Annotated in this window: 43 protein-coding genes, 1 tRNA gene and 2 pseudogenes (1 of these 46 running past the window's edge); 33 read left to right on the forward strand and 13 right to left on the reverse strand. The window is 41.1% G+C overall.

What is annotated here, in order from left to right; genetic code table 11:
* The first annotated feature begins 86 nt into the window (after window positions 1-86).
* The 7 genes from JZO70_RS00515 (at window position 87) to sstT (ending at window position 8,523) form a co-directional block, all read left to right on the forward strand.
* Window positions 87-160: transfer RNA gene (locus JZO70_RS00515), tRNA-Pro, on the forward strand.
* Between the two features lie 132 nt (window positions 161-292).
* On the forward strand, window positions 293-757 hold the full coding sequence (locus tag JZO70_RS00520; RefSeq protein ID WP_207671574.1) for a CtsR family transcriptional regulator: 465 nt from the start codon (window positions 293-295) through the stop codon (window positions 755-757).
* A gap of 5 nt (window positions 758-762) precedes the next feature.
* Entirely contained in the window at window positions 763-3,261 is a 2,499-nt protein-coding gene (locus JZO70_RS00525; RefSeq protein WP_207671575.1) for an ATP-dependent Clp protease ATP-binding subunit, read from the forward strand.
* A gap of 216 nt (window positions 3,262-3,477) precedes the next feature.
* Window positions 3,478-4,398, forward strand: a complete 921-nt coding sequence (locus JZO70_RS00530) for a peptidase U32 family protein (RefSeq protein WP_207671576.1) — start codon at window positions 3,478-3,480, stop codon at window positions 4,396-4,398.
* A gap of 12 nt (window positions 4,399-4,410) precedes the next feature.
* Entirely contained in the window at window positions 4,411-5,652 is a 1,242-nt protein-coding gene (locus JZO70_RS00535) for a peptidase U32 family protein (protein WP_207671577.1), read from the forward strand.
* Window positions 5,653-5,734: 82 nt separating this feature from the next.
* The gene (gene gor, locus JZO70_RS00540) at window positions 5,735-7,084 is read left to right on the forward strand and encodes a glutathione-disulfide reductase (RefSeq protein ID WP_207671578.1); all 1,350 of its coding nucleotides are present in this window, start codon (window positions 5,735-5,737) and stop codon (window positions 7,082-7,084) included.
* Between the two features lie 206 nt (window positions 7,085-7,290).
* Window positions 7,291-8,523 carry a serine/threonine transporter SstT gene (sstT, locus tag JZO70_RS00545; protein WP_207671709.1) on the forward strand — a complete coding sequence of 411 codons (1,233 nt, stop codon included), beginning with the start codon at window positions 7,291-7,293 and terminating at the stop codon, window positions 8,521-8,523.
* A 115-nt stretch (window positions 8,524-8,638) separates the two neighbouring features.
* On the opposite strand, the gene JZO70_RS00550 is transcribed toward sstT, so the two are convergent.
* The 4 genes from JZO70_RS00550 to JZO70_RS00565 all read right to left on the reverse strand — a co-directional run bounded on the left by JZO70_RS00550 (window position 8,639) and on the right by JZO70_RS00565 (window position 12,499).
* Window positions 8,639-9,595: a biotin--[acetyl-CoA-carboxylase] ligase gene (locus JZO70_RS00550; protein ID WP_207671579.1), complete on the reverse strand. Its 957-nt coding sequence runs from the start codon at window positions 9,593-9,595 to the stop codon at window positions 8,639-8,641.
* Between the two features lie 167 nt (window positions 9,596-9,762).
* Window positions 9,763-10,566 (reverse strand): ABC transporter ATP-binding protein, encoded by an 804-nt coding sequence (locus JZO70_RS00555; protein ID WP_207671580.1) that lies wholly within the window; start codon window positions 10,564-10,566, stop codon window positions 9,763-9,765.
* Window positions 10,541-11,476: an ABC transporter permease gene (locus JZO70_RS00560; RefSeq protein WP_207671581.1), complete on the reverse strand. Its 936-nt coding sequence runs from the start codon at window positions 11,474-11,476 to the stop codon at window positions 10,541-10,543. The genes JZO70_RS00555 and JZO70_RS00560 overlap by 26 nt, the downstream gene beginning before the upstream one ends.
* A gap of 24 nt (window positions 11,477-11,500) precedes the next feature.
* Complete coding sequence (locus JZO70_RS00565) at window positions 11,501-12,499, reverse strand: ABC transporter substrate-binding protein (protein ID WP_207671582.1); 999 nt, start codon at window positions 12,497-12,499, stop codon at window positions 11,501-11,503.
* Window positions 12,500-13,208: 709 nt separating this feature from the next.
* Between JZO70_RS00565 and rpoB the strand changes: the two genes are divergently transcribed.
* The 3 genes from rpoB to msrA all read left to right on the forward strand — a co-directional run bounded on the left by rpoB (window position 13,209) and on the right by msrA (window position 21,187).
* Window positions 13,209-16,829, forward strand: a complete 3,621-nt coding sequence (rpoB, locus tag JZO70_RS00570) for a DNA-directed RNA polymerase subunit beta (RefSeq protein ID WP_207671583.1) — start codon at window positions 13,209-13,211, stop codon at window positions 16,827-16,829.
* A 69-nt stretch (window positions 16,830-16,898) separates the two neighbouring features.
* A complete protein-coding gene (rpoC, locus tag JZO70_RS00575; RefSeq protein WP_278252575.1) occupies window positions 16,899-20,552 on the forward strand; it encodes a DNA-directed RNA polymerase subunit beta' in 3,654 nt (1,217 codons plus the stop codon).
* 113 nt (window positions 20,553-20,665) lie between these two features.
* Window positions 20,666-21,187 (forward strand): peptide-methionine (S)-S-oxide reductase MsrA, encoded by a 522-nt coding sequence (gene msrA / locus JZO70_RS00580; RefSeq protein ID WP_207671584.1) that lies wholly within the window; start codon window positions 20,666-20,668, stop codon window positions 21,185-21,187.
* A gap of 21 nt (window positions 21,188-21,208) precedes the next feature.
* Here msrA and JZO70_RS00585 read toward each other — a convergent pair whose 3' ends face one another.
* Window positions 21,209-21,901: a prepilin peptidase gene (locus tag JZO70_RS00585; protein WP_207671585.1), complete on the reverse strand. Its 693-nt coding sequence runs from the start codon at window positions 21,899-21,901 to the stop codon at window positions 21,209-21,211.
* A gap of 118 nt (window positions 21,902-22,019) precedes the next feature.
* Here JZO70_RS00585 and JZO70_RS00590 point away from each other — a divergent pair, with 118 nt between their 5' ends.
* Window positions 22,020-22,487 carry a Dps family protein gene (locus JZO70_RS00590; protein ID WP_207671586.1) on the forward strand — a complete coding sequence of 156 codons (468 nt, stop codon included), beginning with the start codon at window positions 22,020-22,022 and terminating at the stop codon, window positions 22,485-22,487.
* Window positions 22,488-22,537: 50 nt separating this feature from the next.
* Here the strand turns inward: JZO70_RS00590 and argH are convergent, their stop codons facing one another.
* Window positions 22,538-23,917, reverse strand: coding sequence for an argininosuccinate lyase (gene argH / locus JZO70_RS00595; RefSeq protein ID WP_207671587.1), 1,380 nt, complete (start codon window positions 23,915-23,917; stop codon window positions 22,538-22,540).
* Window positions 23,918-24,260: 343 nt separating this feature from the next.
* Entirely contained in the window at window positions 24,261-25,469 is a 1,209-nt protein-coding gene (locus tag JZO70_RS00600) for an argininosuccinate synthase (RefSeq protein WP_207671588.1), read from the reverse strand.
* Window positions 25,470-25,783: 314 nt separating this feature from the next.
* On the opposite strand from JZO70_RS00600, the gene rplM reads away from it, so the two are divergent.
* Together rplM and rpsI are read left to right on the forward strand one after the other, a co-directional pair.
* Window positions 25,784-26,230 (forward strand): 50S ribosomal protein L13, encoded by a 447-nt coding sequence (gene rplM, locus JZO70_RS00605; protein ID WP_347565066.1) that lies wholly within the window; start codon window positions 25,784-25,786, stop codon window positions 26,228-26,230.
* A 15-nt stretch (window positions 26,231-26,245) separates the two neighbouring features.
* Complete coding sequence (gene rpsI / locus JZO70_RS00610) at window positions 26,246-26,638, forward strand: 30S ribosomal protein S9 (protein ID WP_207671589.1); 393 nt, start codon at window positions 26,246-26,248, stop codon at window positions 26,636-26,638.
* Window positions 26,639-26,660: 22 nt separating this feature from the next.
* Here rpsI and JZO70_RS00615 read toward each other — a convergent pair.
* From JZO70_RS00615 to JZO70_RS00635, 4 genes and pseudogenes are all read right to left on the reverse strand, one after another.
* Window positions 26,661-27,955, reverse strand: a pseudogene (locus tag JZO70_RS00615) (site-specific integrase).
* Window positions 27,956-28,008: 53 nt separating this feature from the next.
* Window positions 28,009-28,197 (reverse strand): annotated as a pseudogene (locus tag JZO70_RS22740) (helix-turn-helix transcriptional regulator); the annotation flags it as partial.
* Complete coding sequence (locus JZO70_RS00630; RefSeq protein WP_207671592.1) at window positions 28,173-28,409, reverse strand: hypothetical protein; 237 nt, start codon at window positions 28,407-28,409, stop codon at window positions 28,173-28,175. The pseudogene JZO70_RS22740 and the gene JZO70_RS00630, both read right to left, overlap by 25 nt.
* Before the next feature lie 3 nt (window positions 28,410-28,412).
* The gene (locus tag JZO70_RS00635; protein WP_207671593.1) at window positions 28,413-28,628 is read right to left on the reverse strand and encodes a hypothetical protein; all 216 of its coding nucleotides are present in this window, start codon (window positions 28,626-28,628) and stop codon (window positions 28,413-28,415) included.
* Window positions 28,629-28,787: 159 nt separating this feature from the next.
* Between JZO70_RS00635 and JZO70_RS00640 the strand changes: the two genes are divergently transcribed.
* From JZO70_RS00640 to JZO70_RS00680, 9 genes are all read left to right on the forward strand, one after another.
* Window positions 28,788-30,050 (forward strand): hypothetical protein, encoded by a 1,263-nt coding sequence (locus JZO70_RS00640; protein WP_207671594.1) that lies wholly within the window; start codon window positions 28,788-28,790, stop codon window positions 30,048-30,050.
* 95 nt (window positions 30,051-30,145) lie between these two features.
* Window positions 30,146-31,708 carry a type I restriction-modification system subunit M gene (locus JZO70_RS00645; RefSeq protein WP_207671595.1) on the forward strand — a complete coding sequence of 521 codons (1,563 nt, stop codon included), beginning with the start codon at window positions 30,146-30,148 and terminating at the stop codon, window positions 31,706-31,708.
* 3 nt (window positions 31,709-31,711) lie between these two features.
* Window positions 31,712-32,938 carry a restriction endonuclease subunit S gene (locus JZO70_RS00650; RefSeq protein ID WP_207671596.1) on the forward strand — a complete coding sequence of 409 codons (1,227 nt, stop codon included), beginning with the start codon at window positions 31,712-31,714 and terminating at the stop codon, window positions 32,936-32,938.
* A gap of 14 nt (window positions 32,939-32,952) precedes the next feature.
* Window positions 32,953-34,065: an AAA family ATPase gene (locus tag JZO70_RS00655; protein WP_242703701.1), complete on the forward strand. Its 1,113-nt coding sequence runs from the start codon at window positions 32,953-32,955 to the stop codon at window positions 34,063-34,065.
* Window positions 34,058-37,084, forward strand: a complete 3,027-nt coding sequence (locus JZO70_RS00660; RefSeq protein ID WP_242703702.1) for a type I restriction endonuclease subunit R — start codon at window positions 34,058-34,060, stop codon at window positions 37,082-37,084. The genes JZO70_RS00655 and JZO70_RS00660 overlap by 8 nt, the downstream gene beginning before the upstream one ends.
* A gap of 656 nt (window positions 37,085-37,740) precedes the next feature.
* Window positions 37,741-38,355: a hypothetical protein gene (locus JZO70_RS00665; protein ID WP_207671598.1), complete on the forward strand. Its 615-nt coding sequence runs from the start codon at window positions 37,741-37,743 to the stop codon at window positions 38,353-38,355.
* Window positions 38,356-38,764: 409 nt separating this feature from the next.
* Window positions 38,765-39,529 (forward strand): hypothetical protein, encoded by a 765-nt coding sequence (locus JZO70_RS00670; RefSeq protein ID WP_207671599.1) that lies wholly within the window; start codon window positions 38,765-38,767, stop codon window positions 39,527-39,529.
* 82 nt (window positions 39,530-39,611) lie between these two features.
* Window positions 39,612-41,300 (forward strand): metallophosphoesterase family protein, encoded by a 1,689-nt coding sequence (locus tag JZO70_RS00675; protein ID WP_207671600.1) that lies wholly within the window; start codon window positions 39,612-39,614, stop codon window positions 41,298-41,300.
* A gap of 273 nt (window positions 41,301-41,573) precedes the next feature.
* Window positions 41,574-44,237, forward strand: coding sequence for a cation-translocating P-type ATPase (locus tag JZO70_RS00680; RefSeq protein ID WP_207671713.1), 2,664 nt, complete (start codon window positions 41,574-41,576; stop codon window positions 44,235-44,237).
* A gap of 76 nt (window positions 44,238-44,313) precedes the next feature.
* Here JZO70_RS00680 and JZO70_RS00685 read toward each other — a convergent pair whose 3' ends face one another.
* A complete protein-coding gene (locus JZO70_RS00685; RefSeq protein ID WP_207671601.1) occupies window positions 44,314-44,577 on the reverse strand; it encodes a type II toxin-antitoxin system Phd/YefM family antitoxin in 264 nt (87 codons plus the stop codon).
* A gap of 490 nt (window positions 44,578-45,067) precedes the next feature.
* Between JZO70_RS00685 and JZO70_RS00690 the strand changes: the two genes are divergently transcribed.
* The 5 genes from JZO70_RS00690 to lpdA all read left to right on the forward strand — a co-directional run bounded on the left by JZO70_RS00690 (window position 45,068) and on the right by lpdA (window position 51,358).
* Window positions 45,068-46,015 carry a sugar-binding transcriptional regulator gene (locus JZO70_RS00690; protein ID WP_207671602.1) on the forward strand — a complete coding sequence of 316 codons (948 nt, stop codon included), beginning with the start codon at window positions 45,068-45,070 and terminating at the stop codon, window positions 46,013-46,015.
* Between the two features lie 69 nt (window positions 46,016-46,084).
* Complete coding sequence (locus JZO70_RS00695; RefSeq protein WP_207671603.1) at window positions 46,085-47,086, forward strand: thiamine pyrophosphate-dependent dehydrogenase E1 component subunit alpha; 1,002 nt, start codon at window positions 46,085-46,087, stop codon at window positions 47,084-47,086.
* Between the two features lie 663 nt (window positions 47,087-47,749).
* Window positions 47,750-48,724, forward strand: coding sequence for an alpha-ketoacid dehydrogenase subunit beta (locus JZO70_RS00700; protein WP_207671604.1), 975 nt, complete (start codon window positions 47,750-47,752; stop codon window positions 48,722-48,724).
* A 15-nt stretch (window positions 48,725-48,739) separates the two neighbouring features.
* On the forward strand, window positions 48,740-49,954 hold the full coding sequence (locus JZO70_RS00705; protein WP_207671605.1) for a dihydrolipoamide acetyltransferase family protein: 1,215 nt from the start codon (window positions 48,740-48,742) through the stop codon (window positions 49,952-49,954).
* 12 nt (window positions 49,955-49,966) lie between these two features.
* Window positions 49,967-51,358 (forward strand): dihydrolipoyl dehydrogenase, encoded by a 1,392-nt coding sequence (gene lpdA, locus JZO70_RS00710; RefSeq protein WP_207671606.1) that lies wholly within the window; start codon window positions 49,967-49,969, stop codon window positions 51,356-51,358.
* Between the two features lie 189 nt (window positions 51,359-51,547).
* Here lpdA and proC read toward each other — a convergent pair whose 3' ends face one another.
* Window positions 51,548-52,360, reverse strand: a complete 813-nt coding sequence (gene proC / locus JZO70_RS00715) for a pyrroline-5-carboxylate reductase (RefSeq protein WP_207671607.1) — start codon at window positions 52,358-52,360, stop codon at window positions 51,548-51,550.
* A gap of 180 nt (window positions 52,361-52,540) precedes the next feature.
* Here proC and JZO70_RS00720 point away from each other — a divergent pair, with 180 nt between their 5' ends.
* From JZO70_RS00720 to JZO70_RS00745, 6 genes are all read left to right on the forward strand, one after another.
* Window positions 52,541-53,449, forward strand: coding sequence for a helix-turn-helix transcriptional regulator (locus JZO70_RS00720; protein ID WP_207671714.1), 909 nt, complete (start codon window positions 52,541-52,543; stop codon window positions 53,447-53,449).
* Window positions 53,450-53,761, forward strand: a complete 312-nt coding sequence (locus tag JZO70_RS00725) for a hypothetical protein (protein WP_207671608.1) — start codon at window positions 53,450-53,452, stop codon at window positions 53,759-53,761.
* On the forward strand, window positions 53,758-54,315 hold the full coding sequence (locus tag JZO70_RS00730) for a hypothetical protein (RefSeq protein WP_207671609.1): 558 nt from the start codon (window positions 53,758-53,760) through the stop codon (window positions 54,313-54,315). The genes JZO70_RS00725 and JZO70_RS00730 overlap by 4 nt, the downstream gene beginning before the upstream one ends.
* Window positions 54,316-54,743: 428 nt before the next feature.
* Entirely contained in the window at window positions 54,744-55,790 is a 1,047-nt protein-coding gene (locus tag JZO70_RS00735; RefSeq protein WP_207671610.1) for a DUF2922 family protein, read from the forward strand.
* A 410-nt stretch (window positions 55,791-56,200) separates the two neighbouring features.
* Window positions 56,201-56,530, forward strand: a complete 330-nt coding sequence (locus tag JZO70_RS00740) for a nucleotide pyrophosphohydrolase (RefSeq protein ID WP_207671611.1) — start codon at window positions 56,201-56,203, stop codon at window positions 56,528-56,530.
* A 261-nt stretch (window positions 56,531-56,791) separates the two neighbouring features.
* Window positions 56,792-57,671, forward strand: partial view of an AcpB/EbpR/MafR family transcriptional regulator gene (locus JZO70_RS00745; protein WP_207671612.1) — the 5' portion only. The gene runs 635 nt beyond the window's last position; the window shows 880 of its 1,515 coding nt (coding positions 1-880); the start codon lies at window positions 56,792-56,794; the stop codon falls past the right edge of the window.

The raw sequence follows: 57,671 nt of genomic DNA on the forward strand, positions 1-57,671 counted from the left end.
CGACTCCCTTTGGGTGCATTGTAAATATTGACTACCGATCAACAACGACGCGTAGTCTTTTTATTTACCTAATTTCATTTGAATAACGGGAAGTAGCTCAGCTTGGTAGAGCACTTGGTTTGGGACCAAGGGGTCGCAGGTTCGAATCCTGTCTTCCCGATCAAAAAGAAGGTATCTACCTTCTTTTTTTTTACCCTTTTTTTAAAGATGGTAAATGTTGGACCTTTCTCCTTTATTTCACCTCCTAAATTCGATATAATTAAGGTCAGTATTAGTCAATAGGAGGGATTTTATGAGTAGAAACACCTCTGATTTGATCGAAGCTTACCTTAAAGGGATATTGGAAAATCACGAGAACATTGAGATTAGACGAGCGGAGATGGCTCAGTTGTTCAATTGTGTTCCGTCACAAATAAATTATGTGATCAATACACGATTTACTTTTCAGCGTGGGTATTTAGTTGAGAGTAAACGTGGCGGTGGCGGCTATATTCGCATCAGTAAGGTACAGATTTCCGATCAGCATTATTTTTTAGAACAGTTAATGGATTCATTTGGCAAGGAAATTTCTGAAGCAAACGCCTTTGGTATTATACAGAAGCTTTTTGAAGAGCGGATCATTACTGAGAACGAAGGAAACTTGATGCTGAGTGCGGTATCTAAAAGTGTTCTTGGGATTAGTCAAATTGAAAATAGAATACGTGCCAGAATTTTGCATGGGTTTCTAGAACGTTTAAGTTACGAGAAAAAGGAGTGAGGGAAATGGATCAGTTGTATACCGAACGAGCAAAGGCTGTCTTAGCCATAGCTCAAGAAGAAGCGAAATATTTTAAGCATCGTTCAGTTGGATCTGAGCACTTGTTGTTAGCCTTAGTGATCGAACAACAAGGAATCGCCGGCAAAACGTTGAGACAAATGAATGCTAATGAAAATGACATTCGCGAGGAAATTGAACATATGACCGGTTATGGTTCTATGCAAACATATCCTGAAGGAAGTTATTTACCTTACTCTCCAAGAGCTAAACAAATTTTGATTTTTGCTGATGATGAAGCAAAACGCTTTAATGCAAAATTAGTTGGAACGGAACATATTCTATTAGGTTTGCTCAGAGACGATGAAATTTTGGCTTCCCATATTTTGGTTAATTTAGGCTTGAGTTTACCGAAGATGCGTCAACTTTTGTTGAAAAAAATGGGTGTTACTGAAAATATTTCCCAGGGTCATCAAGGAATGGGGCGTCGTAAACCGGCTGTTAAAAGCCAGCAAAATACTTCTCAAGGTACGCCAACCTTGGATAGTTTGGCTAGAGACTTAACTAAATTGGCTCGAGAAAAGAGATTAGATCCAGTTGTAGGTCGTGAAAGCGAAGTGCGGCGGGTTGTTCAAATTTTGAGCCGCCGGACTAAAAATAATCCTGTGTTAGTTGGAGAACCTGGTGTCGGTAAAACAGCGATTGTTGAAGGCTTGGCACAGCGAATCATCTCAAATGACGTACCGGAAGATATGAAGGGCAAACGTTTGATGATGCTGGACATGGGTGCTTTGGTTGCTGGAACGAAGTATCGGGGCGAATTTGAGGATCGTTTGAAGAAAGTCATTGATGAGATCTATCATGATGGCCAAATTATTCTTTTCATCGACGAACTGCATACGTTGATCGGTGCAGGCGGCGCTGAAGGAGCGATTGACGCTTCGAATATTCTGAAACCCGCTTTAGCTCGTGGTGAATTACAAACCATCGGGGCTACAACTTTGGATGAATATCAAAAATATATTGAAAAAGACTCTGCCTTAGAACGTCGATTTGCTCGAGTTCAAGTGGATGAACCTACTCCAGAAGAAGCGGAGCAGATTTTGAAGGGCTTGCGACAACGCTATGAAGAACATCACAGTGTTGAGATTACAGATGCTGCTTTGCATGCGGCGGTTTCACTGTCTGTTCGTTATATCAACTCTCGACAGTTACCTGATAAGGCAATTGATTTAATGGATGAATCAGCTGCTAAGGTTCGTTTAGATACAACCGACGAAATTTCTGAATTGGATGAGCTTCAGCATGAGATTAATGCGCTTGTTGAAGAAAAAGAAAAAGCAATTCAAAATCAGGACTTTGAATCAGCAGCTCGATTGCGAATGAAGGAAAAACAATTATCGCAAGAGCTGGAACAAGCGGCTATTACGGAAGCTAAGCAAGAAAATGGCTACATTAATCGAGTAACGGATGAAGATGTTGCTGCAGTGGTTTCTCAATGGACGGGCGTTCCTTTACAGCAACTGGAAAAGAAGGAAAGTCAGCGTTTGTTAGACCTAGAAAGTGTATTGCATAAACGAGTTGTTGGACAGGATACCGCGGTTCAGGCGATATCCCGCGCGATTCGTCGCGCTCGCAGCGGCCTGAAGGATCCAAACCGTCCGATCGGTTCATTTATGTTCTTAGGACCAACAGGTGTCGGTAAGACGGAGCTGGCAAAAGCTTTGGCAGAAGCGATGTTCGGCAGTGAGGAATCGCTAATTCGGGTGGATATGTCGGAATTCATGGAAAAATACAGTACCAGTCGTTTGATTGGTTCCCCTCCAGGATATGTCGGCTACGAAGAAGGCGGCCAGTTGACGGAGAAAATTCGTCAAAAACCTTATTCAGTTATCTTGCTGGATGAAGTGGAAAAAGCCCATCCGGATGTCTTTAACATTTTGCTGCAAGTATTAGATGATGGACATTTGACGGATGCTAAGGGACGGAAGGTAGACTTCCGTAACACGATCTTGATTATGACTTCTAACATTGGTGCAACTGAAATCCGCGAGGAGAAGAACGTTGGATTTAACGTTAAGGATATTACGAAAGATCACGATATGATGGAAAAACGAATTTTGGAAGAACTGAAAAAAGCTTTCCGTCCAGAGTTCTTAAACCGGATTGATGAAACAGTGGTCTTCCAGTCACTTGATCAAGAACAAATTCATGAAATTGTAAAAATCATGAGTCGTTCAATTATTGAGCGAATGACGGAACATGAGATCAAAGTGAAGATTACGGCTGCTGCTTTGGATGTGATTGGCAAGGTTGGATTTGATCCTGAATACGGTGCACGGCCAATTCGTCGGGCATTGCAAAAAGAAGTGGAAGATCGTTTAGCAGAAGCCTTGCTTTCCGGTCAAATTCAACTGGGTGATTCAGTTACGATCGGCGCCAGCAAGGGTAAGATTACGTTGACTGTTCGAGCACCGAAGGAAGAAAAAGTTCCGCAAGAAGTTTAATTAGTCAAAAGAAGTTTCCTTTCATATATGATGGAGGGAACTTCTTTTTGTCTAAAGCTGGTTGGAAACTTCTTGGAGCTGTGATAGTATGAAACAGTCATAAGGGTCGATTCAACTTTTCTTAGTGTTGTGAAGCAACGAGAAATAAAAGCACGAATACAAGTGCTTTAGATGGTTGATATACGAGCGCCTTAATACGAAACAGGAGGATCAAGAATGGTTGAAATTATTGCTACCGCGGAATCGATGGCGCAGGCAAAGGCGTTGTTAGCTGCTGGTGTTGATACATTATACATAGGTGAAGATGATTTTAGTCTGCGTTTGCCGGCTTCTTTTTCCCGAGAAGAACAAAAAGAGCTGATTGAGTATGCCCATCAGCAAGGTAAACAAGTAAATGTTGCGGTAAATGCCATTATGCATCCCGAACGAATGAAGCAAATACCGGAATACTTAGATTTTCTGGCAGAGTGTCAGCCTGATCATATTGTAGTGGGGGATACTGGCGTGATTCATGTTCTGCGTAAAGGGAATTATTCGTTACCGTTTATTTATGATGCGGAGATTTTAGTGACGAATGCCCGCCAAATTAATTTTTGGCAGAGAAAAGGAGCCGTGGGGGCTTTGTTGGCCCGCGAAGTTCCTTTTGATGAAATGAAGGTTTTGGCGGAGCAGGTGGAGATTCCTGTGGAAGTGCTGGTCTACGGTGCAACGTGTATCCATCAATCGAAACGTCCGCTGCTGCAAAACTATTTTAATTATACGAAGCAAGAAGAGACAATTGATCGTGAACGGGGATTGTTCTTGTCAGAACCGAAAAAAGATGATACTCATTATTCCATCTACGAAGATCAGCATGGGACCCATATTTTTGCGGACAATGACTTGAACTTGGTCAATGAATTAGCGGAATTATATCAAAATGGCTTTACTACCTGGAAGCTGGACGGACTTTTCACGCCGGGTGCGGACTTTGTTGCGATCGCTGAAGTTTTCGTAGCAGCGAAAGAAGCACTGGTGAATGATAGTTGGTCTGAGGAGCAAGTGCAAGCAGCAGAAGCGAAAATTCAACAGCTGCATCCGGCCGGTCGCGGCTTGGATACCGGTTTTTATCATTTAGATCCAGAAGCTATAAAATAGAGGAGCAAGACAATGGGACAAAGACAACTAAAGCGTCCGGAGGTTTTAGCACCTGCCGGAACGTTAGAGAAATTAAAAACGGCGATTCATTATGGAGCCGATGCTGTATATATTGGCGGAGATGCTTATGGCCTGCGCTCAAGAGCCGGCAACTTTTCTTTTGAAGAAATGGAAGAAGGCGTGGCCTTTGCCAACGAACACAATGCCAAAGTTTATGTAGCAGCCAACATGGTTACTCATGAAGGCAACGAAAAGGGCGCAGGCGATTTTTTCCGTAAGTTGCGGGATATTGGCATTTCAGCAGTGATTGTTTCTGATCCAGCCTTAATCGAAATTTGCGCAGCAGAAGCACCGGGATTAGAAATCCATCTTTCTACTCAAGCTTCAGCGACGAATTACGAGACGCTGGAATTTTGGAAAGAAGAAGGCTTAGAACGAGTTGTTTTGGCCCGGGAAGTATCAATGGAAGAGCTGGCGGAAATTCGCCGTCATACGGATATCCAAATCGAAGCGTTTGTCCATGGGGCTATGTGTATTTCTTACTCTGGCCGCTGTACCTTATCGAATCATATGTCGATGCGGGATGCCAATCGCGGGGGGTGTTCTCAATCCTGTCGTTGGAAATATGAACTGTTCGACATGCCTTATGCACAAGAACATCGTTCACTTACTGCTAATGGGGATGTAACCGAAGAATTTTCCATGAGCGCGGTGGACATGTCTATGATCGAGCATATTCCGGATTTGATTGAAAATGGCGTAGACAGCCTGAAGATTGAAGGTCGGATGAAGTCCATCCACTATGTCTCAACGGTAGCTAATGTTTACAAGGCTGCAGTGGACAGCTATATGGCAGATCCTGAGAACTATGTCTGCAAGCAAGAATGGATTGATGAATTGTGGAAAGTCGCGCAACGTGAATTATCCAGCGGGTTCTATTATCATGTACCTACTGAGGATAATCAGTTGTTTGGTGCCCGTCGGAAGATTCCAGTGTACAAATTCATCGGTGAAGTGTTAAGCTACGATGAGGTGACGGGATTTGCGACGATTCGCCAACGGAATCATTTCCGAATCGGAGACGAAATTGAGTTCTACGGACCGAATTTTCAACACTTCCATCAAACTGTGGAAGAAATGAAAAACGAAGACGGCGAATCGATTGATCGTGCACCGAACCCAATGATGATTCTGACGATGCCAGTGGCACAGCCAGTTAAACCTGGCGATATGATTCGCAAGAAGAAAGATTAACCCTCAATTTTTTAAGTATGAAGGCTTGTATTACCTAGAAGGCCAACGCTACTTTTATAACAAAATAGTAGGAGGAACTGTAATGGAACAATATGATTACATTGTAATTGGCGGCGGCAGCGGCGGGATCGCTTCAGCTAATCGTGCGGGAATGCACGGCGCCAAAGTGTTGCTAATTGAAGGCAACGAAATCGGCGGGACGTGTGTCAATGTCGGTTGTGTACCTAAGAAGGTGATGTGGCAAGCCAGCACGATGCTTGAGATGATTGAACGGGATGCTGAAAGTTATGGGATTGAAGCAGATGTAAAGAATTTCGATTTCGAACAATTGGTTGAACGTCGTGAAAAGTACATCGATTTCTTACACGGTGCTTACAACCGCGGCTTGGACAGCAATCAAGTGAAGAGAATCTATGGATATGCTACATTTAAGTCCGATCATGTAGTGGAAGTGAATGATGTAGAATATACTGCGCCACACATTTTAATTGCAACGGGTGGCCGACCTAGCCAAATGCAAATTCCTGGCGGCGAACTGGCGCTTGATTCCAATGGCTTCTTTGAATTGAAAAAGCAGCCTCGGGAAGCAATCATGCTAGGCGCAGGTTATATTGCAGCTGAGCTTAGCGGTGTTTTGCAGGGCATGGGAACCAAGGTTCATTGGGCTTTCCGTTACGGACAACCTTTGCGGACGTTTGATAAAATGCTGGCAGAAAACTTAATGCAAATCTATCGTGACAATCACATGGATCTTCATCCATACTTCGTTGCTGAAAAGATTGAAAAAGACGATCAAGGCAATTTTACTGTGTATTTTGAAAATGGCGAGACCTTAACCGGGGACTGTGTCATTTTTGCTGGCGGGCGCCAACCAAATACTGATAAGCTGGGGATTGAAAATACTTCAGTTGAATTGAATGAAAAAGGCTTTGTGAAGGTAGATAAATTCCAAAATACTACCTCTGAAGGTATCTATGCGATTGGCGATGTGATTGGCAAAGTCGATTTGACGCCAGTAGCAATCGCAGCAGGTCGTCGTTTGTCAGAACGATTGTTTAACGGCAAGGAAGATGAGTACTTGGATTACGACAATATTCCAACGGTCATTTTCACTCATCCGACAATTGCGACCATTGGTTTGTCAGAAGAAGAAGCCATTAAACGCTATGATTCAAAGGATATCAAAATTTACCATTCACGTTTTACGCCAATGTACTTTGCTTTAGGGGACTATCGTCAAAAATGCGATATGAAATTAGTCTGCTTAGGTGAAGAAGAGAAAATCATTGGTTTGCATGGAATTGGTGTTGGTGTTGATGAAATGCTGCAAGGATTTGCGGTAGCGATCAAAATGGGAGCAACGAAAAAAGATTTCGATAGTACCGTTGCGATCCACCCTACCGGCAGTGAAGAATTCGTAACAATGCGCTAGTGTATATGCCTTTAAATGCCATCATACTCTCATAATAGAGGGCTTATGATGGCATTTTTTTGGTGTTTTAATTGAAAATGAAAGCAAACTTATATTTCTTCTTGAAATCTCATTTTGCTACAGATAGAATGAACATGGCAGTGCAGTTTAAGGGAATAACCTATCTAGGCTGGCTGCAGTAAATGATGGAGAGAGAAGGAATTATTTTGTTGGATTTTTTTAAGAACTTGTCCCTGATTAAGCGTATCGCGATTGGTATTGTTATAGGGGCGTTACTGGGGGTTTTTGTTCCTCAGTGGACATTTATCGCTGTTTTAGGCGATTTGTTTGTTGGCGCATTACGGGCGATTGCGCCGATCTTGGTTTTTGTTTTGATTTTGGCTTCGGTGGCGAAGCATCAAACTGGAACGAAGACGTTTATTAAGCCGATTATTGCCTTGTATTTATTTACTACTTTGTTAGCGGGAGTCATTGCGGTAATAGCTAGTTTTATTTTCCCGTTGGAAATCACGTTGCAGCAGGTATCTGAAATGCAGGCAGCACCGCAGGCATTAAGTGAAGTAGTAAACGCGATTTTGACAAATATTGTTCAAAATCCTATACAAGCAATGTCGGAAGGAAATTATTTAGCTTTGTTGTTCTGGGCGGCATTGATTGGGTTTGCTTTACGAAATCGCAGACAGCAAACGAAGGATTTAGCAGATGATTTGTCGACTGCGATTACTCATGTGGTTCAGTTAATCATTGCGGTTGCTCCTTTCGGTATTTTGGGATTGGTCTATCAGTCAGTAGCAACAACCGGTATTCAAGGGTTAGCGCAGTACGGACAATTATTGTTGCTGTTAGTCGGTACTATGCTGGTAGTGGATTTGATCGCATATCCGTTAGTTGCATTTTTCCTAATTCGTCAAAACCCTTACCCGTTGGTCTTTTTCTGTTTGAAAGAAAGTGCGATTCCGGCCTTCTTCACCCGAAGCTCAGCAGCGAATATTCCGATTAATATGATGCTGGCTAAGCATCTAGGACTAAGCGAAGAATCATATTCAATCTCGTTACCACTAGGTGCGACGATTAATATGGGTGGCGCGGCTGTGACTATTTCTATCATGACTTTAGCGGCAGTACACACACTAGGCATTGAAGTAAATATTGGCTTGGCTATTGTGCTTTGTATCCTGTCTGCTTTATCAGCTTGTGGTGCTTCGGGAATCGCTGGCGGCTCTCTGTTGTTAATTCCGTTAGCATGCAGCTTGTTCGGAATTCCTAATGAGATCGCGATGCAAGTAGTGGGTGTTGGCTTTATTATCGGGGTTATTCAGGACTCGGTTGAAACAGCCGTCAATTCATCCAATGACTTATTCTTCACAGCGGTCGCGGAATTGGCCGATTTACGTAAAAAAGGCAAAGATTTGAAATTGAAAGAACGTCTAGCAAACTAATAAAAACGGCTCTTCTCATTTAGTGTGAGAGGGGCCGTTTTTTATCTATGAAGAAAGTAGAAGTCTTCCCAAACTAACTTTTTCGGCAAAAACTGAACGAGTTTGTGAAGCTCTATTATTGAATTGCACTCAAGCTGATTTCACCTGAGGATAAAGCAAGGGTCTCACTTCCGAGATCCACTATAAGCTCTCCGGTTTCGCTAATGGCTACCGCCTTACCAGTGTACTGTTGATTTTGACGCTGGAAGGTTACTTGCTTGCCTAAAACAAACGACTTCTCGCGATAAACCGTTAAATAATCAGCATCCTCTTGCTCCAGCAAGTCGAAGAAGCGATTCCAGATCTCAATAATCAGCTGGTTTCTAGTAATCGTTGGGGTTCTGTCAGCAAATAAAGACGTTGCTTTTTCTTGTAATTCAGCCGGAAATTTTTCTTGCGGTACCGAAAAATTAATCCCCATCCCAATGATCACGTGCTTCAAGCTGTTGCTTTCTACATCCATCATAGCTTCTGACAAAATTCCCACGATTTTTTTGCCATTCAGATAAATATCATTTACCCATTTAATTTGTGTGTCTACGCCCACAAGCGCATCAATTGCTTCAGCCACAGCTACGGCCATAAGTACGGTGTATTGGGGTAGTTCATGCAATTGAGTGTCGGGTTTTAGTAGGATGCTCATATAGATCCCTGATTTTTCTAAAGCAAAAAAAGGACGGTTGAAACGGCCGCGGGGTGCCTCTTGCATATCAGCCACTACTAAAACTGGTGGTTCTTCACCATTCAATACCGCTAATTGCGCATCTTTCATTGTAGAAACAGAAGAATCTAGAACGCGAATAGCTACCGGCTGCTGGATGCCTTCAGCCAGCTCAACAGCATCTAAGACGTCAGAAGGCTGGTAACGATAGCCGGTGGAGTGGTGCTCAATTTGGTACCCGGCTTTTTCTAATTCTTTAATGGCTTTCCAGATAGACGTACGGGAAAGGGATAATTCTTGCGCTAGCTGTTCGCCGGAAACATAGCCAGTAGTTGTTTTTAATTTTTGTAATACTTTTTCTTTTGTTGACAACAAGGAAACCTCCTTTTTGGAAAGTAAAGATAGTATCAGCTGCTCACAATTAGAAAGCCGATTAAACCAATGTTACAGCTGAGCGAGTTTGCAAAGCCTTTCGTATCAGTGTATCAAAAAAAGCAGACTACCGCAAAGTAGTCTGCCAAGAAGGATGAATGTGTGAATCAGCTAAGCAATAATGCGTCGTCTTTCAACTCGGCACCAGAGTTTTTATGGAAGAGCTCCATCAATTTTGGAACAGTTAAATGTTCTTTTTCTTCTTGTCGAATATCGATAGCAATCTGACCTTGGTGAAGCATGATCAAACGATTGCCGTAACGAATCGCATCTTCCATATCGTGGGTAACCATGAAGGCTGTCAGCTTATGTTCACGAATCAATTGTTTAGTTAGGTTCATCACCGTAATGGACGTTTTAGGGTCCAAAGCCGCCGTATGTTCATCTAAAAGAATTAATTCGGGACGCTGCAGAGTAGCCATCAGCAAGGTGATGGCTTGGCGTTGTCCGCCAGATAATAGACCAATTTCTGCATCTAAACGATCTTCCAAGTTTAGTCCAAGGGTGGCTAATTGTTCGCGGAAAAACTCGCGATCTTTACTACGAACACCTAAACCAAAACCGCGTTGGAAACCACGTTTCATAGCTAATGCCAAATTTTCTTCAACGGTTAAACGTACCGCAGTTCCCATGCGAGGGTCCTGGAAGACACGACTGATTTTCTTGGCCCGCTTGGTAACGGAGTGTTTAGTGATTTCTTCGTCGTTTAGAAATACTTGGCCTTCCTCAATCGGTAAGGTGCCAGCGATACTATTCAGCAAGGTTGATTTGCCGGCACCATTGCCGCCAATGATCGTAACGAAATCGCCGGGTTCCAGCGCTAAGTCAATGCCCCGCAATACGTGATTTTCATTTACAGTCCCGCGTTCAAAGTATTGATGCAGGTTACTGATTTTTAAGACTGGTTGCATTGGCTTCCACTCCTTTCTTACGATCTTTTTTTGGGATATTTAATCCTAGCTTTTGACGAATTTGCGGTAAGGATAGACAAACCACTAATACGATGGCAGAAGCCAGTTTTGAGTCAGTTGGTTGAACATTCATTTCGAATACTAAAGCTAAAATGAAACGGTAGATAATCGCACCGCAGACAATCGTAATTAGGCGAGTAGCGATTGGACGATTGTGCAGTAAAACTTCAGCGATGATGATAGAAGCTAAACCGATAACGATCGTTCCGACACCGGAGTTCAGATCCGCAAAGCCGTTGTTTTGAGCTAACAGTGCTCCTGATAAAGCAATACAGCCGTTAGAAATCATGTAGCCCAACAGCTTCATGTTTTCAGTTTTGATTCCGTTGGCTTCACTCATGTCTGGATTGTCTCCAGTGGCGCGAATAGCTAAGCCGATTTCGGTACGGAAGAACAAGACTAGTAAAATAATTACTAAGATGGCAATAAGCACGCCGACGACAATGACCGCATTATTTTTTAGTAAACCCATATTTTGGATCGGAGTGAAGACGGTATCTTCACCTAATAAGGCGATATTTGGTGCGCCCATCACCCGGGAGGTAATCGAGTACAAACCGGTCATGGTAATGATTCCGGCTAACAAAGCGGGAACCCGGAATTTCGTGTTTAGAATTCCAGTCACCAATCCGGCCAATGATCCGCCAAAAAAGGCAGCGATTGTAGCTAAGATTGGGTTGGTACCACTGACAATCAATATCGCTGCGATCCCGCCGCCTAAAGGAAAGCTTCCTTCAGCGGTTAGATCGGCAATATCTAAAATACGAAAGGTAAGGTAAACACCAATCGCAAGTAAAGACCACAAGAGCCCTTGGGACGTAGCTGAGAGTAATAGTGACAAAATATTCATCGTTCATCCTTCTTTCTTGAACCGTTATGCTGGTTCTTTAATACTTGCTGGGTCAATATCTAAAGCTTCGGCCATATCTTCGTTGATAACCAATTCAAGGTTAGCGGCACTTTCGACTGGAGTAGTTGCCGTTTCAGCATCGCCGTCTAAAATTTTAGCAGCCATCAGACCTGTTTGTTTGCCTAGTTCTTTGTAGTTGATGCCGATTGTTGCTAATCCGCCGCCGTCAATTTGATCTGTGGAGCCGGCAACTAATGGAATTTTCTTTTCTTTTACAACTTCACCAACGATCGAAGCGGCACTAGCGAAGGTGTTATCAGTTGGAACATAAATACCATCTACTTCGTTAGCTAATGATTCAGTAACTTGTTGAACATCATTGGTAGTATTAGCAGTTCTTACTACTGCTTCTACACCAGCAGCGTCTAAAGCTTCTTCAGCTAAGTCAGCTTGAATTTTAGAGTTGGCTTCACCAGCGTTGTACATAATACCGACTTTCTTCGCATCAGGGACAATCGATAATAGCAGTTCAATTTGTTTGTCGATTGGCACCATGTCAGTGGTACCAGTTACGTTTCCGCCAGGTTCTTCGTTGCTGTCGACTAATTTTGCTTCTTCTAAATCAGTTACTGCAGTGACAATGATTGGTGTATCAGAGGTCGCATTTAATAGTGACTGAGCAGATGGAGTTGCAATACCTAATAGTAAATCATTGTCGTCTTTAACTAATTTATCGCTCATACTTTTCAGGTTGTCTTGGTTGTTCTGTGCGTTTTGATAATCGATGACTAAGTTTTCGCCTTCAGTATAGCCGCCTTCTTCTAAACCTTCTTTAAAGCCCTCATAGGCTCCGTCTAGTGAGGCATGTTGAACCAACTGTAAAACACCAACATGTTTTGCGTCGCTGTTGGCTGCATCTCCGCTGCCTCCGGTGCTGTCGGTGGTTCCGCCGCCCCCGCCGCCGCAAGCTCCAAGTGCCAATAAAGTAAGTACGCTAATTCCTGCTAATAAAGTTTTTTTCATGTTTCTCTCTCCTTTTGTAATGAAAATTGGTAATAAAAAAATCACCCACTCAGAAATGCTAAGTGGATGATTGTACATACGAGATAATAATACTATTATACTCAGCCACTTAGTAATTTCCTCTACGTGGCTGGTGGTACGTGAAATTGCTCTAGCCATCATAGATACAAACTTGCGTTTTGCCCTGTTTGCATCCAGTGATGAATACAAACATTATCTAAAATAGCTAAAGTAGCGGTTATTCAGTTGTGGTTTTTTCATTTTCATCATAAGAATGACCTCCAACTTCTGGTTGTTCATTAGTATAAGGTAAGAAAAATGAGATGTCAATAATAAAAATGCAGAATTCAGAAAATTAAGATAGTTTCTACTTTTCTTTCATGAAATAAAAGCGGTGCTAAACCTTAAGAAAACCTGTATAGGCCCTGCAACTCTATCAGATAGTATTGACAAGAGTATATATGTAGTGTATTATTTGAAGTTGCTAAAACTATCTGAAATGATCAAAGACAGGAACGAAATATTGTCCGTTCCGGTTTTAAAATAAGGAAACAAAAGTAGAAGCTCAAGAATTTTTTCAAGAGAACGTTCTATTTTTGGTTTTTTTTTGCCTAAAAGCCGCTAAAAATGTCTGGTGTTACACAATTTTAATATTTGTAACATAAATGTCATTCATCTTCGGATCGGTTTTCAGACTTTTTAACAAGGAGTGAAGAACTTGGCTGGATATGACGTGAAATACGGGAAACACCGCACACGTAGAAGCTTTGCCCGAATCAGTGAAGTATTGGAATTACCGAACTTGATCGAAATTCAAACAGATTCTTATCAGTGGTTCTTAGACGAAGGACTAAGAGAAATGTTTGAAGACATTTTGCCAATTGAAGACTTTACCGGAAACTTGTCACTTGAATTTGTTGACTATGAATTGAAGGAACCAAAATACACCGTCGCAGAAGCACGCCAACACGATGCGAATTACTCTGCCCCTTTGCATGTTATCTTACGTTTAGTAAACCGCGAAACTGGCGAAATTAAATCCCAAGAAGTATTCTTTGGCGATTTCCCTCTAATGACTGAACAAGGAACTTTTATCATTAATGGTGCAGAACGAGTAATCGTTTCGCAGCTGGTCCGTTCTCCTGGTGTTTATTTCCATGGGAAAGTTGATAAAAACGGAAAAGAAGGCTTTGGCTCAACTGTAATTCCTAACCGTGGTGCATGGTTGGAAATGGAAACAGATGCGAAAGATATTTCTTATGTACGGATTGACCGTACTCGTAAGATTCCTTTGACTACATTAGTTCGTGCATTAGGTTACGGCTCAGACGATACTATTATGGAATTGTTTGGCGAAAGCGAATCATTGCGCAACACAATTGAAAAAGATTTACACAAAAACCCAAGTGATTCACGTACCGAAGAAGGTTTGAAAGATGTTTACGAACGTCTTCGTCCTGGTGAGCCAAAAACAGCCGACAGCTCACGCAGCTTGCTGACCGCTCGTTTCTTCGATCCAAAACGTTACGACCTAGCAAACGTTGGTCGTTACAAAGTAAATAAAAAATTAGACTTGAAAACACGCTTGTTGAATTTAACTTTGGCTGAAACCTTAGTTGATTCAGAAACTGGCGAAATCATCGTGGAAAAAGATACTGTCTTAACCCACCAAGTGATGGATAAATTAGGACCACATTTGGAAAATGGCTTAAACTCAGTAACTTACTATCCTTCAGATGATGCGGTAGTGACTGACCCAATGACGATTCAACCAATTAAAGTGTATTCACCAAAAGATCCTGAACGTGAAGTAACCGTAATTGGTAACGGCTATCCGCCAGCTTCAGTTCGCACGGTTCGCCCAGCCGACATCGTTGCTTCAATGAGCTACTTCTTGAACTTGATGGAAAACATCGGCAACGTGGATGATATCGACCACTTAGGTAACCGTCGTATTCGTTCCGTTGGTGAATTGCTGCAAAACCAATTCCGTATTGGTTTAGCTCGGATGGAACGTGTCGTTCGTGAACGGATGTCAATTCAAGATACTGAAACATTGACACCGCAACAATTGATTAATATTCGTCCAGTCGTAGCAAGTATCAAAGAATTCTTTGGTTCTTCACAGCTGTCACAGTTCATGGACCAAACCAACCCATTAGGGGAATTGACCCACAAACGTCGTCTATCTGCCTTAGGGCCTGGTGGTTTGACTCGTGACCGCGCTGGTTATGAAGTTCGAGACGTTCACTATTCCCACTATGGTCGTATGTGTCCGATTGAAACACCGGAAGGTCCGAATATCGGGTTGATCAACAGCTTGGCTTCTTATGCGAAGGTCAATAAATTCGGCTTTATCGAAACACCTTACCGTCGTGTGGATCGTGCAACTGGTCGGGTAACTGAACATATTGATTACTTGACTGCTGATACTGAGGATCACTATGTTGTAGCCCAAGCCAATAGTCAATTGAACGACGATGGAACATTCGTTGAAGAATTAGTTATGGCTCGTGCAACCAGTGAAAACTTGGAAGTAACCATCGATAAAGTGGATTACATGGATGTATCGCCTAAACAGGTAGTTGCTGTCGCGACTGCATGTATTCCTTTCTTGGAAAACGATGACTCCAACCGTGCCTTGATGGGTGCCAACATGCAGCGGCAAGCTGTACCATTGATCCAACCACGTTCTCCATGGGTTGGTACTGGTATGGAATATACTGCAGCTCATGACTCAGGTGCAGCATTATTATGTAAAAACGATGGTGTTGTTGAATTTGTTGATTCAACTGAAGTCCGCGTTCGTCGCGACAACGGTGCATTAGACAAATACGACATTACCAAATTCCGTCGTTCCAACTCTGGTACCAGCTACAACCAACGTCCGTTAGTCGGCTTAGGCGAAATCGTCGAAGTTGGAGACATCTTGGCTGATGGTCCATCAATGGAAAACGGTGAATTAGCATTAGGTCAAAACGTGGTAGTTGCCTTCATGACTTGGGAAGGTTACAACTACGAGGATGCGATCATCATGAGCCGTCGTCTAGTTAAAGACGATGTGTATACTTCTATTCATATTGAAGAATACGAATCAGAAGCTCGTGATACTAAATTAGGACCTGAAGAAATCACTCGCGAAATCCCGAACGTTGGGGAAGACGCATTGAAGAACTTGGACGAAATGGGGATTATCCGCATTGGTGCTGAAGTTCATGATGGTGACTTATTAGTTGGTAAGGTAACACCAAAAGGAGTTACTGAGCTTTCTGCTGAAGAACGTCTATTGCATGCCATTTTTGGCGAAAAAGCCCGTGAAGTTCGTGATACATCATTACGTGTTCCTCACGGCGGCGGCGGTATCGTTCACGATGTGAAGATCTTTACTCGTGAAGCCGGCGACGAATTATCACCAGGCGTGAACATGCTGGTTCGCGTATATATTGTTCAAAAACGTAAAATCCATGAAGGGGACAAAATGGCCGGCCGTCACGGAAACAAAGGGGTCGTTTCTCGCATTATGCCAGAAGAAGACATGCCTTACTTGCCAGACGGCACACCAGTTGATGTCATGTTGAACCCACTTGGGGTACCATCACGGATGAACATCGGACAAGTACTAGAATTGCATTTAGGGATGGCTGCTCGTTACTTAGACATCCACGTTGCATCTCCAGTCTTTGATGGTGCCGCTGATACTGACGTATGGGAAACTGTTCGTGAAGCTGGAATGGCGAACGATGCGAAAACCGTTTTATACGATGGACGTACCGGTGAACCATTCGACAACCGCATTTCGGTTGGGGTTATGTACATGATCAAATTGGCCCACATGGTTGATGATAAATTACATGCTCGTTCAATTGGACCTTACTCTCTAGTTACACAACAACCATTAGGTGGTAAAGCCCAATTTGGTGGACAACGTTTTGGGGAAATGGAAGTATGGGCACTGGAAGCTTACGGTGCGGCATATACCTTGCAAGAAATCTTGACTTACAAGTCAGATGATGTCGTTGGTCGTGTGAAAACATACGAAGCGATTGTCAAAGGTGAACCAATTCCAAAACCAGGTGTTCCTGAATCTTTCCGCGTATTGGTGAAAGAATTACAAGCTCTAGGTTTAGATATGCAAGTATTGGATATCAACGACAAAGAAATTGAGCTGCGTGATATGGATGATGACGATGATGACTTAATCACAGTAGATGCTTTAACCAAATTTGCTGAACAACAATCAGCTAAAGAGTTGGAACAAAAAGCCGCTGCTGAACGTGAGAGCCAAGCTGCCGATTTAATCCAAGAAATTGAAACAGCAGAAGACTTATAAGAGTCCGTTTGACGCAAGTCATCTAGAAATAGATGACTTGCGGATTAGAAGAAATGGAGGGAAACCCTTTTGATCGATGTTAACAAGTTCGAAAGTATGCAAATAGGTTTAGCTTCTCCCGAAAAAATCAGAAGCTGGTCTTACGGTGAAGTGAAAAAGCCGGAAACCATTAATTACCGTACCTTAAAGCCAGAACGTGAAGGGTTATTTGACGAACGGATCTTTGGTCCTACCAAAGACTGGGAATGTGCCTGCGGAAAGTACAAACGTATTCGTTATAAAGGCATCGTTTGTGACCGTTGTGGTGTTGAAGTAACTCGCTCAAAAGTTCGTCGTGAACGTATGGGCCACATTGAATTAGCCGCTCCTGTGACACACATTTGGTACTTTAAAGGTATTCCTTCTCGTATGGGTCTTATTTTAGACATGAGCCCTCGTGCGTTGGAAGAAATTATCTACTTTGCCTCTTATGTAGTCATCGAGCCTGGTAATACAAGCTTAGAAAAGAAACAATTATTAACTGAACGTGAATACCGTGAAAAACGTGATCAATATGGTCAAGAATTCCACGCTGCCATGGGTGCAGAAGCCATCAAACAACTGTTAGATCAAGTTGATTTAGAGGGTGAATCTGCTGAATTGAAAGAGGAATTGAAGACTGCTCAAGGTCAAAAACGGACCCGTGCCATCCGTCGTTTAGACGTATTGGAAGCTTTCCGTTCTTCCGGCAACCGTCCAAGCTGGATGGTTATGGATGTTATTCCTGTCATCCCGCCAGACTTGCGTCCTATGGTGCAATTAGAAGGTGGCCGTTTTGCAACCAGTGACTTGAATGATTTGTACCGTCGGGTAATTAACCGTAACAACCGTTTGAAACGTCTATTAGACTTGAATGCACCAAATATTATCGTACAAAATGAAAAACGGATGCTGCAAGAAGCGGTAGATGCGTTGATTGATAATGGTCGTCGCGGCCGTCCAGTTACTGGACCAGGTAACCGTCCATTGAAGTCACTTTCTCACATGTTGAAAGGGAAACAAGGTCGTTTCCGTCAAAACTTGCTGGGTAAACGTGTCGATTACTCTGCCCGTTCCGTTATCGTTGTTGGACCATTCTTGAAGATGTACCAATGTGGCCTGCCAAAAGAAATGGCCATCGAGTTGTTCAAACCTTTCGTAATGAAAGAATTAGTTCAACGAGAAATTGCGTCAAACATCAAGAATGCAAAACGCAAAATTGAACGTCAAGAAGATGTTGTTTGGGATATTTTAGAAGAAGTTATCCGTGAACACCCAGTTCTATTGAACCGGGCACCTACTTTGCACAGACTAGGTATCCAAGCCTTTGAACCAATCTTAGTTGAAGGACGCGCTATTCGTCTTCACCCATTAGTATGTGAAGCCTACAATGCCGATTTCGATGGAGACCAAATGGCGGTTCACTTGCCACTAGGCGAAGAAGCTCAAGCAGAAGCACGTATGCTGATGCTGGCTGCAACCCACATTTTGAATCCAAAAGATGGTAAACCAGTTGTTACACCATCACAGGATATGGTCCTAGGTAACTACTACCTAACAATGGAAGAAGACGGACGTGAAGGGGAAGGCATGATCTTCCGCGACATGAACGAAGCTGTATTGGCATGGCGTAATGGCTATGTGCATTTACACTCTCGCGTAGCCGTTGATCCAAATACTTTAGGCGACAAACCATTCACTGAATGGCAAAAAGAACGTCTAATGATTACGACTGTTGGTAAAATTATCTTTAATGATATTATGCCGCAGGAATTCCCTTACTTGAATGAACCAACTGATTTCAACTTGACGCAGCATACGCCAGACAAATACTTTGTCGAAAAAGGCGCGGACATTCCTGCAATTATCAAGGAACAAGAAATCATCTTGCCGTTCAAGAAGAAAAACTTAGGAAATATTATCTCTGAAGTCTTCAAGCGTTTCAAAGTTACAGACACGTCTATGATGTTGGACCGTATGAAAGACTTAGGTTACAGACATTCAACAATGGCTGGTATGACTGTTGGGATTGCCGACATCATGGCTTTGGCTGAAAAACAAGAAATTATCGATGCAGCTCATGAACAAGTGAGCACGATCACTAAACAATTCCGTCGTGGTTTGATTACCGATGAAGAACGTTATGAAAGGGTAATTGGCGTTTGGAATGCCGCTAAAGATGCCATTCAACAAAAACTGATGGAATCCTTAGATGCGAAAAACCCAATCTTTATGATGTCCGATTCCGGTGCCCGTGGTAACATTTCCAACTTTACTCAGCTTGCTGGGATGCGTGGATTGATGGCCGCTCCGAATGGACAAATCATGGAATTGCCGATTATCTCTAACTTCCGTGAAGGTCTATCCGTCTTGGAAATGTTTATCTCGACTCACGGGGCTCGTAAAGGGATGACCGATACCGCCTTGAAGACAGCCGATTCAGGTTACCTGACTCGTCGTTTGGTTGACGTTGCCCAAGATGTAATCGTTCGTGAAGATGACTGTGGAACTGACCGCGGTTTGGAAATCTCTGCGATTCGCGAAGGTAACGAAATCATTGAATCACTAGAAGAACGTTTAATTGGACGTTACACTCAAAAAACAGTTAGACATCCTGAAACGGGTGAAATCTTGTTGGGTGGCGATACCTTAATCACTGAAGCTGACGCAAAACGTTTGCTGGATGCAGGTGTTGAAAAACTAACGATCCGTTCAGTCTTTACATGTAATACAAAACATGGTGTATGTAAGCATTGCTACGGCCGCAACTTGGCTACTGGCGATGACGTTGAAGTTGGTGAAGCAGTTGGTACCATCGCTGCGCAATCAATCGGTGAACCAGGTACTCAGTTGACCATGCGTACATTCCATACCGGCGGGGTTGCTGGAGACGATATTACTCAAGGTCTTCCCCGTGTCCAAGAAATCTTTGAAGCACGTAATCCTAAAGGTTTGGCTGTTATCACCGAAGTTACTGGTGAAGTAAGCGAAATCGTTGAAGATGCTTCTACTCGTACCAAAGAAGTAACTGTTAAAGGTGAAACTGATACACGGACATACACGGTTCCTTACACAGGACGTATGAAAGTGGCAGAAGGTGACATCGTTCACCGTGGTGCGCCGTTGACAGAAGGTTCAATCGATCCGAAACACTTATTGCAAGTGCGTGACGTGATCTCAGTTGAAACTTACCTGCTTCGTGAAGTACAACGCGTATACCGGATGCAAGGGGTAGAAATCGGCGACAAGCATATTGAAGTAATGGTTCGTCAAATGTTGCGTAAAGTCCGTATCATGGACCCAGGTGATTCAGATATCTTGCCTGGTACATTAATGGATATTGCCGACTTTAAAGACCGTAACTACAATACTATCGTAGCTGGTGGAACACCTGCGACATCTCGTCCAGTCTTGTTAGGTATTACGAAAGCATCACTAGAAACAAACAGCTTCTTGTCTGCCGCGTCCTTCCAGGAAACAACGCGTGTCTTGACGGATGCTGCCATTCGCGGTAAGAAAGATCCATTACTTGGATTGAAAGAGAATGTTATTATCGGTAAGATTATTCCTGCCGGTACTGGTATGGCTCGTTACCGTAACATGGAACCAAAAGAAGTCGTTGTAGCCAGCGAAAATGTCTACAGTATCTCTGATATTGAAGCCCAATTAGCTGCCGAAGACGCTTTGAACAATCCAATGAACTAAACACTTAAAAGATTAAGGAATTACTCAGTTTTGAGTAATTCCTTTTTATTATGAGCAAATTTGTTTCGTTTTTAAGTAAAGAGCATATGATAGAACCAAAGGGGATGAGTATCATGGCAGAAGAAAAAGCAATTTTTGCTGGCGGCTGTTTTTGGTGTATGGTCAAACCATTCGATCAAATGCCGGGCATTCAATCAATTGTCTCCGGATATACTGGCGGACATGTTCCAAACCCAACCTATGAACAAGTGGGGTCGGGCTTAACTGGACACACTGAAGCGGTAGAAATTACCTTCGATCCTGAAGTGATTTCTTATGAGGACTTAGTAGAAATTTATTGGCAGCAGACAGATCCAACCGATGCCTTTGGTCAATTCGCTGATCGCGGGGACTCTTATCGTCCAGTGATCTTTTACAATTCGCCTGAACAAAAAGCAGCGGCGGAACATTCGAAGGAACAGCTGCAGGCCAGCGGACGTTTTGACAAACCGATCATGACTTCGATTGAGCCGGCTGAAACCTTCTATCCAGCTGAAGATTATCATCAGGACTACTATAAAAAGAACAAGCTGCATTACAAAATGTACAGCGAAGGATCTGGCCGAGCTGGATTTATTCGTAAAAACTGGAAATAGACACCGGCCTAGAGCAATGCTCTAGGCTTTTTTCAATAGCTGCAAAAGGCAAAGCCCGAGAAAGAGAAACGGCAGAAAAGGAATCTCCCGCAAGTTTTTCTTCCGCAGCTGTTGGTAACCATAAAAAAGAATCCCACTGGCTGAAGCAATCAATAAAATAATCAGCAGCTCATACATTAACAAAAACAAACTCCATAAAGCTAAGACCCAGAGATCGCCAGTGCCCATACTGTCCGGCATCAGCTTTTGCAACAAATAAAAACAAGCGATGATAATCAAGGGATGGCTCCAGTGCAGCGGCATCTCTAACAAGAGTCCGCTTAGCACCAGCAGGCTCCCAGTAAAAAGAAAAATCTTTCCCTCTACAAGATACGTATCGTAATCAATCAGGGCTAAGACAAAGCTGCTTAACACCCAGAATAATACCCAGAAGTTTTCCATACTGAGTACCGGCAGAAAAAGCATGAATAAACAACCCGTGGCAACTTCGCAAAATAAATAGCGAAGAGGGAGTTTATGCTGGCAATGGGTACAACGGACTTTCTGCAGGATAATTGAAAGAATCGGGATCATTTCCTGCGGGCGTAGTCTATGACCGCAAAAGGAACAATGAGAACCAGGATAGAGAATCGATTGTTGCCTAGGTAGGCGGTCAGCCACGAGACAAAGAAAAGAACCAACGATTGTGCCGATGAAAAACCATAGAATGTACATTAAAATTCCCCCTTCATCTATATATACGCAAAAGATACTTTTTTTTGCCGAAATCTTTGTACTTTTGTTGAAAGTGTACTATGCTTGAATTGAGACAAAATTTAGGAGGAATGCATTTATGAAATTTGAAAAAACCAAAGAAGTATTGAACCAGCTTGTTGCCGATCTTAGTCAATTTTCAGTCGTGATTCACCAAACCCACTGGTATATGCGGGGACCTGAATTTTTAACGTTGCACCCATTAATGGACGATTATATGGATGAAATCAATGACCAATTGGATGTCATTTCTGAGCGCTTAATCACTTTGGATGGTTCTCCTTATTCGACTTTAAGTGAATGGGCAGAGCATACAGGAATTAAAGATGAAAAAGGCAGCTGGGACCGTACGATTCCTGAACGGATGGAAACTTTAGTCGCAGGCTATCGCTATTTGGCTGATCTTTACCAAAAGGGAATTGAAATTGCTGGTGAAGAAGGCGACGACAGCACACAAGATATCTTTACAGGTTTCAAAACGGATCTTGAAAAGAAAATCTGGATGCTGCAAGCAAAATTAGGCAAAGCACCTGGAATTGATGCGTAAATAAAAATGACTGTAGACCAAGCCCGAATGGGAGGTCTACAGTCATTTTTTTATTTATTTTTTAAAGCTTCTTTCGCTTGTTTAACTTGCCATTCTACCTGTTCAAAGCTGGTGCCCCCTAAAGAGGTCCGACGAACAACGGCAGTTTTCGAAGCCAAAGTATCGTAAATATCTTCTTCAATCAATTCAGAAATGGCTTGGTATTCATCTAATGGCACATCCTGTAAGTAAATGCCTTGTTGCGTACAGCTTAGCACCAATTTCCCAACGATTTCGTGAGCTTGACGGAAAGGAATTCCTTTAGTTGCCAGGTAATCTGCCAGCTCAGTAGCATTGGAGAAATCTTTTTCAGTGGCATCATGCATGGTTTGAGTGTGCACTCTCATAGTGTCGATCATGCCAGTCATGATTTCCAGACTAGTTCCCACAGTATGGACCGTATCAAACATGCCCTCTTTGTCTTCCTGCAGGTCTTTGTTGTAGGCTAGCGGCAATCCCTTCATAACGGTTAACAAGCCGATTAGATCGCCAACCACGCGTCCTGACTTGCCGCGGATTAGTTCCGCCATGTCAGGGTTTTTCTTTTGCGGCATAATCGAGCTGCCGGTGGAGAAGGTATCGGTTAATTCCACGAATTTAAATTCATGGCTGCACCATAAAATGATTTCTTCGCAAAAACGGGACAAATGCATCATTAGAATCGAGCTGTTGCTTAAAAATTCCAAAATGAAGTCCCGATCACTAACGCCGTCTAAGCTGTTAGAGTAAATGCCGCCAAAGCCTAGTTCGTCAGCGGTCATTTGACGATCAATCGGAAATGTTGTTCCGGCCAATGCTGCACAGCCTAACGGTGAAAGGTCAATCCGCTTCAAGCTTTCCGTCAAACGCTCCTGATCTCTTGTCAGCATGTTGTAATAAGCCAGCAAGTGATGCCCGAACGAAATCGGCTGAGCATGCTGCATGTGAGTATAACCAGGCATAATGGTTTCGGTATGTTCTTCGGCTTTAGCCACCAACACTTCACGGAAGGCCGTAATCTTTTCAACGATGTCCTGCACATGTTCTTTCAGATATAAATGCATATCGGTAGCAACTTGGTCGTTCCGGCTGCGGGCAGTGTGAAGCTTGCCGGCTACAGGTCCGATTTCGTCGTGAAGCATTTTTTCCAAGTTTAAATGAATATCTTCGTTTTCAATTGTAAAGGTTAATTCGTTTTTCGCTAATTTTTCGGCCAACGTATTTAAGCCCGCGATGATTGCTTTGGCATCCTCCTCTGAAATGATGCCGGTTTTGCCTAACATCTTCACGTGAGCCAAGCTTCCTGTAATATCTTGTTTGGCTAATTGCTGATCAAAAGGAATCGATGCGCCAAATGCATCAATCCATGCTTCATTTTTACCGTCAAACCGACCGCCCCAAAGCTTTGCCATAAATTTGTTCCTCCGCTTCATTATTAAAATTCCTACTATATATAAGACTAGCTGTTTTCCCTCAAAATGGAAACAGCATTTTCGCAATTCATTCAAAAAAGACTTCCCAAACTGCTAAGAAGGCCAGTTCGTGAAGCCTAAGATAAAAAAAGACCGCCGAAACGGTCCTGTTTGCTTGGGAGGAGGCATCTTTTCAGATACCTCAGGATGAAACACATTGCTGGTTTCCTTATTTCCTTTCTGGAAAAGAAACTCACCTGAGAGCAATGGCAAGATGTGAACCGGACAGCCTTATTTACCGGCAAGTAAAAGCTGCCTCACATCTGGTTCACCTTGCATGTTTTTATAAGCTAGGTTGTTTAGTGCTGGCTTGAATTTCAGCATTTACCTTCGTTGGCAGACCCCATAATTTAATGAAGCCGATTGCTGCATCTTGATCGAAGGTATCAGCAGAAGTATAAGTAGCCAAGTTTTCATTATATAAGCTGTTGTTAGACTTACGTCCTTCAACAATCACATTGCCTTTGAACATTTTCACCCGCAACACACCGTTAACGACTTTTTGCGATTCTGCCAAGAAAGCTTTCAAGGCATCCATGATTGGGTTGAACCATAGTCCGTCGTAAATCATTTGACCTAATTTTTGTTCGATAATTGGTTTGAAATGGGCCATTTCCCGTACAAAAGTCAAATCTTCTAATTCTTTATGAGCAGCCATTAGAACAGTGGCACCTGGGCATTCGTAAACTTCCCGTGATTTGATCCCAACAAGACGGTTCTCAATGTGGTCGATCCGGCCAATGCCGTGTTTGCCTGCTTCGTTATTCAAAGCCATGATTAAGTCAGACAGCAGCATTTTTTCGCCATCTAAAGCCACTGGAACGCCTTGTTCAAAGGTGATTTCCATAATTGTCGGTACATCTGGTGTTTCTTCTAATTCGGCAGTGATGTCGTAAGCTCCTTTAGGCGGTGTAGCCCAAGGATCTTCTAGGATTCCGCACTCGCAAGCCCGGCCCCATAGATTTTGGTCGATGGAATATGGATTGTCCAAATCTGCTGGAATCGGCACACCTTTTTCAGCAGCATAGTTAATTTCTTCTTCACGAGACCATTTCCACTCCCGAACTGGAGCGATGATCTTCAAGTTTGGATCAAGTGCAGCAATGGAAACTTCAAAACGTACTTGGTCATTGCCTTTACCTGTACAGCCATGTGCGATTGTTGTTGCGCCGGTTTGTTGAGCTAATTCGACTAATTTTTTAGAAATCAGCGGACGAGACAAAGCTGAAACTAATGGGTATGAATTTTCGTAGTAAGTATTCCCTTGTAAAGCGACTAAAACGAACTCTTGCGCGAATTCTTCTCTTGCATCAATCGCATAAGAAGCGCTGGCGCCTACTTGCAAAGCTTTGTTTTTAATGGATTCAGTATCTCTTCCTTCACCGATATCCAAACAACATGCTACAACGTCGTACCCTTCGTCTACTAACCATTTAATAGAAACTGAAGTGTCTAAACCACCTGAATAAGCTAAAATTACTTTTTCTTTCATCCTGAAAACTCCCTTTTTCATTGAACTCTAATTTTGTGTTGAGGTAATCTTAGCACCATAAAATACAAAAATCAACCCCTTTTTAAATATTTATACAAAAAAGTTTTGTTTTAGTGTCTTTTTATGCATTAGGAGTTAAAGGGAAATAGATTGTCTTCTATAGTAGGAAAAGGAAAAAACTTGGTAAAGACAGCAGAAAAACGTTGACACGGCGGGCATTAGGAAGTATTATGGTAAATGGTATTGTTTGCCCCATGAGAGCCCCGGAAACTCAAGTGTTTGTCAAACATTCGAAATTGAAATTGGAGGAAGAAATCGTGCGCACAACATATATGGCTAAGCCAGGCGAAGTAGAACGTAAATGGTACGTAATCGATGCAACTGATGTTCCTTTGGGACGTTTATCAACTGTAGCTGCTACTATCTTACGTGGAAAAAATAAACCAACATTTACACCACATGTAGATACTGGAGATTTTGTAATTGTAATTAATGCTGACAAGGTGAAACTAACAGGTAATAAGGCTTCAGACAAGATGTACTACCGTCACTCAATGTATCCAGGCGGATTGAAATCAGTCTCTGCAGGCGAATTACGTGCTAAAAATTCTCGCCGTTTGGTTGAAACTTCTGTTAAAGGTATGCTGCCTAAGAACACTCTAGGCCGTAAACAAGGCATGAAACTTCACGTATACGGTGAAGCAACACATCCACATACAGCACAACAACCAGAAGTTTTAGATATCACAAACTTAATTTAACAGGAGGGAAATTCATTGGCACAAGTACAATATAACGGCACAGGCCGTCGTAAAAATGCAGTTGCTCGCGTACGCTTAGTACCAGGAACTGGTAAAATTACTGTAAACAAAAAAGACGTTGAAGAATATATTCCACATGCTGACCTACGTTTAGTTATCAACCAACCATTTGGCGTAACTGAAACAACTGGTTCATACGATGTATTCGTAAACGTAGATGGTGGAGGCTACGCTGGACAATCAGGCGCTATCCGTCACGGTATCGCTCGTGCGTTACTAGAAGTTGATCCTGACTTCCGTCTTCCATTAAAACGCGCTGGATTACTTACTCGTGATTCACGTATGGTCGAAAGAAAGAAACCAGGTTTGAAAAAAGCCCGCAAAGCGAGCCAATTCTCAAAACGTTAAAAACAGCTTTATATCAGTCTTATCAGGCGTTTCGCAATTCGTTTTGCGAAGCGTCTTTTTTTGAGTTGACACCAAAGTTGACACCATTCCGGTCTGCAACATTTTGAGACAATTTGCGATAAGCAATTTCGCCCATTGGCATTTGGATCACATTAGGCGTATTGACAAACGTTCGTGTGATATTTGTATCGCTATGAGTGAGTGCTTCGGAAATTTGCTCTAATGAAGCGCCCGATTGTTTTGCTAGCGTTGCACCTGGTATGGCGAAGCTTATGCGGTGTTGCGTGTGCAAGGTGCTTGTGACGACGTTCTATGGACTTCATGCGATAGTTAAGGTAGTCAGTATGAAGTGGTTGGTTGCTATTTCCTTTGTGATCTGTGTAAGTGAAAATCAGTTGTTCAGGAGTTTGTTCGATTTCAAATTGAGCAAGTTCTTCTTTTTGTTGAATTTTCCATTGAATCAGTAATTCTTTCAATTCAGCTGGGATGTGGAAAATGGTTGTTTTATTCCCTTTTGTGTTTTTCTCGTTGCCAAATTTATCCAAAGCTTTCGCAAGTGTGATTTGGGACTTTGCTAAGTCTAAGTGTTTCCATTTCAACGCGTAAGTCTCAGATTTACGGACAGATAAGAAAAAAGTAAGTTGAAATAACAGATAATCTTGAAAAAGAAGTACACCATTTTGCCAATCGTTATGAACTGTATTCAACCATTCTTACAGTTGTTCAAACGAAAGGTATTTGTCTTCATCTTGTTGTGCTTCTTTCAACTGATTTTTCTTGTGGCTTTAATCCGTCGCAACGATTTTGCTAATTTGTTGAGCTCAATGTATTCAAGTTCTTCTGCCCAATCGAAAATGGAGTTGACGTAGCAACGCAAAGTCTTGAAATTAGCGTATTCAGCAGCCTTTTGCGTCATGACTTTCAAAACAAAGGCTTTTTTTTGTTAAGATAATTTAACGTGTACTTTCCGAACATAGGTAAAATGTGTAAACGAAACACATCTTTCGTGTTGCTAATAGTTACTGCCGTTGGTGGATTCGTGTTGTTTGAAGTTAAACCTGAAGTATAGGCATCTAACCAAACATCATTGTAAAAATTTTTGAACAAGGCTTCACCACCTAGTTCAAACGCATTCTTGTCTTGATTTTCCCGTACTTCCTTGATTTTGGCGTAAAAATCAATCTTGGCTTCTTTTGCCTCCTTTTTGGTTTTGTACGTTTTCGAATAAAGCTTTGCCACACCTAAAATTTCTTGCACATCTTGAGGGTAGTAGAGCCGTAATTGATAAGTATTGTTTTCTGTCTTTGTAATAGCCATAGTATTTACCTCCGAATGCGAGCCGAAACCAAATACTACATGGCTCTATTATATTAGCTCCGGTGATTTTTTGCTAGGTTTGCTAACCATTCATCAATCGCAATTTTGTCGAAACGAGTCGAACCGCTAACGACGATTTTTGGTAAGCCTTGTTTAATCCAAGAGTAGTCTAGCGTATTGTTACTAATTTGAAGATAGTTACAAGTTTGTTTCTTGTTCATATAGCGTTGTTTTCGGTTTTGATTGCATACTCAAGATTCTTTGAAGTGTCAACGATGGCATAATGATACTTACCATCATCAGTGTCTCCAACGGAACCTGTAGAAACAACCTTGAGTTCAAGAATAACTTCAGCCTTATACTCGTTTCCTGTGCGGGGACTAATCATCGGGATTTCCTGTGTGTCATGACCTAGCACATCTTTCAAGCGCGGATTCCAATTTGGTTGAGCCATACCTTATTCACCTCCTTTCAATTCTAATGACAAACGTTTTAACCAGATTTGTTTCATTTCATTAAATAAATTATCCATTACCTGTGTAGGTGAAATGCCTGTTGTGATATAAATGATATAGTCACTGTCATACTGTTTCATCATTACCTCTACATCTCGATTAAATTCAGCGTCTAGTTGTTCTTGAGTCATTGCTTCTAAAATTTCTTTTTGGATCATTTCATTCACGTCCTCTCATTTTTATTGATGTTCCAACGTTGGATGATAGAGTGGATATTTGTGTTCCTCTATCTGAATCTAGTATACTACATTGTTTTTAGTGTATTTTTAGTGTAAAATTACAAGATGTAAAATAAAAAAATACACTAAGGTGGTCGAATGAAGAAAAATAAGGTTGAAGAATTTTTTTATGAAAATACTTCTAAGAGGATGGCGATTAGAAAAGAAGCGCTTGATCTAACGAACGAACAAATTGCTGGATATATAATAGAAGAAGAATTAGTAAGTGAAGGTTGGGTTGATCCTACGGGAATGGGGGAAGATGAACCGCCAACATACAAAACAGTAAAGAAAAAACCTACAAATATAAAAGTGGTTGATCCTATAATGATTTCTAGGATGTTGAACAATCAGCGAGATCCAATTAGTAGAGATAGACCATCACCTAATCCATTCTTGATTATCCCGAGCTATATTCCAACCTTAATTGAAACGCTTGCTTTTGAACGTTATCAGGATCTTTTTTGGGGAGAAGCATGGGAAGTGTCAATCTTTTCAGGAAAACTTTTTAATTTATTAATCAATGAGATTTCATCAGATTCAAAATATAAATATTTAGTAGAAACACTCTTGATGGATTATGTCCCCTATGCAAAACAGATGGCATTCAAGGAACTTGTATGGAGACGTCTTGAAAAAGGAGGGTATCCTAACGATCAGGTCGAAAATTTTATACAGCAAATTGATGGTGAAATTCCTTTCGAGCAGACAAATAATAGTAAAAATGATTTCATGTTTTTTATTGGTTTGGCACACTCCACCATGCGAACTTATGGATTAACAGAAAAGAATCATAATTCTAAAGAGTTTTTAATAGAGTTTTCTTTTTTAGATGGACATATCGAATATTTTCGTAATGAAGCTGTTGGTAGATTATATTTATTGATAGAAGATCAGTTTCTTGATAAATATAAAGAATTTTTCTATAAACAAGATAACTTCAAGTCGTTGTCTAAAAAAATTGTCAAATTTATTGAGGATAAATTCATTCCAATGTTATATGATGCTATTGGGAGAGATTTGAATGATGAAGTAGATATTCTGGGGTTTAAGGAATTGTCTCTAGGTTATAGAGTGCGTAACATTGTACAAACAGATATAGCCCAATTAAGCGAATTCTCTGAAAATTTACATCAAGTAGGTTTTAGAGATAAGAAACACAATCGTCTCCAACAAAGCTATCTTGACATGTTGGAATCAGCAAAAAAATACATTCAAGATTTGAAATTGACCCAGTATTTTCTTGACCAAGCAACATACGTGTCTGATACAGGTGAGGATGCTGAACGATTGTACAGTAAAGCTATTCAGAGCGAATGGGAAGAAGAGTATAAAACAAGATGTAAGGACTTGCTAAAATAAGAATAAGATATACTCATTTAGAAAACTTGAATATATGAGCACTATTTTTTGTGATAAAAATTATAGTAAAAACAAATTGTAAGGAGCGTTTTATAATGAATGAATCAAATGGTGGAGCACAACGTGCAGCATTGCATCGGAAAATATGGGCTATTGCAGATGATGTAAGAGGGGCAGTAGATGGTTGGGATTTTAAACAATATATTTTAGGAATTCTTTTTTATCGTTTTATTTCTGAGAATATGACTGAGTTCTTTAATAAAGCGGAATATGAGGCAGGAGACCTAGAATTCGATTATGCTGATTTAACCGATGAAGAAGCTGAGCAAGATTTCAGACCAGATACTGTAGAAGACAAAGGCTTTTTTATTTTGCCAAGTCAATTATTTGAAAATGTAGTGAAAGATGCTAGAACAAATGAAAATTTAAATACCGAACTTGCTAATATTTTTAAAGCAATAGAAGGCAGTGCTATCGGTTTCAAGTCAGAAAATGATATTAAGGGACTATTTGAAGATTTAGATACAACAAGCAATCGTCTTGGAGGAACCGTCGCAGAAAAAAATAAACGCTTAGCAGATATTCTATTAGGGATTGATGAAATAAACTTTGAAGACTTTCAAAAAAATGACATCGATGCTTTTGGTGATGCCTATGAATTTCTAATTTCAAAGTATGCAAGTAATGCAGGGAAATCAGGTGGAGAATTTTTCACTCCTCAATCAGTATCGAAGTTGCTAGCTAGGATAGTAATGGATGGAAAAACAAAGATTAATAAAGTTTACGATCCGACATGTGGTTCAGGCTCATTGTTGTTGCAAATGAAGAAACAATTTGAAGAGCACATTATTGAAGAAGGTTTTTTTGGTCAGGAAATTAATATGACTAACTTTAACTTGGCTCGAATGAATATGTTTTTGCATAATATCAATTACAATAATTTTTCAATCAAACGAGGCGATACTTTGCTGAATCCTCTTCATTGGGAAGAAAAGCCTTTTGATGCGATTGTTTCTAACCCTCCATATTCAATTAAATGGGTAGGGGATAGTGATCCAACGCTTATCAATGATGAACGTTTTGCGCCAGCAGGGAAATTAGCACCAAAAAATTATGCGGATTTCGCTTTTATTATGCATTCTTTGAGTTATTTATCAAGCAGAGGACGTGCTGCTATTGTTTGTTTTCCAGGGATTTTTTATCGTAAAGGTGCAGAAAGAACTATTCGTCAATATTTAGTTGATAATAATTTTGTCGACTGTGTGATTGCACTTCCTGAAAATCTATTTTTTGGAACATCCATTGCTACGTGTGTTTTAGTAATGGCAAAAAATAAAACAGAGAATAAAACATTATTCATCGATGCTAGTAAAGAATACAAAAAGGAAACGAACAATAATGTTTTAGACGGGAAAAACATTGACAATATTATAGAAGCATTTCGTAATAGAAAAGATGCAGAATATGTTTCTAAGTTAGTCGATAACTCAGTTATTGCGGCTAATGATTATAATTTGTCTGTCTCGTCATATGTAGAAAAGGAAGACAATCGGGAGGTTATTGATATTGATGTCCTTAATGAAGAAATCTCTATTACAGTTAAAAAAATTGATGAGTTGCGTGCTGCAATTGATAAGATTATAAAGGAGCTTGTATAAGTAATGGAGAAGATTGACAAATTACTTAAAGATGAAACAGTTGAGTGGAAAAAAATAGGTGAAATCAAAGAAATTAAAATAATCTCCGCTAAGAAAAAAATAAAAAAAAGTCAGTACTTGAGTTGTGGGAAATATCCAATAATTGATCAAGGGCAAGAGTTTATTATAGGATATACTGATGATGCAGATGCTTTGTTTCCAGAAGATAAATATGTGGTTTTTGGAGATCATACAGAGACAGTTAAATATGTTGATTTTCAATTTGCTCAGGGGGCAGATGGCATAAAAGCAATGAGGGTAAATGAAAGTTATCTTAATACAAGATATTTGTATCATGTAATTCTCAATTTTTATAAAAAAACTGGAAAATATATGAGACATTTTTCTAAACTAAAAGAAGTATACGTACCGATTCCGAGTTTAAAAACTCAAAGGGAGATCGTAAATATACTCGATAAATTTACGAAATGTGTTACTGAATTACAGGCTGAATTACAGGCTGAATTACAGGCTAGAGAAAAACAATATTTATATTTTAAAGATAAGATATTAAGTGAAGTCTATCTGAATAAAATTTCCCAAGTATTAATTTCTCAGGAAGAAAATCAGACTAGCAATGATGACTTGGGACAAAGTACAATTCCATGGAAAACATTAAAAGAAATAGCAGTGGGAAACTTGTCTTATGGATCGGGTGCTTCTGCTATAGAATTTGATGGAATAACTAGATATATAAGAATAACTGACATAAACAATTTTGGAATGTTAAAGCAAGAGAGAGTTTCGCCAAGTATTGTTGAAGAAAAATATTTGTTAAATTTGAATGATATTTTATTTGCACGAAGTGGAGCGACCGTTGGAAAAAATTATCTCCATCGTTTTACAAACGAGAAAGCAATTTATGCTGGGTATTTAATAAGATTAGTCGTGAATGATAATATTGCTTTGCCTGAGTATATCTATCATTGTGTTAATACCTCGAATTATTATAAGTTTGTTTCTGAAACTAAAAGTAGCGGTTCACAACCTAATATTAACGCTAAACAATTTTCAAATTATAAATGTCCTATTCCCTCTCTGAAAGTTCAACAATACGTTGTGAATATATTAAATGTACTTGAGACAATTATTAGTGATATCAAACAGGGATTGCCCAAAGAAATAGAGCTGAGGGAGAAACAATACTCCCATTACCGTGAACAGTTGCTAGATTTTCCTAGATATAAATAAGGATGTGGAATATTTTGGAAGAATTTAATTCATTGATGTCTATTGCAGAAGAAATAAAAAATTCTGGTAAAAAAGTTACTTTGCTATATGCTTTTAACGCAACTGGAAAGACTCGCTTATCTATGGAATTTAAAGAACTAGTAAATGAAGTGAATGATGAAGGGGAAATAATCAAACACGTAATTTACTATAATTCATTTACAGAGGATTTATTTTATTGGGACAATGATTTAGATAATAATGTTGATAGAAAATTAAAGATTAATACAAGTTCAACTTTTATAACTTTGATAGAAAAGTTAGGGAAGGAAGCGGAAATTGCAAAGAAGTTTAATGAGCTTATATCGCCGGAAGGCGATTCTAAAATCGAATCAAGGATTAATACGAAAACTGGAGAAGTCAATTTTAATTTAGCAACAGGTGATGACAAAGCTAGAGAGAATATAAAGATTTCCAAGGGGGAAGAATGTATATTCATTTGGTCTGTTTTTTATGTGTTGATTGAAACTATCATCTTAGAATTAAATGTTGATGATTCAGTTGAGCGTAGTACAGATGAATTTAATGACTATAAATATATTTTTATAGATGATCCAATTTCATCGTTAGATGATAATCATGCTATTGATATTGCGTTGGATCTTAAAAGCCTTATTAGTACAAGTAGGAATGAAGATTTAAGGTTCGTTATTTCCTCTCATCATGCATTGTTTTACAACGTATTACATACTGAATTTGACAATGCTAATCAATATGTTCTTACTAATAAAGATAATAAATACATTCTAAATAAGTTAACAAATCGAGATTCTCCATTCGGGTATCATTTGTTAGTTAAAGACGAAATACAGCGTGCGATTTTAACGAATGGTATTAAGAGATATCATTTCAATTTGATGAGAAACCTTTTAGAAAAAACTGCCCATTTTCTTGGTTACGATAAATGGCAAGATTTAATACAAGAAGAAGATAGAAAATCTTATATTAAACGAATTAACTTATACAGTCATAGTGATCATGATGCACTAGAAGCTAAAGAACTACAAGAACATGAGAAACGCTTTTTGAAACGCATTTTTGAAAAATTTATTATTGAATATAAGTGGCGGGAGGTTGAACATGACTGAAACTGATGCTAATTATACCATTTCAACAATAGCTGAAATGACCGATGGAATAATACTTGCAAAATATAAATCACCAGATCGAATTAATGATAGTTATCAAAGTGAAAGTGAACTTGAATATGAGCTAATCAATAACCTAAGGGAACAGGGATATGAACCAATAAAAATAGCAACAACTAATGAGTTATACGCAAACTTAAAGAAACAAATTGAGCGGCTAAATGATGTCGTTTTTACTGAAGAAGAGTGGAAACGATTTTTAATCGAGTATCTTGATGTCCCAAATGATGGAATGATAGAAAAGACACGTAAAATTCAAGAAGATTATGTCTATGACTTTATATTTGACGATGGATATTTGAAAAACATCAAGATCATTGATAAAAAGGATATCTCAAATAATTTTATTCAAGTCACCAATCAAATTAGTCAGACTGGAACACATAATAATCGTTATGATGTAACGGTTTTGGTGAATGGACTACCTCTGGTACATGTAGAACTAAAAAAACGTGGTGTCAATTTGCATGAGGCTTTCAATCAAATCCATAGATATAGTAAAGAAAGTTTTAATTCAGATAATTCTTTATATAAATATGTACAAATTTTTGTGATTTCAAATGGAACATACACCCGTTATTTTGCAAATACCACTGCACAAAATAAAAATCATTATGAGTTTACTTGCGAATGGGCAGATGCTAAAAATAATGTAATTCGTGACTTAGAGGATTTTACAAAAACATTTTTTGAAAAAAGAGTATTGCTTGAAGTAATCACTAAATACTGTGTGTTTGATGCTAATAATACGCTTTTGATTATGAGACCTTATCAAATTGCTGCTACAGAAAGAATTTTATGGAAAATTAAATCAAGTCATGAAAATAGGAAGTCTGGAAGTATCGATGCTGGAGGATATATTTGGCATACTACAGGTTCTGGTAAAACCTTAACAAGTTTTAAAACTGCAAGACTGGCAACAGAATTAAAAGATATTTCAAAAGTCTTTTTTGTTGTCGATAGAAAAGATTTGGACTATCAAACAATGAAAGAATATCAAAAATTTCAAGCTGATAGTGTTAATGGTAGTAAGGATACAAAAGAGTTAAAGCGAAGTATCGAGAAGCAGGACAATAAAATTGTAGTCACAACTATTCAAAAGTTAAATGAGTTTGTCAAGAAAAATCAAGATCATGAGATTTATGGAAAACATTGTGTTTTAATTTATGACGAGTGTCACCGATCACAATTTGGTGAAGCACAAAAAAGGATTACAGGCGCATTTCAACATTATTATCAATTTGGATTTACAGGTACTCCTATTTTTCCTGAAAATGCTTTAGGAAGTGAGACAACAGCTAGCATATTCGGAGCACAATTGCATAGCTATGTCATCACAGATGCAATACGTGATGGTAAAGTCTTAAAATTCAAAGTCGATTATAATAATATTAATGCAAAATTTAGGATCGCCGAAACAGTACAAGACGAGAAAGAACTCAAAAAAATAGAAAAAAAATTACTCCTACATCCTGAACGTATTTCTGCGGTTACTAAATATATTTTGGATGCATTTGACACAAAAACACACCGTAATGAGCATTATAGTATTAAGCAACGAAGATTAAACGGGTTTAATGCCATGTTCGCTGTTCAAAGTGTCGAGGCCGCTAAGCTTTACTATGAAGAGTTTCAAATACAGATGGCTAAGTTGCCTGAAGCTAAGAGATTAAAAGTTGCCACTATCTACAGTTTTTCTGCAAATGAAGAACAAAATGCAATTGGGGATATTCCTGAAGAAGGATTTGAGCCAACAGCAATGGATTCAAGTGCAAAAGAATTTTTGGATAAAGTTATATCAGATTATAATGAAACTTTTAAATCCAATTTCTCTACGAATAGCAAAGAGTTTCAAAATTATTATAAAGATTTATCTATGCGTGTGAAAAATAAAGAAGTTGATTTGTTAATCGTTGTGGGAATGTTTTTGACAGGTTTTGATGCACCAACATTAAACACGTTGTTCGTTGATAAAAACTTGCGTTATCATGGATTAATTCAAGCTTTTTCTCGAACAAATCGTATTTTGAATAAAGTAAAAACATTTGGTAATATTGTTTGTTTCCGTGATTTAGAAAAGGCTACTAAGGATGCAATTAAAACTTTTGGGGACAAGAATAGTATTAATGTTATTCTTGAAAAAAGTTATGAAGAGTACATGAACGGTTTCTATGATGAAACTTCAAAAGTAAGTGTTAAAGGCTATGTTGATTTGTGTGAGCAGATTGTTAAGAAATTTCCTGAACCAACAGAAATTATATTAGAATCAGAGAAGAAAGAGTTTGCAGAGCTGTTTGGAGAACTTCTTAAGTCGGATAACATTTTGAAAAATTTTGATGAGTTTGCAAATTTCCCTCCTATTATTTCAGATAGACAAATGCAAGATATGAAAAGTGTTTATGTTGATATTCGAGAAGAAGCATTGAAAAGCAATAATGGAGAGAGTTATGGAAATAATGCTCCTAAAATTGACCTCTCAGATATTGAATTTCAAATCGATCTTTTAAAAACTGATGAAATTAATCTAGACTATATTCTTACACTAATTCTTGAAAAATCTAGAGAACATAAGGATATAGATATTCTTAAAGATGAGATTCGCAGAGTTATTCGATCAAGCATAGGTACTCGAGCTAAAGAAAAATTAGTTATTGCATTTATCAATAACATTGATTTGTCTAAGCTAAAATCAACTGATGAAATTCTTGAGTCATTTTATAAATATGCTAAGGTACAAAAAGATACTCAAATTAAAGAATTGACTGAATCAGAACAGCTTAAGGGAGATTCAAAACACTTTATTGAGAAATCTATTAGTAAAGGTTATGTAGATGTTGCTGGTGCTGAACTAGATAGTTTATTGCCGCCAACTTCAAGAAGGCGTGGAGCACGAGAAGCTAAGAAACAATCTGTATTTCAAAAAATGCAGAAACTTGTGGAAGTATTTATTGGAATATAGGGAAAGTTAAAGTGAAAAATATGCTGGCGAGTAGATTTTTTGACCATGCTTTGTAAAAAATACAGTGCTTTTTCTGGTAGTTTGAAAGGATAAAATTCCTTGATATAAGTACCGTTAAGGAACACTAAGAATCACTGAACCATCAATAGGGTCTCAAGAACAATTAACGATTGAAAAACATGATATGCCAACATTTTAAGAAAAACAAGAATACTTCCATAAATAAGTATAAAAGTTGTTTTGTGAATTGTGCAGTATTCTTAAACTAACAAAATTCAAAGTATGGGTTCGGCTCGCAGTTTTTTTAATAAAAGTTGACACCATTGCTTTCAAACATTTTGAAAGTCAACAATATTTTTGATTCTAAAATTCGTTAGTAATGTTTATATTAAAATGTTTTGAAGTTTATTCAGATTCTGACCAATCCAACCAGGTTTGAAAAAAGCCCGCAAAGCTTCACAGTTCTCAAAACGTTAATCTTTTATACGATTACCGAGACACTTTCCATTTGGAAGGTGTCTTTTTTGGTACGCTTTTTTGCGGTATTCGTATTCCAAGTTCTTCTTTGGTTTCATAGTTACCATAAAGATAAATAAGGATGTAAGTTATCCCACCAATTTAATCAAATTGAGTAAATAACTTGGTATAATACTTCTATGAAAATAAAAAATACATTGCTTGTTTTGCTGGTACTTTCATGTGTGCTTATCTTTTCTAGTTGCAAAAATGAGGTACAGCAAATCGAGGTACAAAACGCTGATTTTGTTTTAGAAAAACAACCAGTAGATTCATACTACAAATCAGCTGAATATCATTTAAAAAATGGCGAATTATCACGGACAGTGACGATTGATTTAACTGGTCCAGATGGAAGAATCAATATTCAAGGTGATATTGAAGCTGAAAGTCGTTTCAATAATTTGAAAAGGACGATTAAAACTATTTTTGACGAAGAGGTATCGCTTACTGAGCCGCAACAAACTTTTTCTAATAATGTATCTGACGTAACATTAACTATCCATTTATATGGAGAGGGTAAAGGTGCTTTTGTATTTTCTGATCCAAACCTTATAGTCCGAGATAATTTTCATTGGATGGATGGCAAGCCTGCAATGGTAAGTGGGGAACCCATCGCCGGAGCTTACAAATTTACATCTTCGGAAGTAGACGAATCCTATGTTTATGAAGAACAGCTGAATGCGATAAATAATGATTATTTCTTTGGTGATCTTTTCGGTCGAAGAATCAAAGAGAAAGATACTTGGGAGTGAGGATGTGATCTGTTACGATGTCCTTTACTTCTCAGGTGCTGAACAGTTTAATTAAAGTGAATAGAGACAGACTATCAAAATTTCAACTGTATGCTTTCGACAATTACTTTTGAATTTTTGACACGCTGCAACCTTTATCAAAGACACTTTCTGATTTGGAAAGTGTCTTTTTTCTGTAAAAATACTTCCAATTTCTTTTGTAGAGTCCTTTTTCTTAAAAAACTAGAAGGCTAATTATTAAATGTTGAGGGTTGCAAAGGGAACGTACGTTTGCTATTCTTGGTTTATAGATTGAGATACATTTTAGAATTGCCTCGGAAATTTTAGAAAGCCGATGATTTGTTGTTTGCTGAAATTTCTATAAAATTCGACTCGTTAGATTAATAGAAAAAGTGAAGGAGTTAATTGTATGGATCAATCCAAAATATATGAAACAAGCGATAGTTATGTTGACCTGTCCATTCATTTGCCTTATGATGCACGAGAAATTGGTGATCCTCTATTTCAATTTGAAGCAGATTATTATGTGGAAAAAGATTTATCAGTTGCTGGGGATGATGATTTTTGTTATGAGAATGTTGCAGTGTTTAAAGTAATTGGTCATACTGGTGATTTCGATAAGGATTATATTTATACCGCAGATGCCATTGCCGAAAGTACTGTTGAGAATTACGCCTTTGCAAAAGGGTTGTTTGAACAATTCTTTAATACGGAGTTTCATAATGAAATTATTGACATAACTGGACAGACAATTAATCGTTGGCTCACAATAGAGACTGCTGTTGCTTATGATGAAATTAAGAACTGCAGTGAAGTCTTTCAAGCAGAGTTATTCGTGGAATTTTTGATTAAATTGAAACAAACTTGGAAACAGCTTTTCCATAACGATGTAACGTTAGTATCTTTCAACGAAGGATTGTATGTTTCGCCTGAAAAGCGAGCTCAAGAGAAAATATTTGAAGGTTATCAAAAGGCAGAATTTTTTACAACGTTGAATAAACAAGAATTTATTGAGAAAAACGGATATGAGCATAATGATTCAGCTATTGAGTTAAAGGAACTTTTTAAGCTGGATTTCAATAACAACTTGTTTAGTGAAAATATCAAAAATCCTAAAAGAAAACATTATTCTGGCTTCATTTACACTTCTCAATTAATCAGCAGTCAAACCTAACTTTAACCAAACTATCTCTTCTTATTCTGGTTTTTACGGTATAATCTCCCTAAAGACAGAACAAGAAAGGTGGCAAACGAAAATGGATCAAGACAAAAATGCGTTGATTGCTAAAAAGCAAAGCCCAGTTTTGCCATCGGGAACGGGAAGTGGCTTGCCGCCGCAGTTGGCGGCAAGGGTAGAGTTTTATCCGGAAAATAAGCGGCGGCCAGTGAACAAGACGTTGTATAAAAATGAGTATTTTCAGCTGACCTATAATACGCGGGGGAACTCGATGGATATTTCTTCTAGGGGAGATATTGTGTATTCGGCGATTCCATATGATACGGCGAGAAATTATATTCAGCGGGCGGCGATTCAGTATTTGCTGCACCCGGAAGAGGCTCGGAAGTATATTGAATCCCATAAGGCTACTCTGGAAAAGTATTTGGGACTGAGTATTCTTCAAGTTGCAAACAAAAAAGTGGATAAAGATTCGCTGGAAGTAAAGCAGGCCTACAATGCGATTTTTCAAAATCCCTTGTTGGAGATCCAAATTTTAGGACGATTGCTGCAGCATGATGAAACGGGGCCGCTTTCGGCGAACTTGGCAGGGAAATTTTTATTTAGCGAAAATGTAAAAACCGGGATTTCAGAATATTTAGCGGAGTATCTGAATTTTGTGATTCAGTTGACGCAATTTTTCCCAGTCATGACTGACGGCCGGAATATTCAGCTACTGGAAGCGGAGCAGTCGGCGCCATTGCTCATTGATAATGGCCTGACCTTTGAATCGGATATTAAACCGGCGTTGGATTTGCTGCCACAAGAAGTGAATCAGCGGATTGCGGGATCGCTGGTGGCGGGGGATCAGCTGATGCCGTTAAGAAGCAAGCCGTTATTACGTTCGGAATATGGCAAAGAATTGTCAGAGGTTCGGAAAAATTATGTTGCCCATAGTGTGCATCCAGATGAGTTAGGGCAATATTTTGAAAATGTTCATTCGACGGGAAATGCTAATCTAGTCAATGTGGTGTCTGATATTCATGCGCTGGATGGTGAGCTACCCATCACCAACACGAACTTCAATATTTTGGCGGGGGATGTTTCTAATTCACGGGTAGTTAATGAAGAGATTCGCGGACTTTATGTGATTGGTGGTCATGAATTACTGGATGTGTTGCCGGACAATTCGGATCAGGCAGACAAAGAGTGGGATAAATGGCGGCCGTTTTTCAACTACGAATGGTTCAAGGAGCTTCGGACCAATACCGATGAGTTTTGGTACTTGCTGCCAGTGGGTGATCATGAGTTTTACGAAGTGGTGGAGGATGAACTAGCTAGCCGCTTCCCTAAAATGAATGTGCTGAACAATCGCAGTCTCGTTCATGATGGGATTCGCTATATTGGGCTGACGATTCCGGTCGTGCTGGTGCAGCGGAAAAAGGCGCAGCAGCAATTCATCCTGCGCATGCTGAAAGAACTGCTGGCTGAAGATCAGGAGATACCAACCGTGATTGTTTCTCACGCGCCGCTGTTTAACGAGCTGAGCATGCTTTTGCCAGATAGTGATGCATATAATAAGGAATACACTTGCTCGGAGCCGGAAATTGAGCAGCTGTTTGAAGACTACAATATTATTGGTGTGATTCACGGGCATCATCATATCCCGGCATCTTCACGACGATACAAATATACCGAGTTTGTCGGCAAGCGATTGTTTGTGGTGTGCTCGATATATTCAAGGATTAATACCGGGCTGGATCTGATGAGTGTCATAAATCCGGAGTAAGTTAGCAAGGGCTGCTTATACCTTTCTTTACCCTTAGGCATAAAAATGGTGAAATTGTCGGGCATCCGTTATGCTTATTAGACAGTAAGATTATTCCTTGGGGGAGTAACCGGCAACAGTTGTTGCAATAATGCCAACAGTAAGTTAGTCGCAAGACTTTCTGGTATTATTTGAAACGGTGAGACCTAAGACAAGTTCGCTTGTCTTAGGTCTCCTTTTTTGTAGAATAAATTGCTGAAAAAAATCAAGGGAGAATCGCGATTGACACAAGAAATGTATCAAAAAAAATTGTCCGAAGTTCTAGTTGAGACTCGTACATCAGAAGAAGGGCTGACCAAGCAGGAGGCGCAGACGCGTTTAACTGATCAGGGTCCGAATCAACTGAAGGAAGCGCCGCGGAAATCTAGTCTTCAGCTGTTTTTTGAAACGTTCAAAGATGCCATGGTGATTGTCCTGTTAATTGTTGCGACGGTTCAGCTGGTGATGGGGGCTTATGTAGAGTCCATCGTAATCTTTGCGGTACTGCTGCTGAACTCAGTAGTTAGTGTCGTTCAGACGAAAAAGGCGGAAGGATCCTTGGCGGCTTTGAAAAGTTTATCAGCACCAGACGCCAACGTAATTCGCGAAGGCAAGGAACTGTCGATTTTGGCGATGGACTTAGTGGTTGGTGATGTGGTTCTATTGGAAGCCGGCGACTATGTGCCTGCCGATGGCCGTTTGCTGGAAGAGGGTTCATTGAAGGTAGATGAAGGAATGCTGACGGGGGAATCGACGCCAGCGGAAAAAGAAGTGCAAATGATTGAAGCAACAGTTCCGATCGGGGATCGTTTGAATATGGTTTGCAGTGGAACGATCGTGACTTACGGCCGCGGGAAATTTGTGGTAACCGCTACTGGGAATAATACGGCGATCGGTGAAGTGGCTGGCTTGCTGGAAACAACGGTGGAACAAAAGACGCCGTTGCAGCGGGGCTTGGATCGTTTCAGTAAGAAGCTAAGTCTAGCAATTTTAGGATTGTCGTTAGTTATTTTAGGTGTGCAGGTAGCCCGGATTTTCATGGGCGGCGGCTCTGGCGATATGACGGCTGACTTGGTAAATGCCTTTATGTTCGCGATTGCAGTAGCAGTGGCGGCCATTCCGGAAGCGTTGCAGTCGATTGTGACGATTGTCTTGTCACTGGGAACGAAAAAGATGGCCAAGGAACATGCGATTATTCGCAAGTTGCCGGCTGTAGAAACTTTAGGCTCAACTAGCGTCATTTGTACCGATAAGACCGGGACGTTAACGCAAAATCGCATGACGGTAGTGGATTACTTTTTACCTAATGGTCAGACTGGTGAATTCTCGAAGACACCGGAAAATTGGACAAAGGATGAGCGTCGTTTAGTGGAAATTAGCGTGTTAGCTAATGATGCAGCGATTGCGGAAGATGGCGCGAAACTTGGTGACCCTACCGAAGTGGCTTTAATTGATTTTAGTAATAAGCAGGAACAGCCTTACAATGATGTGCGGAAAAAATACCCGCGGATCAACGAATTGCCCTTTGATTCGGATCGTAAATTGATGTCCACCCAGCATGAGATTGATGGCGAGAAGCTGCTTTTGACTAAAGGTGGACCAGATATTGTTATTAACCGCAGTAGTCAGGTATTGGTAGACGGCGAAGTGGTTCCCATGACGGAAGAGCACAAGCAGCGGATTCAGCAGCAGAATGAAGCTTTCTCTGAACGGGCCTTGCGAGTTTTGGCTTTTGCTTATAAACCGTTGGCTGATCGGGATTTAGAATTTGAAGATGAAGAAGAGTTAGTCTTTGTCGGCCTAATGGCGATGATTGATCCGCCGCGGGAGGAAGTTTTCCAAGCGGTAAGTGATGCTCGCGATGCAGGCATGAAGACGGTGATGATCACTGGTGACCACAAGACAACGGCGGTGGCGATTGCTAAAGAGATTGGGATTTCCGCCGATGGCGATTTGGCTTTAACGGGAACGGAACTGGATCAATTAAGTGAAGAAGAATTGATGGAACGTTTGGAACAAGTAACCGTTTATGCGCGGGTTTCACCGGAAAACAAGATCCGCATTATCCGAGCTTGGCAAAACAAGGGAAAAATTTCCGCTATGACAGGGGATGGTGTCAACGATGCGCCGGCTTTGAAGCAGGCGGATATTGGGATTGCCATGGGAACCGGGACAGACGTTGCCAAAGATGCAGCGGCGATGGTGCTGACCGACGACAACTTTGCTTCTATTATTAGTGCAGTGAAGGTTGGCCGGAATGTGTACGACAACATCAAAAAGGCGATCGCTTATCTGTTTGCTGGTAACTTAGGGGCAATCATTGCGATTATCGTTGCTTTGGTGATGGGCTGGAACAATCCATTTACTGCCTTACAGCTGTTGTTCATCAACTTAGTGAATGATTCGCTGCCGGCGATTGCTTTAGGAATGGAGAAACCGGAGCCGACGATTATGCAGCGGGCGCCGCGAGATCCTGATGAAGGGATTTTCACTGGCAAGACCTTGAGTTCGGTGACTTATCGAGGGATTTTGATTGCGGCGGCAGTAATTTTTGCCCAATGGTTAGGGATGCAGGAATCAGCTGAATTAGGAATTGCGATGGCATTCTCTACCTTAATCATGAGCCGGACCTTGCAAACTTTGCCAGCTCGTTCCAATACCCAGACTTCTTGGCAAGCAGGATTCTTTGCTAACAAGATGGTTTGGCTGGCAATTCTCGTTTGTGGTGGCTTGTACAGTGTTACTTTGATTCCGGGTGTGCGGGAAATCTTTGCTATTCCCGCAAGCTTTACCTTGTCACATGTGGGAACCAGCTTAGTGTTGGCACTTGCAGCGGTGATCTTGATGGAGATTACCAAGCTGATTTTGCTGAAGGTTCAAGGACATTCGGCAGAGGAAATGGCTGATACAAAAGCATAATACTAATAGAAGAAATAAGAACCAGCTGGCAGAAGTTGATTGCAACTTTTTGTCAGCTGGTTTTTTGTGTTTGAATTTATAGAGCATCCCAATCAATACTATCAATATCGGTAAATCCGCTGTCGTCTTTTTCACGAGACCTCACCTGAGCCAACGTGCCTGTTTGTTCAAGCAGGAGTGTTTCTTGAATCCTTCGCCACTCAGACAAGCCAACTAAGACAGCATCATTTTCGCCTTGCTCATCAATGATTTCAATTACAGTGTGAGTTTGGTTGACTGCTTCTAATAATTGATCGAGGTTCCTTTTGGCAGTGCTAGACTTTACTGATGTCCTATTCATTGGATTCACTCTCCTTGCTTACAGTATAACTGAAAATTAATCATACAAAAACAGGAACCAGAGTCCTCTGATTCAGCCGTCGTGGTGATTGGTCAGCCGAAATTCACCTCGGATGTTCCGAAAATCGACGGAACCCCGTTTATTACAAAATTTGGTATGGAGGCCTGCTGCGATAAAGTGATCGAAGCGCTTCAATAAACCCTTAATGAACCAATGAAGCCATTGATCCGAAGGCAGCCTGTTAACAAAACAGCGCAGCTGGTTGGAGTCAGTGGCTTCACTGCTTTTCACAAACGTAACATTTGCCAGATGGGATTGGCAAAATAGAACATATTATAAATATGGGCTTCAGGCTTCAGAATGCGTTGACATCGGCTTCAAATCGACCTACTATAAGAGTGTAACATATGTCACATGATAGAACATATGATAGATCGAGGTAAGTTGGCGGCTATTCACAAAGTGTGGGCAGCCTGTTGGAGGGTGAGAAATGAGTTATTCGGATGATCGCAGGTTGTTGATCGAGATCGCCTCAATGTATTACGAAGAGGGAGCCAAGCAGTCAGAGGTTGCCAAGAAATTTAACATTAGTCGTTCGTTAGTATCTAAGTATTTGTCGAAGGCCCGTAAATTAGGGTTGGTGGAAATCATCATCCATGACGATTTGGCTCATCCCTATCGATTGTTGGAAGAGAAAATTGTTGAACAGTATGGTTTGCAGGAAGTGATCTGCATCGCGCCGACTGGAGTCGAGATGTTAAGCAAACGGATCGGAACTGCCGCAGCCAAGTATTTGGCCAGAATTTTACAGCCCAATCAACGTGTGGGGCTTTCAGCCGGAACGGTGGTCCACGAAGCGGCGATGAATTTTTCCCCGAAAAATCAACTGGAGAATGTGAAGTTTATTCCTTTAGTGGGCGGGCTTGGTCAGGAACATATGGCATTACAGGCCAACGTGGTCTGCGAATTGTTCGCTAAGAAAAGTGACAGTGTAGCGGTGGAATTGCACGCGCCCATCACGGTGGATTCAGCGGCAGCCAAGCAGGTATTTATGGAACAGTCCTTTATTAAGCAAGTGTTCGACGAAGGCAAGCAAGTGGATGTTGCGCTAGTGGGAGTCGGAGGAGTACCGGCCTACTCCACCATGACGAAAACCTATTTGTTAGCTGACTCAGATCAAATGAAAGTTGAACTGTCTGACCGGAAAATTGCCGGCGATATTTGCTACAACTTTATTGATCAAGAGGGCAACCTGGCCGATTGTACCTGGAACGAACGGGTGTTAGCCATTGACTTAGCAGATTTGAAGAATATTCCGACCCGCATCGGTGTTTCCGGCGGCAAGGAAAAGGTTGGCGGCATTCGCGCCGCGTTAAAAGCCGGGTTGATCAACGTGTTGATTACCGACGAAGAAACAGCCAAAGCATTACTAGATTAAGACCACTTTGATTTTGCTGGAAGCAGCAGGATTGGTGATAGATATGAATCATGAAAAGGAGCGTAAATTATGTCAGAGACAACTAAAATGTCCGTACCAAATCGTGCAGGATTGACCGACGAAGATCTAAAAAAAGTATTTAGAACGATGTGGGAAATTCGTTACTTCGATGAAAAGGTGGATCAGCTGTTTGCCAAAGGATTAATCCATGGAACGACTCACTTAGCAGTAGGTCAGGAATCCTCATCAGCTGGAAGCGGGGCCGTGTTAAGAAAAACCGACTGGATTACCGCCACTCACCGAGGCCATGGTCAAACCATTGCTAAAGGGTGCAACATTAATGAAATGATGGCAGAACTTTTCGGTCGTACAACTGGGACAAACAATGGTAAAGGCGGTTCAATGCATATCGCCGATTTAGATACAGGAAACTTAGGCGCCAACGGAATTGTCGGCGGCGGGTTCCCAATTGCAACTGGAGCAGCTTTAACAGCGAAAATGAAGGGCTTGGACAATGTCGCTTTAGCTTATGCAGGTGATGGTTCTACTAATGAAGGTAGTTTCCACGAAGCAGTCAACTTAGCAGCTATCTGGGATTTGCCAGTTGTTTACTTCATTGAAAACAACCAATACGGCATGAGCGGTCCATTCAAAACCATGATGAGAGTCGACAAGCTTTCTGACCGGGCGAAGGCATACGGCATTGAAGGCGTTACCATCGACGGGAACGACTTGATCGAAGTCATCAACACGACTTACGATGCAGTGGAAAAAGCCCGCCGCGGTGAAGGACCAACCTTAATCGAAGCGATGACTTACCGTTGGAAAGGCCATTCAAAATCCGATGCCAAGAAATATCGTACCAAGGAAGAAGAAGAAGACTGGCGTAAAAACCGTGATCCGATCAAGCTGGCGAAAGAAAAATTTGTTGCTGCTGGATTGTTCACGGAAGAAGAAGCCGAAGCCATTCGCGTTGAATCAAAACAAGCAATTGAAGACGCAGTGAAATTCGCTGAAGAAAGCCCAATGCCAGAAATCGAAAGCATGTTTGAGGATGTATATTCGGACTGACATGACAGTCCAACTTTTCGCAGTCTGATTTGATCGAAGAGAAGTTAAATAGTTAGAACAATCTTTGCTAGAACCGTTTAGTTGGATGTTATGCGTACGACGATAAAGATAAATTTGTAAAATTTATCCCCTTTGTATGGAGTTAGCTGCCAACAATATAGCGTTAGATTTTGTGAGAAAAATGAATACCGTAGTATTAAAAAGGATGCCAGTTCCACTTTTCGCAGTCATTAATATTCGAGATCAATCAACGATTAAGAACTGAAACAAGGCTACGAATCACATAGTGGAATGGTACACGTGTTGAGAATAAAACTCATTTTTTCAGAGAAAAAATGATTACCTAAACACCGAAATAGGGTGCCAGCTCTACTTTTCGCAGTCATTAATTTTCGAGATCAATCAAAGATTAAGAACTGAAACTAGGCTACGAGTCACTTAGTAGAATGGTATACGGCGTTAAAATAAGACTCATTTTTCAGAAGCATTAACAAGGATGCCAGTTCCACTTTTCGCAGTGTATGAACGTTCGAGAGAAATTCAAAATCTCCGATCCGCATAAATTACGAACTACTTAGTGGAATGGTATGCGTATTGAGAATCAGACACATTTTTTCAGAGAAAAAATGATTACCTAAACACCGAAATAGGAGGAGCAAGTTGATGAGAGAAATCACTTATTCAGAAGCAGTAAGAGAAGCAATGTCAGAAGCGATGCGGGAAAACGAAGATGTCTTCTTGATGGGAGAAGATATTGGGATATATGGCGGGGCCTTTGGGGTCAGCCGGGGAATGTATGAAGAATTTGGGGAAGAACGGGTTCGTTCAACACCGATTGCCGAGTCAGTGATTGCTGGGGCATCAGTTGGTGCAGCGATGACAGGAATGCGTCCGATTTTTGAAATTCAGTTTTCAGACTTCATCGCGATCGCTTTGGACCAAATTGTCAACCAAGCAGCTAAAATCCGTTACATGTACGGCGGAAAAGCGAAGATTCCTTTGGTAATGCGTACACCAGGCGGATCAGGAACGGGAGCTGCGGCTCAGCATTCTCAAAGCTTGGAAAACTGGACTGCTCATATTCCGGGACTGAAAGTTATTCAACCAGCCACTGCTTATGATGCAAAAGGCTTGCTGCATGCAGCGATTGAAGATGACAATCCCGTGATGTTCTACGAGCATAAATTATGCTACCGGACAACTTCGGATGTACCAGAAGGCAAATACACGATTCCAATTGGTGTAGCTGATGTGAAACGTGAAGGTAAAGATATTTCCATCGTAGCAACGGGAATCATGGTTCATAAAGCTTTGGAAGCAGCGGACATCTTAGCTGAAGAAGGCATTGACGTTGAAGTGGTTGATCCGCGGACCTTGGTACCGTTGGATAAAGACACGATTGTTGAATCAGTGATGAAAACCGGAAAAGCAGTGGTTGTTACCGAAGCCGTGAAGCGCAGTGGATTTAGTGCGGAGCTAGCCAGCGTAATTGCCGAAAGCGAATCTTTTGATTTCTTGGATGCACCGATCATTCGTTTAGCTGGTAAAGAGATTCCGATGCCTTATCATCCTGAACTAGAACGCAGAGCCGTACCGCAAGTAGAAGACATTGTTGATGCTTGCCGCGGATTGATGTAGGGAGGGAGAAAAATTATGGCAAATGAAGTACTAATGCCCAAATTAAGCTCCACGATGGATGTGGGAACCATCACCACTTGGTTTAAAGAAGAAGGGGATTCTGTTGAAGTAGGCGAAGCGATTTTCGAAGTTATGACCGACAAAATTGCGATTGAAGTCGAAGCATACGACGAAGGAATTCTATTGAAAAAATATATTGGCGACGATGAAAGTGCGCCGGTTAACTCAGTAATTGCCTACATTGGTGAAGCCGGAGAAAAAGTTCCAGACGAAATGCCTGGCGCCGAAGCAGAAGCGGCTCCTGAAAAAGCCGAAGAAGCGCCAAAAGCTGACGCAGCACCAGCTGCAGCCGAAGCAACCAGCAACGTGGTGGCGAAAAATATCCGAGCTACACCTGCTGCCCGCCGGATTGCCCGTGAAAAAGGCATCGACTTGCAAAAGGTCAACGGCTCTGGACCAAAAGGCCGGATCCAAGCCTTAGATGTAGCCAATTACGAAGAAAAACCAGCCGCACCAGCAGCTGCAGCAGCAACCGACGAAGGGGAATTAATCCCATGGAGCGGTATGCGTAAAGTGATCGCTGATCGCATGCTTAACAGCAAAACCACGATTCCGCATGTCACTATGAATGCTGAAGTCGACATGACGAAATTAAAAGAATTACGGGGCCAACTGCTGCCAATGGTGGAAGAACAAACCGGCAACCGGATCTCATTCTTGGAAATCATCATCAAAGCCGCAATGGTGGCGTTGAAATCTTACCCAGAATTCAATGCGCATGCGTTAGATGAAGGTATCAAACGTTTCAAAGACGTGAACATGGGCGTAGCTGTGGCGGTGCCAGCTGGTTTAGTCGTTCCAGTGGTGCAAAATGCCAGCGCAATGGGTCTAAGCGATTTGACCAAATCAGTAAAAGAAGTCACGCAAAAAGCTCGCGATGGACAATTAATGCCGCAGGAAATGAGCGGTGGTACCTTTACCGTCAGCTCATTAGGCCGCAGTAAAGTCCAAAGCTTCAATCCAATCATCAATGCACCGGAAGTAGCAATTTTAGGTGTCGGCGGCATGTATGACAAATTAGTCTTAACGGAAACCGGCGAAGTGAAGAATGTTTCGACATTAACACTTTCCCTATCCTTCGACCACCGCGTGGCAGACGGCGCACCAGCGGCAGCCTTCTTAAGTACTATTGTTGATATGTTGGAAAATCCAATGAGCTTGTTGTTATAAGGGGAGATGGCTATGACGAAAAAGACAGATACAGTAGTGATCGGGGCCGGACCTGGCGGCTATGTAGCAGCGATTCGCGCGGCTCAGTTAGGTCAAAAAGTAACAGTTGTCGAAGCTGAGCATGTCGGCGGCGTGTGTTTAAATGTCGGCTGTATTCCTTCCAAAGCCTTAATCACAGCGGGCCATCGCTACCAAGAAGCGCAGCACTCTGATTTTCTAGGCTTAAAAACCAAAGAAGTCGAGTTAGATTTCGAGAAAACGCAAAAATGGAAAAACGAAAAAGTGGTTAAAACCTTAACTTCAGGGGTAGCGATGCTATTGAAGAAAAACGGTGTAACGACGATTGACGGTCGAGCACGTTTTGTCGGCAAAAACACCCTTGAGATTGAAACGAAAAAAGGCAAAGAAAAACTAGATTTCAAACACGCGATTATCGCTACCGGCAGTCGTCCGATTGAAATCCCCGGCTTTAAATTCGGCGGTCGGGTGTTAGATTCTACCGGCGGCTTGAATTTAAAAGAAATTCCGAAAAAATTTGCGATTATCGGCGGCGGGATTGTTGGTTCTGAACTAGGCGGCGCGTATGCCAACCTTGGATCAGAAGTGACCATCATTGAAGGCACACCAAGCATTTTGCCGAACTTTGAAGCCGATATCCAACAAATGGTAACGAAAAACTTCAAAAAGAACGGCATCAACGTCTTTACCGGTGCTAAAGCTAAAAGTGCTGTGGAAAAAGGCGACAAGGTTGTCGTTGAATTTGAAGCCAAAGGCAAAACCGAAAAAGTTGAAGTGGATTACGTAATGGTCACCGTTGGCCGGAAACCAAACACCGATGACTTAGGTCTAGACAAAGCTGGGGTTCAATTAAACGAACGCAACCTAGTGAAAGTCGATGAACAATACCGCACCACCCAGAAAAATATTTTTGCCATTGGCGATATTGTGCCAGGCTTAGCTTTGGCCCATAAAGCTAGCTATGAAGCTAAAATTGCCGCAGAAGTGATTGCCGGCAAAAATGTTGCCAAAGATTATCGGGCGATTCCGTCAATTTGCTTTACCGATCCTGAAATTGCAACGGTGGGTTACACCTTAGCTGAAGCCAAAGAACAAGGCATCAAGGCGAAAAGTGTCAACTTCCCAATGCAAGCTAACGGACGGGCACTGTCACTGAATGCGACAGAAGGCTTCGTACGATTGGTATTTGAAAAAGATACTGAACTCGTTCTAGGTGCCCAAATTGTTGGGGTCAATGCCAGCGACTTGATCGCCGAAGTTACTTTGGCCATCGAATCCTTCTTAACCTTAGAAGATATTGCCTTGACGATTCACGGTCATCCAACCTTATCAGAAATGGTAATGGATGCTACCGAGGTAGGACTAGGTTTACCAATTCATATGTAATTTTGCGAAAAGCATGGACGAGTGTTCATGCTTTTTGTCTATTTGTGTTGAGATGGGACTTTTAGAATAATTGAGAAAAAGAGAAAAAGAGAAAAAGAGAAAAAGAGAAAAAGAGAAATAGGGAAATAGGGAAATAGGGAAATAGGGACTGCACCGTATTTCAAAGTACGGCGCAGTCCCTTTTATCGGCTATTTTTGATTCAATTCCCAATCTCTTCGAATCGTCGCATCGATGCCTTTAATGACGGTGGAAATAAAGGCATTGTTTTCTAGTTCCACAATCCCAGCGACCGTGGTGCCACCTGGTGAGCTGACCCGATCGATCAAGGTCCAAGGATTTTCACCGCTGGCGGCCAGCATTTCGGCGCTGCCCAAGATGGCTTGCGTCGCCATTTCCAAGGCGATGTCTTTTGGCATGCCGTTTTTCACTGCTGCTCGAGCGATAGAATCAATGAACAAGAAGGCATAAGCTGGTGAGCTGCCGGCGATTGCTGTGAAGATGGAGAAGTAATGCTCATCCAACTGCCAAGCCTTGCCAATGGCATTAAACAAAGCGATCACATTGTCCACGTCTTCTTTTGTGGCATGAGGATTTCCGCAAACCGCCGCTGCACCTTGACCTACCATCGCATTCACATTTGGCATAACCCGCACAATCCGAATCGGCTGATCGGTTTCAAAAACCTCGTAAATGGCTTCAGTACTAGTTCCCGCTGCAATCGACACTACCAAGGGTTGGTTGGTGAGAATTTCTTCCTTGGCTTCCTGCAATACTCCTTTAATTACATTTGGTTTCACCGCTAAAATCACGGTATCCACGGTTTGAATTAATTCTTGTGGGTCAGCAACAGCATGTGCACCTAATTTAGCAGCAAAAGCCTGCACCTTTTCTGTCGCAATATCATAAAGATATAAATCCTTCGCTTCGCTAAACTGATTATCCACCAGACCTTGTGCAATCGCTGAGGCCATATTTCCGGCACCAATAAATCCAATTTTCATAAATTATCCCTCCAAAAAGTGTTTGATTCCAATCTTTCTGTTATACTGATAAGGTTATTATAGAGTGTTTTTATCTTGTGAAAAATAGTGTAGATAAAGAAAAAAGTGTTGGATGATAAGGTGGTGGCGAAAATCGCATATTTCAACGAAACCCATTACGAAGCCTTCTACCAGTTTTTGATGACCTTGGACTGCTACCTGCATGACAACGGGGCGATGGCTAAAGAGGTGGCAGCTTTTGCGGCGAATCCCCAGCGAGAAATTGCGGCCTTTGTTTCCCAGGAAGCCCAAGGAAAGGTGGAAGTTCCTCAAGGCTATACGCGAATTTTGTACATTTTGGAAGGGGAAGCGCGGGTAGAAATCGACGGAGAAACAGCCGACTTTCAAGCAGGACATTTGTTTTTAACCAATGGTCGTACGAAAATAGTGTATGAAGAAAGGCCGCAGACCGCGGTAGTCAGCTTTTATTTCAAAGACAGTTACTTTACTGATTCGCTGCTGACGCAATTTGCCGAAGAGCAGCAGCTGTATCGCTTTTTTGTGGAGGCTATCAGTGAGGAGTTTCGCCAAATCAGCCGCTATATGATTTTTCATTTTGCCCAAATGACCGATGTCCACGTCTATTCGCTGCTGCTGTTAAAGCAGGTGGTGAAGATGTACTATTTCAACAATAAAGTAACCAAGGCTGCGTTTGTGTTGTTAGTGGTTGAGATCAGTCAAGGGGCCGATCAAGCGCTGGTGAAAAAGGACCGCTATGTGGCCAACGATCAGCTGATTGAAGAGGTGCTGGCCTATATTGATACCATGATTCGCACCGTAAAGCTGGAGGAAACGGCGGATTATTTCCATTTCCATCCCAATTATTTGTCGGCGCTGTTAAAGGAAAAAACCGGACAGACCTTTACTGAGATTGTGCTGCATAAACGCATCCAGTTAGCTAAAAAGAATCTAGCCCAAACGAACTTGTCAGTGCAGGAAATTGTGGAGCACTTAGGCTACAAAGACAAAGCCTTTTTCTATAAAAAATTCAAGCAGGCAGTGGGCATGACTCCGCGGACTTACCGCATCCATTGCAAGGAGGGAAAATAAATGTACGAAGAAAATTTTCAAGAGTTGAACTTGCACGTTGTAGAATTACCGATTGAGTGGGCGGAAACGGCGCCGATTTATTCCGGCTATTTAAGAGAACTGCCCTTTATCACCGGGGAAGGAAACTCGAAGAAGGAGCTTTATCGCCAGCTGCTGGAGCAATACCAAGCCTATCGTGAGGAGCAGCAAAAAGATAAGGTGGAAGACGAGGCAGAAGAAGAAACCTTGTTAAGTGCCAAAGACTTCTTCCGCTACTATGATGGGGAAACGCCAGATGATTTGTCTTGGTTTGATTTGGAGGGGAAAGAATGACCGTCATTCAATTATATGTTCAGGAGACCCCAGTACTGACCTTTCAAAGGGCCAGTCTGACGTTGCTGGGTGAAACCCATGTGGTGGTGGTTAATAAAGGCTATCGCTTAAATCAACGGGAAGAGTTGTTCCAGGAATTGGAGGATGCCTGTCTTCAATTAATCCAGAAGGGCTATGAATTGCTGGAAAGTATCGGCGAAACCGAAGATTTTATTGACTTTGCCTACATCAATTACGAAAATGTTTTAGCTTCTCCTACCTTGGAGCAGCTGCTGCAGTTTCCTTTTACTAAGGTTAACGAACAGCTGACGGCGGTTTTTCAGGAAGTCGCGGATGTAATCACCGACAAGTTTTTCGAAGAACTCACCAACCGTTTAGAAGAAGTCACTGACGATGAAGTGGTAATGGAGTCTCATTTGGGGGAAGATGAGCTGCAGCTGGAGGTTCTGCTGCCGCGGCCATTTACCGAAACGGTGGACTTGAAGCAGCTGATGACTGATTATCAAGGAACGTTGGACGAGGTCACCCGCTGGTTTTTGGAAGCATTGATGTGAAGCGACTGTCTGCGGATGGTCGTTTTTTAATTGAAGAAGTCTGCAAAACCTTGTTAGCAGGAAATAAGAAGCTTGGTGCAAGCACTTTGTGACTGTATAAATTATAAAATAACATATGTTATTTTATGCAGAAATGATCTTCCAACTTCCCTTAATCATCTTCGTGGACAAAATTCAGTCGGAAACAAAGTGTGAAAGTTTTGAGAATAGTAAAGATGAATAATTTTTAAAATAATCATTGATTTTTGATTAGTTATTTATTAGAATAGAAACACGGATAAAAAAACCTCTGTAATGCTATAATTCTAGATTAGGCGGAGAGGGTTTGAAATAAATGACTGAATCAACTACATAATTGAGGAACCGATTACTAAGCGCTGACTGTTTTTTGAAAAAATACACTATCACGAATATGAGGAGATATGACCATGACGACAACTACGAAACCGCTTTTAAGCAGACAATTTTACGGAATGGGTGTCAAAAATCTTGAAGCTAGATTTTTATTATATAAGAATGAAAAAAATGATGCCGCTTACTTAGTGCAAGGGGCGCTAGCTGTCATGGTCAGAAATGCCCTTTGTCCAGCAGACTTTTCTTTCTTCGCAGAGGATTTGGTCCGTGAATTGTTTATGGAAGACTATGATCTTTCAGCGGTTCGTGAATTGTGCGTTTATTTCAAAAAATATTTTAACGAAGAAGAGTGGACAGGGGTGACGACTCGTCTATTCCCTGATCAACAAGAATTTGCTCGATTAGAAGAGCGAACGCGTGGACATATCGAGAAGGTCCAACCCTTGCTGTACTCCAAGGACCGGCCAGTTGAGGTGAAGGCTAGTCTGGTCACTACCTTTGAAGATGAAAATGGCAAAAAACACGGTTGGACACTTAGTAATGTGGATCCCAACCTGACAACAGAGGATCATGACGCGCTGTTAACGATTTTGACTACCTTGGATATTTTCCAAAAGGATGGTGTTCGACGGTTTGCTAAAGTTGTCGGCGCCTATTACCATCTGGTGCAGGTTACGATTGATCCGAAGGCGGTAAAAGAAGAGGAGCCGGAAGTGCAGGAAGCGAAGTTTGCTGCATTGCCGAAGGTGGCTTCACTATCAACCGGTGTCGAAATAGAAACGTCGGATCCTCAAGACGAACGCCGTCAAGAACAGTCTTCTGACGAGGTTAAGAACACTTTGCTGGAGGAGGAAGAAGCTGCACCGGGGTCTCAGGATGAACTGCCTAGTCCAAAGCTGACCGGGTTATTTCAAAACGATCTTTCGGGCTTGCCGCTTGTCGAGTCGCTGAAGAATATGTTGAATCTAGCGAAACGTGAATCGCCTGTCGTTGGAGTTGGGGGCGATCCAGCGGATGTCGTAAAAAATAAAGGGGACTCCTCCGGTAAAAACAAACCGACACCCCCTTCAAATCAGCCAAAGAAGAAAAAACGGAAAAAGCGGCGGGGAAAGAAGCGTTGATCATCTGCAAGTAATTTGCTGCCCGGCCAGCGGGAGTCTGTTCAGCAGCAGGTGAAACAGTGGTGATGTTCAAGCTTATTCCAGCGGCCAGTAATTTTTGTGCTGCTGGAGCAAGCCTTGTGCTGGGACGGATTTATTTGGAGTCGCCAAGTACGGCAGGTATCAGATCGGCGCTGTTGAGTTTGTATCGAAGGATAGAAACCAGATATCTGCAATGATGTTGAGCTTCACTACTGGCTTAGTTGGAGGACTGACTTGGCAGCTGGGATGTTTTTTTGTGATGCCTTGGCGCTATCGGTTATCCAAAAGTTGGGAAACAAACTTTCGATTCAAAAAAAGGCGGAATTTGTGATAAATTAGTATTAGTAAATGCATCTTTGTTCAAAAGAGCGAGAAAAGAGGAACACACATTGACTAGTATGGAGAAAATCACGCAATTTCGCGAGGAGCGCAACTGGCGTCAATTTCATAACGAGAAGGATTTGGCTTTGTCGATTTCTTTGGAGGCAGCGGAGCTTTTGGAGCTGTTCCAATGGAAGACTTCCGAGGAAGCGCGCAAGAATCCAGAGCGTTTGAAGGAAGAATTGGCGGATGTATTGATTTATTCCTATATGATGGCGGACAATTTAGGCTTTGACATCGATGAGATTATCGCTGAGAAGCTGGTGAAAAATGCCGTCAAGTATCCGGTGGAAAAAAGTAAAGATAGTAAACAAAAGTATAATGAGTTAAGTCAGTAGACTGCAGAAACTTCGATAGTCAGAGCCTTTAAATTTGGCTATCGAAGTCCGCTGCAGCTACTGGCTTTTTATTTGTTGGGAATTTTTGACATTTTTTTATGATTATTGCTTATATAGTTTTGAAAGGAGTTTAATCGGTGTCAGTCTATTGACATTTGTTTTTTAATTGAATTCTAATCCCTTTTTCACCAAGTAAAATTTACAAAAATATAAAAACCTGATACTCTCAAATTGCAGGATAGTATGAAGGAGGAGATAAGAATGGACTTTCGTGATATTCTCGGCACCAGCAGCAAGCGTCGGCTGCAGCTGATTGAACAGTTGTATTACAATCGCGACGGACTTCCAAGCGACCAATTAATGAGTGAGCTGGATTGCTCATTGCCCATCTTGTTGGATGATGTCAGGCTGGTAAATGAAAAGAACGACTATTTTCACATTGAAAAGTACAAAGGTCTGTACCGCTTGTCCATGAGGGAGAGAGTCAGTATCGGGAATTTGTACGCGGAAACCTTGATTAATTCTCAGGAATTTCAGATCATTGAACAGCTTTTGTATGAGGAATGCGACAATATCACTAATTTGGCAGATCGTTTGTACCTGAGTGTGTCCAATACCCAACGTTATTTAAAAAAGGTGAAGTTTGCCCTGGAGAAGGCGGGGATGTATTTACGTTATCGGCCTTTGCGGATTGAGGGCAAGGAAAGTGTGATCCGCCATTTTTACTATCGCTATTTTGTCGAGAAGCAAAATGCTTTTGAAAATATTCTGCCGATGATGAAGGACTTTCAATTTAACTCGATTGAACAGTTTGTAGTTGAATTTATCGAGGAGAATAATTTGTATCGGAAGTATATTTTTCAAAAACGGTTGATCTATACGATTTATGTCAGCCTGTGGCGGGTAAAAAATGGGCACACGTATCCAACCAGTGAATTACGCAATAAGGGATTTATTTTACCCGATCAAGAAAACTATGATGAGTTTAACAAGACGGCCAATGATCTGTTTCAGGTTGAGTTGACTGATGGAGTTATCCGCGACTGCATGTGGCTGATTTATGGGGATGCAGTTGTTTTCAGCAATGCACATCGGGAAATGGCTTTGGCGGATAATTTACGCTATCAAACTTTGTATCATC

The organism is Candidatus Enterococcus moelleringii (assembly GCF_017377575.1).
In the GTDB taxonomy this organism is placed as follows: Bacteria; Bacillota; Bacilli; order Lactobacillales; family Enterococcaceae; genus Enterococcus_A; species Enterococcus_A moelleringii.

Bases quoted from the DNA above. Each gene is read 5' to 3' on its own strand.
- proC (WP_207671607.1), bottom strand. From the start codon at position 52,360: ATGAAAATTGGATTTATTGGTGCCGGAAATATGGCCTCAGCGATTGCA.
- msrA (WP_207671584.1), top strand. From the start codon at position 20,666: ATGGCAGAAGAAAAAGCAATTTTTGCTGGCGGCTGTTTTTGGTGTATG.
- JZO70_RS00555 (WP_207671580.1), bottom strand. From the start codon at position 10,566: ATGCAACCAGTCTTAAAAATCAGTAACCTGCATCAATACTTTGAACGC.
- JZO70_RS00630 (WP_207671592.1), bottom strand. From the start codon at position 28,409: ATGGCTCAACCAAATTGGAATCCGCGCTTGAAAGATGTGCTAGGTCAT.
- JZO70_RS00590 (WP_207671586.1), top strand. From the start codon at position 22,020: ATGAAATTTGAAAAAACCAAAGAAGTATTGAACCAGCTTGTTGCCGAT.
- JZO70_RS00730 (WP_207671609.1), top strand. From the start codon at position 53,758: ATGACCGTCATTCAATTATATGTTCAGGAGACCCCAGTACTGACCTTT.
- JZO70_RS00585 (WP_207671585.1), bottom strand. From the start codon at position 21,901: ATGTACATTCTATGGTTTTTCATCGGCACAATCGTTGGTTCTTTTCTT.
- JZO70_RS00685 (WP_207671601.1), bottom strand. From the start codon at position 44,577: ATGAATAGGACATCAGTAAAGTCTAGCACTGCCAAAAGGAACCTCGAT.
- JZO70_RS00705 (WP_207671605.1), top strand. From the start codon at position 48,740: ATGGCAAATGAAGTACTAATGCCCAAATTAAGCTCCACGATGGATGTG.
- JZO70_RS00735 (WP_207671610.1), top strand. From the start codon at position 54,744: ATGACGACAACTACGAAACCGCTTTTAAGCAGACAATTTTACGGAATG.
- JZO70_RS00665 (WP_207671598.1), top strand. From the start codon at position 37,741: ATGAAAATAAAAAATACATTGCTTGTTTTGCTGGTACTTTCATGTGTG.
- JZO70_RS00720 (WP_207671714.1), top strand. From the start codon at position 52,541: ATGACCTTGGACTGCTACCTGCATGACAACGGGGCGATGGCTAAAGAG.
- lpdA (WP_207671606.1), top strand. From the start codon at position 49,967: ATGACGAAAAAGACAGATACAGTAGTGATCGGGGCCGGACCTGGCGGC.
- argH (WP_207671587.1), bottom strand. From the start codon at position 23,917: ATGGCAAAGCTTTGGGGCGGTCGGTTTGACGGTAAAAATGAAGCATGG.
- JZO70_RS00650 (WP_207671596.1), top strand. From the start codon at position 31,712: ATGGAGAAGATTGACAAATTACTTAAAGATGAAACAGTTGAGTGGAAA.
- JZO70_RS00520 (WP_207671574.1), top strand. From the start codon at position 293: ATGAGTAGAAACACCTCTGATTTGATCGAAGCTTACCTTAAAGGGATA.
- JZO70_RS00535 (WP_207671577.1), top strand. From the start codon at position 4,411: ATGGGACAAAGACAACTAAAGCGTCCGGAGGTTTTAGCACCTGCCGGA.
- JZO70_RS00725 (WP_207671608.1), top strand. From the start codon at position 53,450: ATGTACGAAGAAAATTTTCAAGAGTTGAACTTGCACGTTGTAGAATTA.
- JZO70_RS00640 (WP_207671594.1), top strand. From the start codon at position 28,788: ATGAAGAAAAATAAGGTTGAAGAATTTTTTTATGAAAATACTTCTAAG.
- JZO70_RS00670 (WP_207671599.1), top strand. From the start codon at position 38,765: ATGGATCAATCCAAAATATATGAAACAAGCGATAGTTATGTTGACCTG.
- gor (WP_207671578.1), top strand. From the start codon at position 5,735: ATGGAACAATATGATTACATTGTAATTGGCGGCGGCAGCGGCGGGATC.
- JZO70_RS00525 (WP_207671575.1), top strand. From the start codon at position 763: ATGGATCAGTTGTATACCGAACGAGCAAAGGCTGTCTTAGCCATAGCT.
- JZO70_RS00565 (WP_207671582.1), bottom strand. From the start codon at position 12,499: ATGAAAAAAACTTTATTAGCAGGAATTAGCGTACTTACTTTATTGGCA.
- JZO70_RS00700 (WP_207671604.1), top strand. From the start codon at position 47,750: ATGAGAGAAATCACTTATTCAGAAGCAGTAAGAGAAGCAATGTCAGAA.
- JZO70_RS00645 (WP_207671595.1), top strand. From the start codon at position 30,146: ATGAATGAATCAAATGGTGGAGCACAACGTGCAGCATTGCATCGGAAA.
- JZO70_RS00690 (WP_207671602.1), top strand. From the start codon at position 45,068: ATGAGTTATTCGGATGATCGCAGGTTGTTGATCGAGATCGCCTCAATG.
- JZO70_RS00530 (WP_207671576.1), top strand. From the start codon at position 3,478: ATGGTTGAAATTATTGCTACCGCGGAATCGATGGCGCAGGCAAAGGCG.
- JZO70_RS00560 (WP_207671581.1), bottom strand. From the start codon at position 11,476: ATGAATATTTTGTCACTATTACTCTCAGCTACGTCCCAAGGGCTCTTG.
- JZO70_RS00600 (WP_207671588.1), bottom strand. From the start codon at position 25,469: ATGAAAGAAAAAGTAATTTTAGCTTATTCAGGTGGTTTAGACACTTCA.
- JZO70_RS00635 (WP_207671593.1), bottom strand. From the start codon at position 28,628: ATGATCCAAAAAGAAATTTTAGAAGCAATGACTCAAGAACAACTAGAC.
- JZO70_RS00675 (WP_207671600.1), top strand. From the start codon at position 39,612: ATGGATCAAGACAAAAATGCGTTGATTGCTAAAAAGCAAAGCCCAGTT.
- JZO70_RS00695 (WP_207671603.1), top strand. From the start codon at position 46,085: ATGTCAGAGACAACTAAAATGTCCGTACCAAATCGTGCAGGATTGACC.
- JZO70_RS00680 (WP_207671713.1), top strand. From the start codon at position 41,574: ATGTATCAAAAAAAATTGTCCGAAGTTCTAGTTGAGACTCGTACATCA.
- JZO70_RS00660 (WP_242703702.1), top strand. From the start codon at position 34,058: ATGACTGAAACTGATGCTAATTATACCATTTCAACAATAGCTGAAATG.